This is a genomic window from Stenotrophomonas sp. S39, from assembly GCF_016624665.1.
GTDB lineage: Bacteria > Pseudomonadota > Gammaproteobacteria > Xanthomonadales > Xanthomonadaceae > Stenotrophomonas.
Genome location: NZ_JACVTT010000001.1, coordinates 115344 through 173014 on the forward strand (window position 1 = coordinate 115344; position 57671 = coordinate 173014).

Annotated in this window: 55 protein-coding genes (2 of these 55 cut by a window edge); 29 read left to right on the plus strand and 26 right to left on the minus strand. The window is 59.0% G+C overall.

Annotated elements, in window-relative coordinates; all coding sequences use genetic code 11:
- From IAE41_RS00515 to IAE41_RS00545, 7 genes are all read left to right on the plus strand, one after another.
- Positions 1-315 carry the 3' portion of an efflux RND transporter permease subunit gene (locus IAE41_RS00515; RefSeq protein WP_200731580.1) on the plus strand. 2811 nt of this gene lie to the left of the window's left edge, so 315 of the gene's 3126 nt are visible here — the last part of the coding sequence; the start codon falls outside the window, past its left edge; its stop codon occupies positions 313-315.
- 231 nt (positions 316-546) lie between these two features.
- Positions 547-1983, plus strand: a complete 1437-nt coding sequence (locus tag IAE41_RS00520; RefSeq protein ID WP_200731581.1) for an efflux transporter outer membrane subunit — start codon at positions 547-549, stop codon at positions 1981-1983.
- Positions 1984-1987: 4 nt separating this feature from the next.
- Positions 1988-2836 carry a universal stress protein gene (locus IAE41_RS00525; RefSeq protein WP_200731582.1) on the plus strand — a complete coding sequence of 283 codons (849 nt, stop codon included), beginning with the start codon at positions 1988-1990 and terminating at the stop codon, positions 2834-2836.
- A 32-nt stretch (positions 2837-2868) separates the two neighbouring features.
- Complete coding sequence (locus IAE41_RS00530) at positions 2869-3570, plus strand: TetR/AcrR family transcriptional regulator (RefSeq protein ID WP_200731583.1); 702 nt, start codon at positions 2869-2871, stop codon at positions 3568-3570.
- 17 nt (positions 3571-3587) lie between these two features.
- Positions 3588-4169, plus strand: a complete 582-nt coding sequence (locus IAE41_RS00535; RefSeq protein WP_200731584.1) for a hypothetical protein — start codon at positions 3588-3590, stop codon at positions 4167-4169.
- A 275-nt stretch (positions 4170-4444) separates the two neighbouring features.
- Positions 4445-5230 carry a hypothetical protein gene (locus tag IAE41_RS00540; protein ID WP_200731585.1) on the plus strand — a complete coding sequence of 262 codons (786 nt, stop codon included), beginning with the start codon at positions 4445-4447 and terminating at the stop codon, positions 5228-5230.
- Between the two features lie 169 nt (positions 5231-5399).
- Entirely contained in the window at positions 5400-5642 is a 243-nt protein-coding gene (locus IAE41_RS00545; protein ID WP_200731586.1) for a hypothetical protein, read from the plus strand.
- Positions 5643-8309: 2667 nt separating this feature from the next.
- Here IAE41_RS00545 and IAE41_RS00560 read toward each other — a convergent pair.
- Positions 8310-8522, minus strand: coding sequence for a hypothetical protein (locus IAE41_RS00560; RefSeq protein WP_200731589.1), 213 nt, complete (start codon positions 8520-8522; stop codon positions 8310-8312).
- 144 nt (positions 8523-8666) lie between these two features.
- Here IAE41_RS00560 and IAE41_RS00565 point away from each other — a divergent pair, with 144 nt between their 5' ends.
- The 7 genes from IAE41_RS00565 (at position 8667) to IAE41_RS00595 (ending at position 17971) form a co-directional block, all read left to right on the plus strand.
- Complete coding sequence (locus tag IAE41_RS00565; protein ID WP_200731590.1) at positions 8667-9980, plus strand: GTP-binding protein; 1314 nt, start codon at positions 8667-8669, stop codon at positions 9978-9980.
- A 20-nt stretch (positions 9981-10000) separates the two neighbouring features.
- Positions 10001-10933, plus strand: coding sequence for a GTP cyclohydrolase FolE2 (gene folE2, locus IAE41_RS00570; RefSeq protein WP_200731591.1), 933 nt, complete (start codon positions 10001-10003; stop codon positions 10931-10933).
- Positions 10930-12021, plus strand: coding sequence for a GTP-binding protein (locus IAE41_RS00575; protein ID WP_200731592.1), 1092 nt, complete (start codon positions 10930-10932; stop codon positions 12019-12021). Before folE2 ends, IAE41_RS00575 begins: the two co-directional genes overlap by 4 nt.
- Before the next feature lie 359 nt (positions 12022-12380).
- Entirely contained in the window at positions 12381-13046 is a 666-nt protein-coding gene (locus IAE41_RS00580; RefSeq protein WP_200731593.1) for a toll/interleukin-1 receptor domain-containing protein, read from the plus strand.
- An 852-nt stretch (positions 13047-13898) separates the two neighbouring features.
- Positions 13899-14408 carry a sigma-70 family RNA polymerase sigma factor gene (locus tag IAE41_RS00585; RefSeq protein WP_200731594.1) on the plus strand — a complete coding sequence of 170 codons (510 nt, stop codon included), beginning with the start codon at positions 13899-13901 and terminating at the stop codon, positions 14406-14408.
- 8 nt (positions 14409-14416) lie between these two features.
- Positions 14417-15433: a DUF4880 domain-containing protein gene (locus IAE41_RS00590; protein ID WP_200731595.1), complete on the plus strand. Its 1017-nt coding sequence runs from the start codon at positions 14417-14419 to the stop codon at positions 15431-15433.
- A gap of 501 nt (positions 15434-15934) precedes the next feature.
- Positions 15935-17971: a TonB-dependent siderophore receptor gene (locus IAE41_RS00595; RefSeq protein WP_200731742.1), complete on the plus strand. Its 2037-nt coding sequence runs from the start codon at positions 15935-15937 to the stop codon at positions 17969-17971.
- 271 nt (positions 17972-18242) lie between these two features.
- On the opposite strand, the gene IAE41_RS00600 is transcribed toward IAE41_RS00595, so the two are convergent.
- Positions 18243-18917, minus strand: a complete 675-nt coding sequence (locus IAE41_RS00600; RefSeq protein WP_200731596.1) for a helix-turn-helix transcriptional regulator — start codon at positions 18915-18917, stop codon at positions 18243-18245.
- Between the two features lie 939 nt (positions 18918-19856).
- Between IAE41_RS00600 and IAE41_RS00605 the strand changes: the two genes are divergently transcribed.
- Both IAE41_RS00605 and IAE41_RS00610 read left to right on the plus strand, forming a co-directional pair.
- Positions 19857-20147 carry a hypothetical protein gene (locus IAE41_RS00605; protein ID WP_325166964.1) on the plus strand — a complete coding sequence of 97 codons (291 nt, stop codon included), beginning with the start codon at positions 19857-19859 and terminating at the stop codon, positions 20145-20147.
- Between the two features lie 41 nt (positions 20148-20188).
- Entirely contained in the window at positions 20189-20890 is a 702-nt protein-coding gene (locus IAE41_RS00610) for a cyclin-dependent kinase inhibitor 3 family protein (protein WP_234458194.1), read from the plus strand.
- Positions 20891-21061: 171 nt separating this feature from the next.
- On the opposite strand, the gene IAE41_RS00615 is transcribed toward IAE41_RS00610, so the two are convergent.
- Complete coding sequence (locus tag IAE41_RS00615) at positions 21062-22120, minus strand: DUF4238 domain-containing protein (protein ID WP_200731597.1); 1059 nt, start codon at positions 22118-22120, stop codon at positions 21062-21064.
- A 1381-nt stretch (positions 22121-23501) separates the two neighbouring features.
- On the opposite strand from IAE41_RS00615, the gene IAE41_RS00620 reads away from it, so the two are divergent.
- The 6 genes from IAE41_RS00620 (at position 23502) to IAE41_RS00645 (ending at position 30061) form a co-directional block, all read left to right on the plus strand.
- On the plus strand, positions 23502-25796 hold the full coding sequence (locus tag IAE41_RS00620) for a hypothetical protein (RefSeq protein WP_200731598.1): 2295 nt from the start codon (positions 23502-23504) through the stop codon (positions 25794-25796).
- An 851-nt stretch (positions 25797-26647) separates the two neighbouring features.
- Positions 26648-27253: a hypothetical protein gene (locus tag IAE41_RS00625; protein WP_200731599.1), complete on the plus strand. Its 606-nt coding sequence runs from the start codon at positions 26648-26650 to the stop codon at positions 27251-27253.
- A gap of 528 nt (positions 27254-27781) precedes the next feature.
- Positions 27782-28810 (plus strand): hypothetical protein, encoded by a 1029-nt coding sequence (locus tag IAE41_RS00630; RefSeq protein WP_200731600.1) that lies wholly within the window; start codon positions 27782-27784, stop codon positions 28808-28810.
- Between the two features lie 128 nt (positions 28811-28938).
- The gene (locus IAE41_RS00635; protein ID WP_200731601.1) at positions 28939-29112 is read left to right on the plus strand and encodes a hypothetical protein; all 174 of its coding nucleotides are present in this window, start codon (positions 28939-28941) and stop codon (positions 29110-29112) included.
- Positions 29113-29186: 74 nt separating this feature from the next.
- A complete protein-coding gene (locus IAE41_RS00640; RefSeq protein WP_200731602.1) occupies positions 29187-29345 on the plus strand; it encodes a hypothetical protein in 159 nt (52 codons plus the stop codon).
- Positions 29342-30061 carry an HXXEE domain-containing protein gene (locus tag IAE41_RS00645; protein WP_200731603.1) on the plus strand — a complete coding sequence of 240 codons (720 nt, stop codon included), beginning with the start codon at positions 29342-29344 and terminating at the stop codon, positions 30059-30061. The genes IAE41_RS00640 and IAE41_RS00645 overlap by 4 nt, the downstream gene beginning before the upstream one ends.
- A gap of 217 nt (positions 30062-30278) precedes the next feature.
- On the opposite strand, the gene IAE41_RS00650 is transcribed toward IAE41_RS00645, so the two are convergent.
- The 5 genes from IAE41_RS00650 to IAE41_RS00675 all read right to left on the minus strand — a co-directional run bounded on the left by IAE41_RS00650 (position 30279) and on the right by IAE41_RS00675 (position 34428).
- Positions 30279-31397, minus strand: coding sequence for an NADH:flavin oxidoreductase/NADH oxidase (locus tag IAE41_RS00650; protein WP_200731604.1), 1119 nt, complete (start codon positions 31395-31397; stop codon positions 30279-30281).
- Between the two features lie 52 nt (positions 31398-31449).
- The gene (locus IAE41_RS00655; RefSeq protein WP_234458195.1) at positions 31450-31977 is read right to left on the minus strand and encodes an SRPBCC domain-containing protein; all 528 of its coding nucleotides are present in this window, start codon (positions 31975-31977) and stop codon (positions 31450-31452) included.
- A gap of 177 nt (positions 31978-32154) precedes the next feature.
- Positions 32155-32664: a lactoylglutathione lyase family protein gene (locus tag IAE41_RS00660; RefSeq protein WP_200731606.1), complete on the minus strand. Its 510-nt coding sequence runs from the start codon at positions 32662-32664 to the stop codon at positions 32155-32157.
- A gap of 518 nt (positions 32665-33182) precedes the next feature.
- A complete protein-coding gene (locus IAE41_RS22405; RefSeq protein WP_234458196.1) occupies positions 33183-33473 on the minus strand; it encodes a hypothetical protein in 291 nt (96 codons plus the stop codon).
- 172 nt (positions 33474-33645) lie between these two features.
- A complete protein-coding gene (locus IAE41_RS00675) occupies positions 33646-34428 on the minus strand; it encodes a helix-turn-helix transcriptional regulator (RefSeq protein ID WP_234458197.1) in 783 nt (260 codons plus the stop codon).
- A gap of 97 nt (positions 34429-34525) precedes the next feature.
- Here IAE41_RS00675 and IAE41_RS00680 point away from each other — a divergent pair, with 97 nt between their 5' ends.
- Entirely contained in the window at positions 34526-35434 is a 909-nt protein-coding gene (locus tag IAE41_RS00680) for a DMT family transporter (RefSeq protein WP_200731609.1), read from the plus strand.
- A 106-nt stretch (positions 35435-35540) separates the two neighbouring features.
- Here the strand turns inward: IAE41_RS00680 and IAE41_RS00685 are convergent, their stop codons facing one another.
- Positions 35541-36161 (minus strand): SDR family NAD(P)-dependent oxidoreductase, encoded by a 621-nt coding sequence (locus tag IAE41_RS00685; protein ID WP_200731610.1) that lies wholly within the window; start codon positions 36159-36161, stop codon positions 35541-35543.
- Positions 36162-36253: 92 nt separating this feature from the next.
- Between IAE41_RS00685 and IAE41_RS00690 the strand changes: the two genes are divergently transcribed.
- Positions 36254-37171 (plus strand): AraC family transcriptional regulator, encoded by a 918-nt coding sequence (locus IAE41_RS00690; RefSeq protein WP_200731611.1) that lies wholly within the window; start codon positions 36254-36256, stop codon positions 37169-37171.
- 3 nt (positions 37172-37174) lie between these two features.
- Here the strand turns inward: IAE41_RS00690 and IAE41_RS00695 are convergent, their stop codons facing one another.
- From IAE41_RS00695 to IAE41_RS00710, 4 genes are all read right to left on the minus strand, one after another.
- The gene (locus IAE41_RS00695) at positions 37175-38356 is read right to left on the minus strand and encodes an RNA-binding domain-containing protein (protein WP_200731612.1); all 1182 of its coding nucleotides are present in this window, start codon (positions 38354-38356) and stop codon (positions 37175-37177) included.
- A 792-nt stretch (positions 38357-39148) separates the two neighbouring features.
- Complete coding sequence (locus IAE41_RS00700; protein ID WP_200731613.1) at positions 39149-39994, minus strand: hypothetical protein; 846 nt, start codon at positions 39992-39994, stop codon at positions 39149-39151.
- A 319-nt stretch (positions 39995-40313) separates the two neighbouring features.
- Positions 40314-41006, minus strand: a complete 693-nt coding sequence (locus IAE41_RS00705) for a hypothetical protein (RefSeq protein WP_200731614.1) — start codon at positions 41004-41006, stop codon at positions 40314-40316.
- A gap of 412 nt (positions 41007-41418) precedes the next feature.
- Positions 41419-41664: a helix-turn-helix transcriptional regulator gene (locus tag IAE41_RS00710; RefSeq protein ID WP_043033505.1), complete on the minus strand. Its 246-nt coding sequence runs from the start codon at positions 41662-41664 to the stop codon at positions 41419-41421.
- Between the two features lie 95 nt (positions 41665-41759).
- Between IAE41_RS00710 and IAE41_RS00715 the strand changes: the two genes are divergently transcribed.
- Together IAE41_RS00715 and IAE41_RS00720 are read left to right on the plus strand one after the other, a co-directional pair.
- On the plus strand, positions 41760-42560 hold the full coding sequence (locus tag IAE41_RS00715) for a hypothetical protein (RefSeq protein WP_200731615.1): 801 nt from the start codon (positions 41760-41762) through the stop codon (positions 42558-42560).
- A gap of 89 nt (positions 42561-42649) precedes the next feature.
- Positions 42650-43078, plus strand: a complete 429-nt coding sequence (locus IAE41_RS00720) for an NIF family HAD-type phosphatase (protein ID WP_200731616.1) — start codon at positions 42650-42652, stop codon at positions 43076-43078.
- 118 nt (positions 43079-43196) lie between these two features.
- On the opposite strand, the gene IAE41_RS00725 is transcribed toward IAE41_RS00720, so the two are convergent.
- From IAE41_RS00725 to IAE41_RS00765, 9 genes are all read right to left on the minus strand, one after another.
- Entirely contained in the window at positions 43197-43565 is a 369-nt protein-coding gene (locus IAE41_RS00725; protein WP_200731617.1) for a hypothetical protein, read from the minus strand.
- A 103-nt stretch (positions 43566-43668) separates the two neighbouring features.
- Positions 43669-44082 (minus strand): hypothetical protein, encoded by a 414-nt coding sequence (locus IAE41_RS00730; protein WP_200731618.1) that lies wholly within the window; start codon positions 44080-44082, stop codon positions 43669-43671.
- Between the two features lie 806 nt (positions 44083-44888).
- A complete protein-coding gene (locus IAE41_RS00735) occupies positions 44889-45995 on the minus strand; it encodes a site-specific integrase (protein ID WP_200731619.1) in 1107 nt (368 codons plus the stop codon).
- A gap of 864 nt (positions 45996-46859) precedes the next feature.
- Positions 46860-47753 carry a hypothetical protein gene (locus IAE41_RS00740; RefSeq protein WP_200731620.1) on the minus strand — a complete coding sequence of 298 codons (894 nt, stop codon included), beginning with the start codon at positions 47751-47753 and terminating at the stop codon, positions 46860-46862.
- A 1-nt stretch (position 47754) separates the two neighbouring features.
- Positions 47755-47973, minus strand: coding sequence for a KTSC domain-containing protein (locus tag IAE41_RS00745; protein ID WP_200731621.1), 219 nt, complete (start codon positions 47971-47973; stop codon positions 47755-47757).
- 5 nt (positions 47974-47978) lie between these two features.
- Entirely contained in the window at positions 47979-49883 is a 1905-nt protein-coding gene (locus IAE41_RS00750) for a DUF87 domain-containing protein (protein ID WP_200731622.1), read from the minus strand.
- Complete coding sequence (locus IAE41_RS22605; RefSeq protein ID WP_200731623.1) at positions 49870-51072, minus strand: SIR2 family protein; 1203 nt, start codon at positions 51070-51072, stop codon at positions 49870-49872. Before IAE41_RS22605 ends, IAE41_RS00750 begins: the two co-directional genes overlap by 14 nt.
- Before the next feature lie 121 nt (positions 51073-51193).
- The gene (locus IAE41_RS00760) at positions 51194-51445 is read right to left on the minus strand and encodes a hypothetical protein (RefSeq protein WP_200731624.1); all 252 of its coding nucleotides are present in this window, start codon (positions 51443-51445) and stop codon (positions 51194-51196) included.
- Positions 51446-51649: 204 nt separating this feature from the next.
- Positions 51650-52093 (minus strand): hypothetical protein, encoded by a 444-nt coding sequence (locus IAE41_RS00765; protein WP_200731625.1) that lies wholly within the window; start codon positions 52091-52093, stop codon positions 51650-51652.
- Positions 52094-52569: 476 nt separating this feature from the next.
- Here IAE41_RS00765 and IAE41_RS00770 point away from each other — a divergent pair, with 476 nt between their 5' ends.
- A complete protein-coding gene (locus IAE41_RS00770) occupies positions 52570-52926 on the plus strand; it encodes a hypothetical protein (RefSeq protein ID WP_108746681.1) in 357 nt (118 codons plus the stop codon).
- A 184-nt stretch (positions 52927-53110) separates the two neighbouring features.
- Here IAE41_RS00770 and IAE41_RS00775 read toward each other — a convergent pair whose 3' ends face one another.
- Positions 53111-53827, minus strand: a complete 717-nt coding sequence (locus IAE41_RS00775) for a hypothetical protein (protein ID WP_234458198.1) — start codon at positions 53825-53827, stop codon at positions 53111-53113.
- A 136-nt stretch (positions 53828-53963) separates the two neighbouring features.
- Here IAE41_RS00775 and IAE41_RS00780 point away from each other — a divergent pair, with 136 nt between their 5' ends.
- A complete protein-coding gene (locus IAE41_RS00780) occupies positions 53964-54398 on the plus strand; it encodes a GNAT family N-acetyltransferase (RefSeq protein ID WP_200731627.1) in 435 nt (144 codons plus the stop codon).
- 31 nt (positions 54399-54429) lie between these two features.
- Here IAE41_RS00780 and IAE41_RS00785 read toward each other — a convergent pair whose 3' ends face one another.
- From IAE41_RS00785 to IAE41_RS00795, 3 genes are all read right to left on the minus strand, one after another.
- Complete coding sequence (locus IAE41_RS00785) at positions 54430-55470, minus strand: hypothetical protein (RefSeq protein ID WP_200731628.1); 1041 nt, start codon at positions 55468-55470, stop codon at positions 54430-54432.
- A gap of 181 nt (positions 55471-55651) precedes the next feature.
- On the minus strand, positions 55652-56173 hold the full coding sequence (locus tag IAE41_RS00790) for a hypothetical protein (RefSeq protein WP_200731629.1): 522 nt from the start codon (positions 56171-56173) through the stop codon (positions 55652-55654).
- A gap of 150 nt (positions 56174-56323) precedes the next feature.
- Entirely contained in the window at positions 56324-57253 is a 930-nt protein-coding gene (locus IAE41_RS00795) for a LysR family transcriptional regulator (RefSeq protein WP_200731630.1), read from the minus strand.
- 185 nt (positions 57254-57438) lie between these two features.
- Between IAE41_RS00795 and IAE41_RS00800 the strand changes: the two genes are divergently transcribed.
- Positions 57439-57671, plus strand: the start of a protein-coding gene (locus IAE41_RS00800; protein WP_200731631.1) for a gluconate 2-dehydrogenase subunit 3 family protein. It continues 496 nt past the right edge of the window; 233 of the gene's 729 nt are visible here — the first part of the coding sequence; the start codon lies at positions 57439-57441; the stop codon falls past the right edge of the window.

Consider the following 57671-nt stretch of genomic DNA (forward strand, 5'->3'; position numbering starts at 1 on the left):
ATCGTGGAGTTTGCCAAGGATCTCCATGAGCGTGGCGGAAAGACGCTGATCCAGGCAGCTGTCGAAGCCTCCCGGTTGCGTCTCCGTCCGATCATCATGACGTCGCTGGCCTTCACCATGGGTGTGATCCCGCTGGCCATCTCGTCGGGTGCAAGCTCGGGCAGTAAGCACGCAATCGGAACTGGCGTTATCGGCGGCATGGTGACCTCCACCGTGGTGGCGATCTTCTTCATTCCGCTGTTCTACGTCACCGTCACTGGATTCTTTGCCAAGAAGAAGAAGGCAAAGGCCCCCTGCCGGCAGGAGACGACATAAGCGTCCACTAGTTCTGTTCCGGTGCCGGCCGACTGAGCCTGGCCGGCAGACGTCGCGACGGCCCCCTCCGCGCGATAGTCGTCTGCAACAGGCGGCACGCCTCGCGCCCGCGAGGCCGCGGCTGGGGGCGACCGGATCCGTCCCCAGTCACTTTGAATACGAACAAGGCCCCGCTGCGGCACCGCGCCGGGGACGACGTGGGAAACCACGAACCCCTATGAGTCTCAGACGTTGAATACACTTCCTAGGCACCTTACCGTTGCCATCCTTGCCTGCCTTACCGCCTCCTGCGTTAGCCTTGCGCCCGCGCTGCCCTCCATTGAGGCGCCGGAGGCCTCGGTGCTCGATGAGTCTGCCGCAGGTACCGATGATGCTCAGAGCGTCTTGTCGATCGACACTCTAATTCGCAGCGATCAGCTGCGCAGGCTGATCCACACCGGCATCCTCAATAACCGTGATCTTCGTGTGGCCAGCCTTAACATGGTCAAGGTCCGCGAGATGTATCGGATTCAGGGCGCGGAACTGTTTCCCCAGGTCGACCTGTTCACGCAAGGCTCTTCTGCACGCGCACCCGTGCATGGAGCGGATGCAAATGGATTGAGCCGCACGTATGGCGGTGGCATGTCGGTGGCTTCCTGGGAGCTGGATCTATTCGGACGCGTGCGCAGCTTGAAGGACGCGGCCCTCGAACGCTACCTTGCCTCCAGTGCCGCCCGCCGCTCCGTGGAGTTGGCGCTTGTTGCACAGATTGCCACTAGCTACCTACAGCTAGCGGCTGACCAGCAGCAACTCGCCCTGGCCGACCAGACCTACACCAGCCGCCGGTCCGCCTACGAGTTGCAACAGGAGTTAGCAGCGGCCGGCATCAGCTCCAGCCTGGAGATCAACCGTGCTGCGGCGGAACTGGAAGAGATCGCCGACAACCTGCTGAAGTGGAGGGCGGCGGTCCAGCAGAGCCGGAACGGGCTGCAACTACTTGTTGGTACCGGGCTGGACCCAGAGCTCAAGGCAGAGCCAATCGAGCAGATACTTGCTGACGAGTTGCCTATCGGTCACCTGAGCTCGGTTGTGCTCGCCTCCCGCCCCGACGTGAAAGCCAGCGAGCATGAATTGCTGGCGTCCAACGCCGACATAGGCGCAGCCCGCGCCGCCTTCTTTCCCTCCATCAGCCTCACCGGAGCCTACGGCAGCCAAAGCAGCGAGTTGAGATCGCTGTTCGACTCGGGAACCAAAGCGTGGAGCTTCGTTCCGCAAATATCGCTTCCGATCTTTTCCGGCGGGCGGCTGCGGGCCTCGCTGCGGGCAACTACGACAGAGCGAGATGCAGCCCTGGCGCGCTACGAGGGCGCCGTGCAGTCAGCGTTCCGGGAAGTATCGGACGTATTAGTTGATCGCAGCGTCCTGGGTGACCGGGTCGCTTCGCGTGAGCGTCAGGTTGCCGCTGCCGATGCGTCGCTGGATGCCATAGGCGATCGCTACGCATCAGGTGTGGCCACGCAGATCGAGCTGTTGGACGCGCAGCGCACGCTGTTCTCCGCCGAGAGTGAGCTGATCACGATCCGGCTGCAGCAACGACTGAATGCAATCGATCTGTACCGCGTATTAGGAGGTGGCCGGGACAACCCGCTGTCACCGATGGAAGGTCGTAGCGAGCTAACAAAGAGGTAAGCCAATGATGGTACCAACGTTCAGGGATCTAGCTGTTTTCTTCGATTCAAGTGAGAAAGGGCTTGCTGTGCTTGGCCATGCCGCCCGGTTGGCAGGGCAGCATGACGCTCATCTGATCGGGGTGACCAGTGCGCCGAGAGACCAGGCACATGCGGCAGAGGGCTATAGCAAGGGCGCGGCGATGGCTGATGTAATCCTAGCCCGCAGCGCCTTCGAGGCAACTTATTCACTGCATGCCGGACGCGCCGTCGCTACCCAGGCCGAGGCCAACAAAGTCACTTCCGAGCTTCGGTTCATCACCTACAGCGAGACCCGTGAAGAGGCCACGCTCCATACCTTGTACACGGACTTGGTCGTGGTCGGCCATCCGAAGGCATTCGGCGCTCCGATGACTTGGAACTCTGATCGGGTGGTGTCGCTGAACTCAACGCCCTTGCTGCTGCTGCCCGACCACTATGAAGGCGTCAGCCTTGGGGCGAGAGTACTTGTGGCATGGAACGGAAGCCGCGCCGCGCGCCGCTCGATCGCGGACGCGATGCCCATCCTGGCCCATGCCGACCAGGTGGAACTGCTAATCGTAGACCCGAAGCCCAACAAGTTTTCGTTGGAAGAAGAGCCAGGAGCGGATGTAGCCACCTACCTGGGCAGGCACGGGGCGGCCGTTGAAGTAAATCGGATCAGTGCCGACGGCTCGGCCGTGGTCGACGTGATCATGAATCGCGCAGTGGAGGGCAAGTTTGACCTGATCGTGCTCGGTGCCTACAGCCGCTCCAGGATGTCCGAGATTCTCTTTGGGGGCACGACCCGCTCCTTCCTCGAGAGCGTCCCGCTTCCATTGTTCCTTTCGCACTAGCGCCAGTTGATCGAGAGAGCGGAGCCTTCAGGATGAGTATCGAGCGCTATCCCCCCAAACGTCGTATCCGTGCCATCGAAGGAGTTATGAGCCGGCGCGACGTGGCCAACCTTTCCCAAAAAGGAAAAGCGATCTTGGACAGTGCGCGCGAGATGTTCGAGATGCATGGATACGAGGGAAGCTCCATCCGCGAGATTGTTGAGCGCGCGGGCTGTACCAAGGCTACGATGTATACGATCTTCGGGGACAAGCTCGGGCTGTTCTACGGCGTCATTTCCAGCTTGGCCAGCATGCTGCCGCCCCCGTCGACCGTGACAATGGGCTCGTCTTGGCGCATCGATCTTCGGTTCTGCGCCATTGCGTGGAGAGTGGCCCGTCTTGAATGCCGAGCGGAATGCTATGCCCTGAACAAACTGCTTACCATGCCGATGGGTAAGACTTCAGTTGATCCGCTCAAGATCTGGCGCGAGGTATTTGATCCCTATCAGGCAGCGGTGTCTGAGGCCATCGCCGATGCGAAGAAACGAGGTTACCTGCGCGTGGACCGCCCGGACTTGGCGGCGTCGCAGTTCATGTGCCTAGTCAGGGGGAGGCCCCATCGCGAGCCCGGAGGAAAGGAGATCAAGCCGTGGCTTGACGGGGATCTGAAGAAGCACATCGATTCCACCACCGCCTTCTTCCTGGCCGCCCATGCCGTAAGGGATGGGCAGTGGGATCACCTTCTCTATCCGTGACCGCCATGGAGATTGACGTGTTGCAGCAGTTGCTTGCTTCGAGAAGTAGTCCGTTGAAGGAAACGTGTGAGGTGGGGGCGTGGATATCCATCCGACCCACCTTCTTCGCGCCAAAGGGCCGCTATTGGCAGTTCCAGGACGACGTAAGGTTGCTGCGAGTCGTGGCCGAGCATGTATTGAACGAAAGTCTCGCGCCCTTCAGGAGGAAGGTCATTCTCTCCAGTGGACACCTCCTGTTGGGCGCGACCAAGGACGAGCATCGACTCGATTGGTACTTGGCAAGCCCGGTAGAGGGCTATTCGCCGCATGTCGTGTCCAAGCTTGCAGCAGACCTGCTGGGTCCGCGCGAGCGGGCCTCTATCAAGTACGGCGGTGATTGCTGGGTCCGCAGCGAAGAGCTCAGGACCACGAGTAGAGCTGACCGGCGCTCCTTGGTCAATATGAAGGTAGTGGAGGGCATCGAGACATTCAGGCGGGAAATGCATGGGGATCGACCGGAGTACATGTCGCTCATTGGTTCCAGCCGCATCTTCGATTTCAGTTGTACCCGCTACATCGGCTTCCAGCTGCGTGCCGGTGAGATACAAGTCTATCCCTGATTAGTATTTAGAGGAGGTGTTGTGCATGTGCTACCGATGCCGTGGCCTTAGTAGGAAGCCCATTGAGAGCGATTACCACTATGAAATATATCGTGGAGAGATCGACGGAGTGGCGTGGAAAGACTTGGAAGCCGCCGAGCTGGTGGCGTGTGTGAGTAGTAATAAGGAGAGCGGAAAAGACGTTCCGCATGAACGCTCGTCAAGGGATTAGTTCTTATGGGTGTTCAATACAATGGTTGCGAGTCCCGAGCGGGCACGTGTGCTGGATAGGTGAAATGGTGTTGGTCAAGAAGCAGTGTATGAATGAGAATTCGTGGTCACCTTGGCGGGGCGTTATTTGGAAGTTCGTACTGTTTGCCATGCTTGGGACATGTGCGACGTTTCCTGTTGCCATGCTGCGGCTGGACGTGCAGCTCTTTGGGAACGGAGTGGGCGAAAGCGGCGCTGTTGAGAATACGCAGCTTCTTCTGCTCGGTGTGTGCATCGCCACACTGAGCGTGCTGGCCAAGGTGTCCCCAGCTGACAAGCGGTTCGCGTTGCTCGCGGCCGCGTTCATCGGTTGCATGTTCGTTCGTGAATGCGACTTCTTTCTTAATGAAATGGTTCCCTACTGCTGGCAGGGGATCGTTACCGTCCTCTCCGCCTCGGCACTGAGCTACTCAGCCAAGGACGCACGCCAGACAGCCCAGGGGGGACTTCGTTTTCTGTGCACCGACGGCGGAGCACTAGTCATCCCGGGCTTGGTGGTGCTGCTGATCTACTCTAGGCTCATAGGCATGCAGGGCATCTGGATTCAGCTCTTGAACGACGGATACGCAAGATCAGTCAAGAATGCCGTTGAGGAGACGACCGAGTTACTGGGGTACACCGTCATCTCCTTCTCGATTGCCGTTGGTGTCATTCAGCGGATTGCCACCGTCAGGCGCAAGAACGCAGCACGAGGCATGCTGGAAGTACTCGAGAAATCAGAGGCTGAGGCAACGGATTTGCAGGCTTGCGCAACGGAAGTGGTAGAGACCGCTGCACAGGGCGCGTCTTCCCTTCCTATGAGTCCAAAGTAGCTAAACGTCGGAAACAAACCGAGATCGAGGCGGCTGATGAAACGGCCAGTTCGCAGGGGGGGGAAGAAGGGCCCAGTGAGCCAGACCCCGAGGACGATATGTAGCGTATGGGGCTGACAGTAGATGTGCATTGTGCGCTTCACGGTCGCTTTCAACGAGGAGAGATATAGTGGCTTCTGTTCCAACTTCCGAGCAAAACGCGCGGCTAATTCTGGAGATGTTTGTAAAGCGCTTCGACCGCAAGCCTGGACAAGTTCTTCGTCAGAAGAACTTCAATGGGGTGATGCATGAATTCGGCATCAATTCATCGGATTTCAGCTTGGGCCTCCAGTTTGCAATCAAGCGCGGCTGGATTGAGAGCCTCGAAATCAACGTGTACACCATGACAGAGGATGGATTCGCCCAAGTCTGAGAGGCAGGGCGGAGTTTCAGAGGAATCATGCGCACACGATCCATTCCTACTGACAGCATGCAGATGGCTGGGAACGTCGGTCAAGCGAGGCGGCATTGTTTAAGGGGATGAGGTCGTAAATTGGTCTGGTGCGCAAAGGTGGAGGGCAGGGGGCGTGTTAAAGACCTCAGGCCGTTCCAGGGATACTTTAAAACGGGATCTAGTCAATCCCTTGAGTTGACGACCATTGCCATTTCTTGGTTCAGTTGCGGTGGTTGCTTTGCCTGTAACCACGCGAGAAGCGCGAGAGGCATTAGGTTTGATGGTGTCTAGCTTGTGTGGCTGACGCCTTCTTGCTGCTTTCGCATGATCTGTCGAATGACGTGCCCCTTGACGCCGGGTGCTTGAGTAGTAGCCATTACTTGAGGCGCCGGCTTGCTGCCTGCAGTGTCTACCTTTGCTGCCGCGTCATGTACGGGATGAAGGCGTAGCCGCCTGCCCTTTAGCGGTGCATTCAAACCTCGCTAGATGCTCCACAAGCCGCTGCAGTTTGTCTCGCGTTTGCTCGGCCGGATTCCAGTAGCTTCCTGCGATCGCCGATCGAAGACGCTTGATGACTTGCAGCGGTGTCGACGGGGTAGATTACTCGAACCAGATTGAGACGCCTTGGTTGCGCGAATCGCGAATGCAAGTGTCATGGACCGCCTGCCACTAATCCTCACACACTCTGCCCGTTCTGCAACTTGCCATCCGCGCGTGTTGTCAGTGGTCTTCAGGACTTCCAAGGTCCCGTCATAGCCTTTGGCCTTCATGGCGCTTGTCCAAGCTGGGTTGAGCACGTCTACTCGCAGTTCATCCGCTAGGAACCGGGTGGGGCTTGTAGCCATGGGTGCAGTCTCTTAGCAAGCCAACGAGACTGCACCCCGGCAATCCATAGAGGGCGGCGAGAATAAGTTGGGGCCTAATCACTTGAACATTTCCAAGATCGCGAAACGCTATAGCGTCAATCACTTAACGCTTTCATCACAGTCAAATGGCCTCCGACGCATGTGCTTGCAGCCGAGTCGTACCAGGCGGATAGGGCACCTCCACGGTGTTGCCTCGTGCCATTACGTGCCGCTACGGAGCTCTGACGCCGCCTTCTTGCGTTGGGCACGCATTACTCATCACTGCACCGCATTGGAGCTGGTGTGAACTACACATCAGCCTATCTGTCAGCAAGATCGACACACGGGTAACCACGGAGCAATTCACTTGCAGCGCTTCCTTGGACCATGAAGCGCTCTTCGGCTGGCTTCGTGTTCATCAAATGGAAGTTGTGACACATCGTGACGATTATAGTCTGGCTCAAAAGCAGTCTGCCTACGCTAGAACCAGAACGCACCCCCTGGTGACGGCTATTTGGCCCATCTTCAGTCTAGGGCGGACACGCGTTGGCAGCATGGAATTTTGGGCTAGTCGGCAGCATTCTCGGCCTCTGGGTTGATGCACGCAGCGCAGACGCCCGGCACCTCCAAAAATGGACTGAACGGTACAAGCTAGAGTCGAATGAGTGCATCCACTTTGTCGGCAGCGTCGAGACAGAAATCCACTCCACGCGGCTACATCGTTCGCATACGAGATACACGCATTTCTTATCAGCATAAGTAGGTAGATAGAGAAATGCAGTCACCGAGTTTAGCTTGAGCGCAAGCCCTTCTTCCTGAAGGAAGTCGAGTGCCCGGTAGACAATTGCCGGCCCGGCGCCTGGCATCCACTGGCGAATGTGGTCAAGCACAACGTAGGCTTTCAAGGGACGGCGTGACTGGATGAGGACCGAAAGAACTCCGACACGCGCCGCTCCGGGCCTGGCCCCCCGAGCAATCAAGACGTCTTTCGCGACACTCAGGTTCTGTTGGAGCGGCTCCATCTGAACCTCACTTGTAAAGAGTTGATTAGCCGCTGGGGTGAGGATAGTCGACTCAAAGGCTGGCTCACATTTGATTTGGTGGGTGCGCCTCTTAGGAGCGAGCAGCGTCAGGAGTTCGGCTCGTGCTTAAAAGGGGCAGCAATTCGCTTTTCGTCTTCTGTACTTTCACCTCAACTCTGTGTCGCAATGGAGCCCTGATCATCGAAGAGGGAAAAGTTGACAAAGCTGGCGGAGGTTCAACACTAGAATTTGGCGCCCAGGCTACCGGCTTTGGTCCTTATCAAGAGACTGGCATTGCACACAAGTGCCCAATATCTCGAGGTGACTGCTCGATGGCTCAAATCCCTCCGCCGCCGGCAGCTGGGTAAGTTGCTGATGAGTTAAGGGGAACTCCACCTGCTCCACGTACTTGCAGTGCTTGCAGTGCTTGCAGATCAAGTAGGTCACCCCTTCACTCTCTTGCTCGACCGAGAGAAGGAAGGCCTGATGGAGTCCAGTCTGACGATGACTTTTCGTGCCAGAAGTTCACTGCGCGGTAGATCATCATCGGTGCAGTTCTCGGGTGTGCGAAACGAACTACATCCAACACGTCGTATGCACTCATCGGCCGTGACGCAAGGGCGAAGCACCCTCAGCCTAGCGGCGGTAAGTCGGCAGCCCTGCCCGAGGCACAGCGCGATAGCAGCTTCCATCACTGCCTTGCTGTGCAGAGGGTCTCGAACCGCATTGATACCTCGGAGTTTGCGACTGAGTTGAGGCATGCTTGACGTCCCTGCAGATCAGCTCAGTTCCTCTGCCGCTTGACTGAACCATTTGCGGACCTGGGTCAAATGCGCCGCCCCCCATAGCCTGGTGAACTGCTGTGTGTAGTGATCTGAGCAGTTAGCAAGCCCAGCAATGCGCTCTTGTAGGAATGATTGGGAGATCGGTATGCCGCACTCGATCTCGATGCAGTGGCGCCACTCCTGATAGGTCTTGGGGACGATCGACATTGTGATACCTCATCTTCTAGCGGGTTCTGCACTTGTGTGCCCATTCGCCCCCCTCCCGGGGCCTCCGGGGAGAATGCTTGGGGAACTGACCTGTCGCAATGTTATAGTATAACATTCACAGCCCTGCTCAATCCCTAGACACCCATGCCCCCCTTGAAAAGCGATCGTCGCCTTCCGGTGACCGTCTTGTCCGGCTTCCTTGGTGCCGGTAAAACCACCCTGTTGAATGCCGTCCTGAACAACCGGTCGGGCATGCGGGTTGCCGTGATCGTCAACGACATGAGCGATATCAACGTCGATGCACAACTCGTCAGAGACGGCGGAGCCTCACTCAGTCGAACCGAAGAGGCGCTGGTCGAGTTCAGTAATGGCTGTATCTGCTGCACACTGCGTGATGACCTCTTGCAAGAGGTCAAGCGCTTGGCCAACGAGCAGCGCTTCGACTACCTCCTGATTGAGTCGACGGGCATCGGTGAACCGATGCCCGTGGCGGCAACCTTTGCAGTGCGTGATGCTGACGGATTCTCGCTCTCCGACATCGCGCGCCTGGACACGATGGTGACCGTGGTCGATGGTCAGAACTTCCTAAAGGACTTCAGTTCCTCGGAGCGATTGGCGGACCGCGAAATGCAGTCCGGGCCAGAGGACAGTCGAGGGTTGGTGAACCTGCTGTCCGAACAGGTTGAGTTCGCCAATGTTGTGATGATCAGCAAGCGGGACCTAATCCCTGACACAGAGCTGTTCAAGATCAAGGCCGTCATTCGATCCTTGAACCAGGATGCGCAGATCCTCGAGGCATCCCGCGGCAACTTGCCGCTTGATCGCATCCTCAACACAGGCCTCTTCGACTATGAGAAGGCGCAGCTAGCCCCTGGTTGGATGAAGGAGCTACGCGGTGAGCACGTTCCAGAGACAGAAGAGTACGGAATCAGCAGCTTTGTCTATCGGATGTCGCGACCGTTCCACCCTGAGCGATTCGCGAAGCTTCTAGTGCAAGGAATCCCTGGTGCGATCCGTGCGAAGGGGTTTTTCTGGCTGGCTAGTCGTATGGATTGGGTTGGTGAGGTTTCAATCGTCGGCGGATCCACCCAGACTGAGGCAGCGGGCTTCTGGTTCGGCGCTCGTCATCGAATCGAGGCCGATGTGATCGGCGTTCCTCCCGAGGCAATTGCCATGCTGAAAGGTGGCTGGGACTCCAATCCCATCCTGCAAGAGTGGACGGCTCCGCTGCCACCGGCCGACATGGTTGATGACCAGCAAGAGTATCTGGCGATGCAGCGGCAGTGGCACCCCCAGTGGGGAGACCGGCGCCAAGAGCTGGCAGTGATCGGAATTGGGCTAGACGAAGGAGTTGCCCGGAAGGCACTGGATGCGGCGCTGCTGAGTGACAGTGAGCTTGTCCGCGGCCCAAGTTCCTGGCTGCAGCTGGCAGATCCTTTCCCGGTGTGGCGCCGATGAGTGGGGGGCTGAATAGCATCATGGCAAGCGCAGACTCTGTAGCTGGTAAATCTGTTCGTGGCTTACCAGACGTGTCTTCCACCGAGTGCGCGCCCATTGCACGGTCGCTAGACTGGGTGGGGATGAGGGACATCCGTATGCCCGTGTGGCTTGATGACCCCCTCACTCCTCACCCGCAGCTGGCCAGCATTGATGTGATGGTCAGTCTGCCAAGCGCTGGGGTGAAGGGCATCCACATGTCTCGTCTCTACGGTCTACTCTCCACGTCGTCTATGAAGCCGTTGTCTCCCTCATCTGTAGTGGAGCTCTTGGACAGGGCGATCGTCAGTCACGCTGACTGTGGAACCGACGCATCAAAGGTCGTCTGGAGTACGGAGATACTCCGTAGGTCCGAGGCGCTGGTGACCCAAGACTTGAGCGGCTGGTCGGCCTACAAGGTGAAGGTTGAGTCGTGCCGGCGCGATGGCATTTCCGAAGTATGGCTTGAGGCCCAGATCATCTACTCGTCGACGTGCCCCTGCTCGGCGTCATTGGCACGGCAGGTGATCGCGGACCGCTTCCATGCGGACCATAAAGGCCGCAACGAGGTGTCAGTTGATGATGTCCGGCACTGGATCGCGCGGCATGGAACGGCTGCCACTCCGCACAGTCAGCGAAGTGTGGCACGTGTTCGTGTGCGCGTTGACCCTGCGTCTTCGTGGTGCATTGAACGGCTCCTTGACCTGGTCGAGGCCGCGCTTGGGACTGCCTCGCAGGGACCGGTGAAGCGGGCTGACGAGCAGGAATTTGCTCGCCTAAACGGCCAGAACCTGATGTTCGTGGAGGATGCTGCGCGTCGTTTGCTCGCTGAGCTACAGCAGTCCTATGACCAAGGGGCAGTTGAGGTCACTCACCTCGAGAGTCTTCATCCTCATGATGCCTATGCCTTTGTCGCATGGGGAGAGGCGGCATGACCAAGACGACAATTCCTGTCACAGTCATAACCGGATTCTTGGGGGCGGGTAAGACGACTCTCCTGAATCAGATTGGTGCAGAGGGGGCTCTCAACGACACGCTCGTAGTGATCAATGAGTTCGGTCAGGTCGGTCTGGATCACCTTCTGATGATCGAAGCTAAGGATGACTTAGTCGTTGAGCTCAGTGATGGTTGTGTCTGTTGCACCCTGCACGGAGATCTCACCAACGCACTGATTCGGGAAGAGCAGGGGAGAGAGCAGGCCGGCAAGCCCAGATTCTCACGCGTGGTTATCGAGACTTCGGGGGTGTCTGACCCATCCTCCATCGCCAAGGCACTAATTGCCGACCCCCAGCTTTCCTCTCGGTTCCATCTGGAAGCTGTAGTTGCCTTGGTGGACTGTCCCCGTGGGCTGCGCAACCTCGCAGAGTACGGTGAGGCTGCTGCGCAGGTTGCACTTGCAGACCTTCTGATAGTTACGAAGTCATCGCTGGTGGGAGCAGATGCCATTGCAGCACTGATTGAGGAGCTTACAGACCAGAACCCATTTGCCAGATTGATCGGTGGGCAAGGTGAGGCTGTAACCTCAAGAGACCTGTTTGATCCAGATCTAAGTCTGCGTCGGCCACTACTGGAACTCTCGGAGGTGCCCCAGCTGCCGTTCCTGGGGTCTGGCGCTGGCGCTGGCGCCGTGATGATGATGGGCGCTGGCGCGCTGGGAGCGGCCCCGCACTCGACATCGCATGGCGGGCGCTACCAGGTAATGAGCTTTGAGTGCGATGAACCCCTAAAGAGAGAGGCTCTCAATAGTTGGTTCTTCTCAGTCATGCCCTTGCTAGGTGACCAGATCCTGCGGTTCAAAGCGATTGTCGACGTAGAGGGAGAGGCTGATCCACTAGTGCTGCATGCTGTTCAAGGTCTGATAAGCCCAGAGCTTGCATTGAACGCTTGGCCCTGTCGTGGTCGTCTAACGCGGATGGTCCTCATCACCGAGCGGATTGCCAAGCCGATCATTCAGGCGAGTCTGGATGCCTTCTTTCCGGGCAAGTTCTTGGCACCAGACAAAGAGTTGCAGGGTGTACGGTAAGCGGGGAAAATCCCTCGTGGTACTAGCGGCGCGCCTCGCCCTCCAAGTGCGACAATCGATAGGTTAACTGTCCGACGGAGTCCAGATACCAGGAGGCCTGCACAGATCACCTGAGTGCCTCGAGCGCAAGGATGCCGTGTCTCCGAAGCATTAGAAGCACGACCTTGAGGTTAAGCTGCCTGGCCCCCAAGCAAGGAAGTGAGTGCGTAATGGAAGCGACAAGCTTTAACCGTCTGCCGGTAACGCGATGCAACTTAGCTCAAAGCATGGATTCTGGTCGCGATTGTGGACAGATTCATTCTGCGAAGCACTTGGTGTTCGGCTAAGAGGGCGTGCATTCTGGCTCAGAACGGGAACTCTTGGATCTGAAGACGGACGCTAGAGAGTACGATCTGGATAGCGTCTTTGACAGCATAGACCGCCAGAATGAGCTGGAGGCCGCAATGGCCGCGGGCGCGACCGTGGTCTGGTGCATGGCTGAGCCACGGCGAATGAACTTCTTTTGCTATCGAAAAACAAGCCTAGGGCACCTGGCGCCGGCGATGACAGCCGCGATTGGGCTTGGCAGCCAGGTACTCAAGAAGCGAAGGCGAGTTGGCTTCATTGATCCCGATACGCCCTTCGCCTCTTATTTCGATGACTTATCCAGTCTCGGTGGTTGGAGGATTGCCCTAGAGAGCGACGAACCGGGCTTGACTACGATTGCAGCGACACCAGAGGGCTACCAACTTGGAGCCAGAGTTGAGATTGGCGGAACCAGGGGATGGCTGATGACTCCGCCCTTGACGCAGGAAGCGACCAACCGGCTCATCTCGGGAGCTCTCTCCGTGAGCAAGGCAGAACCGGATGCTCCTAGGTATCACGAGATATTTCTTAGCCATTCCAGCGCGGATAAGCCTTTCATTAGGCAGCTTAGGCGCGACCTACTGGCAAGAGGCATGCTAAAAGCCTGGCGTGATGAAACTGAGATACAAGTGGGTGACTCGTTGATTGCAAAGATTGACGAGGGAATGGCTATGAGCTGATACGTCGGTGTAGTCCTATCGCAGAAATCGATTGCTGCGCCTTGGGTCAAGCAAGGGCGTGCCTGAGGAGAACATCAAGTCACTCCTCGTTCTCTTCGAAGAGTACAGGCATGGCGTTCCCGCTGATGTTAATGACCACGTTTCGAACATTACTGGAAAGGAACCGCGCGGCCTGAAGCAGGACGCCTCGGAGTTCAAAGGCTCCTGGGTCCCGCAAGTTCGGCAACTGTAGCCCAACTTCGCACGAATCGGCTGGGTGACTTTGTTCTCTGGTCACGTTAGACGAATTGGTTCCGGACGGCAGTTGAACTGCCGTCCGGAGTTTCTTCGTCTGTCACACGCTATCAATTTACGGCCTGACGCCTCAGCGCCTCATCCTGACGACCAACCATGGAAACGACGCACCGGGGTAGGGGAAGGGGGACGAGAACCCAAAGCAACGGGGCATGTCTCGATGACGGAACCTGCGCCAGCCCTCACTCACACAACATGGTCCCGGCGCACCACAAATTTTCATAAGTCACTTCGGCGGAAGGGAGCCGAGACTAGCGGGTAAGGAAGCCGGCAATGCGACAGCGTCCCGACAAGCGCCAGACGCCGCTCAACTATCCGAGACCGCTATCAATTGACCACAGCTCACTCCAACACCGGCAAGGCATGCACGCTCAGCCCGCCGCGTCCTCTTGGAATTTGTGGCAGTCCTTCTGTGGCCTAGCAGAAGAAGGGGGAGCTTGCCTAGCGCCCCCCCCCCCGAATCCGCAGCGATAAACATCAGATTCAAGGCGCTTCCAACCCCGCAGTGCGAGTGAGTCTCATATACTAACCGTTCTCACTTCGCACTCACCGGACTCGATGCCCAGCACTCCTGCCGACGACGCCCGCTCCTTCGGGCAGCTGTTTGTCGAGCATCAAGCCTGGCTGCTCGGTAGCCTGCGGCGCCGGCTGGGTAACCGCGCCGACGCCGAGGATGTCACCTCGGAGACGTTCCTGCGGGTGATCACCCGGCGTGGACTCGACGCGGTCGAAGAGCCGCGTGCCTACCTAGGAACCGTGGCCCGCAACATCGTCATCCAGAACTGGCGTCGTCGCGAGCTGGAGCGGGTCTACCTCGATGCGCTCGCACAGGCGCCGATGGCCGTGGCCCCCAGTGCCGAAGAGCAGGCCCTGCTGCTGGAGTCACTGCAACGCTTCGGCCAGGCGTTGGACGGGTTGTCCAGCAAGGCGCGTCGCGCCTTCCTCCTGAGCCAGCTCGATGGCCTCACCTATGCGCAGATTGCATCCGAGGTCGGCGTGTCGGTCAGCATGGTCCGCCGCTACATGGCGCAGGGGCTCCGACAGTGCCTGCTGGCAGACGCCGGCTGAGCCGCAGGATGACCGTGCCCTCTACGCGTGATACCGACGGCTTGGACGCGCATAGCGAAGCCGCCGTGCAGTGGTGGGTGGAACTGCGCGGCAATCCCGGTGACCCAGCAATCGAACGGGCGTTGCACGCCTGGCTGAGTGCCGACCCCGCACATGCCACCGCCTGGCAGCGGCTGCAGGCCGCCGTTGGCCAGACCTTTGGCAGCGTGCAGGCGCTGCCTGATCGAAGCCAGGCAGTGGGGCGCCAGGTGGATGACTTGCTGCAGCAGGTGGACCGGCAGGCACGCAAACGCCGGCAACTACTGAGCGGCATGCTGTCGCTGGCCGGCATCGGGGCAGTTGGCATGCTGTTTGGCCGTTACAGCGGCCTGTTGCCGGATTTCGGCGCCGATCTTCGCACCGCCACCGCGCAGCGCGGACAGTGGACACTGGCTGATGGCACACACCTGCTATTGGATGCACGCAGCGCCATCGATCTGGTGCAGCAGCCTGGCCAGACCCGGATCCGTCTGCGCGGGGGCCAGCTAATTGCCACCTGCGCGGCACAGCGCGGAGACCTGGAGGTTAGCGATGATCACGGCCAGGTCCGGGCTGATCGGCCCGGCGCCAGCCTGCTGTTGCGCCGACAGGACCACCGCAGTCTAGTGGTGGCCCTGCAGCACCCGCTGTGGCTGCACGTCGGCAGCCATCGCCAGCCGCTGCAGAGCGGGGAGGGCGCGTGGTTGAGCCCGGCCGGTATCGAGCCGGCGGCATCAGGCTACGCCGCGGTGGCCGCGGACTGGCGCGACGACATCCTCAGCGCCTTGGACACCCCGTTGGCCGAACTGATCGCGCAGCTGCGCAGCTACCACCACGGCCTGATCTGGATCGACAGCGAGGTTGGCGCGCTGCGGGTATCCGGCCGCTACCCGCTCGCCGACCCGCTAGCCACGCTGCAGACCCTCGCCCAGACCCTGCCGATTGACCTGCAGGTGCACTCCAATGGCTTGCTGGTGCGCATCGGGCTGCGCGCTGAAGGTGGGTGACGAAGGAGGGCGGTCACGCCCCCGAAAATTTTTTGGGGGAGGGGTGTCACTTTTCCGCGCTCGCTGCTCATAGAAGGTAAGCGCCTCATCAGCAGGCACTCTTCCTTCTCTGGAGCCATCATGTCCATCACCCAGAATGACCGCGCGCTTGGGCGCCTGCGCACCCTGCCACTCTGCCTTGCCGTCGCCCTGTCCCTGCCTGCCTTCACTGCGAGCACCGCGGCACTGGCGGCCGAACAGGCTTACAGCCTGCCTGCACAACCGCTGGATGTGAGTCTGCTCCGCATCTCTAGCCAGGCCAAGGTCACACTGTCGGTCAACAGCGCGCTACTGAACGGCCTCCAGGCCAACCCCGTGCATGGCCAGCTGGAGGTCGAGGACGCGATGCGAATGGCATTGGGCTCGCACCGCCTGCAGGTGGTGCGCACGGCCGCCGGCGCCTACGGCATCGTGCCGACGAGCACCTCCGCGTCGGCACCGGCCGCCGCGCCGGCTGCCCCGATGCCGACGACCAACACCCGGGCAGTCGAGCTGGATACGGTGCGCGTGGAAGCCACGAGCCTGTTCGGCCAGTCCAGCCAGCTCGACGTACAGACGTTTGCCGGCGCCCGCTCGGTGATCGACGCCGACATGATGGCCAGTGGCGCCTTCCGTTCACTCGATGACGCCCTGCAACGCGTGCCTGGCGTGCGCATCCTTGATGAAACCGGTACCGGCGTGCTGCCGCAGATCATGCTGCGCGGTCTGTATGAAAGCCGCAGCGGCCGCGTGCAGGTGCTGCACGATGGTGTGCCGCTGGCGTTGGCCCCCTACGGCCAGACCAGCCTGTCGCTGTTCCCGGTCAGCATGAATCAGATCGATCGCATCGACGTGGTTCGCGGCGGCGCCGCCGTGCAGTACGGGCCGAACAATGTGGGCGGGGTGATCAACTTGATCAGCAAGCCGATCCCGCAGGACTGGACGACCACGGTGTCCGCGCGGGTGACGGGAGGGGGCGCGGGCCGATTCCTGCGTGACACCGCCGTCACCACTGGCGGCTACCTTACCGACACCTTCGCGATACAGCTCGATGCCGACTGGCTCAAGGGCGAATATGGCCGTGAGCACAACGACACCGATGTCAAGAATGCGCGCCTGCGCGCCGAGTGGTGGCTGACGCCGGGCAGCAGGTTGAAGGCCGAGGTCAGCCGCTACGTGGCCAACATGGACCTGGCCGGCGCGCTCTCGGCCCAGGACTATCTTGCGGGCAGCCGCCGCTCCACGCGCACGCTGGACGAGTTCTCCGGTCGCACCACGCGCGCCTCGGTGAACTACCTGCAGGATCTGGGCAGCTGGGGCCCATTTGACGCCAGCCAGCTGGACTGGACCACCTTCAGCGCCAACAGCACGCGCAATTTCGTGGTCGGCATGCGCCGTGCTTCCACCGAGACATGGCGCCCCGACCTACCGCCGCAGCTGCGCCAGAGCGCACCACGCGGTTTCAAGGTACTGGGCAGCGAACCACGCCTCACACTGCAGGCAAACGGGGAGAACGTCAGCCATGCCATTACCATCGGCGTACGCGCGATGCACGAGGACATCGACTTCATCGTCGGCAACACCGGGCTGGACAACGGCGTCTATACCCTGGTGCGCGACTGGCAATTCAAGGACCGAGCCTGGACCGGCTACATCAGCGATGCGATCAGCCTTTTCGACAAGCGCCTGACCGTCACCCCGGGCCTTCGCTGGGAACATCTGGATTCCTCCTACTACAACCGTGCCACCGGCGCGAGCACGCGCAACCCCATCCGCAACCTGTTACCCGGCCTGACCGTGGGCTACCAGTTCGACCCGCGCTGGTACGGCTACGCCGACGCGCAGCGCTCGCTGCGTGCGCCGCAGGTGACCCAGATCATCTACGGCAACAACCTTGATTCGGAACTGGCCTGGAACTACGAGGCCGGCGTGCGCTTCAACCCGTCCGGCGCGCTACAGCTCAGCGTGGCCGCATACCGCATCGATTTCGAGAACCAGATCGAGCTGGACAACACCACACGCGAGTACGGCAACCTCGGTCGCACCCGCCACCAGGGCATCGAACTGGAGGGCCGTTGGCAGCCGGCGTTCCTGCCGCAGTGGACACTCAATACGGGCTACACCCATCTGCAGGCCACGCTGCGTAGTGGTGAGTTCCGCGGCAACGAAGTGCCGTATGCCGCGCGCAATCAGTTCAACATTGGCGCGACGTGGCAGGGTGCCCGCGGCACTTTCGCGGTGGACGGTTACTACTTCGGCAGCTCGTACTCGGACAAGGCCAATACCGTGGACGAGAATGCGATCGGATCAATCGGCCGCATGCCTGCCTACTGGGTCTGGAACGCCAAGGCGACCCGTGAGCTGATGCGCAGCACGCAAGGCAACGTGCTGACCGGCTCGCTGATGATCAACAACCTGTTCAACCGTAAGTATTACTTCCGCGGCATCGACACCAGCCCGTGGGGCCGTCAGCCTGCACCGGCAACCACGATGAGCGTGGGGCTGGAGTACAGCTTCTGATTGGATAGCCGTGCACGGGGACACGCCCTGGCCCCGGCGCCCAGCGACTACCGTGCTTCCAGGTCATCTTCGGCGCTACCTCACGGGTAGCGCCCGGCCTTCTAGCATGGATCCCGTGAGCCCCTGCCCATCTTCGAAGAAATCTTCCCTCGTCTGAGCCAATTCGGAGCAAGCAGGCGCTCCGAAGAGAAGAGAGCATGTCAGATCGGCTCGGGCTGGTGTGGACTTCCAATTGGAATAGACAGAAGTTCGAGGCCTGCATGATGACGACTCACCCAATGCGAGCCGCCTTCGGAGTTAGGATCTGACCGGGCTCGTGGCCGAGACGAAACGCCACAACGTATAGGATCGTGGCGTCCATCGGTACACCAGAGCCCTTCCGAATGGCGACCGTGCGCTGGCCGTGAGACAGTGACACCCCAAGCTCCCGCAATGCCTGAATGTGCTGCTGCAGCTCGTCGTAGACGTCGAGCTTGTCGGTTTCTGAGTACAGGTCGTGGCAGTCGCGATACTCGCGGTAGTAGTCGACCAGAGCAGCGAACTCGGTCGCCGCCTCGCGCGGCAGCTCGAAAGCCGGCTCGGACAGATCCATGTCGCACGAAACGATCAGGCCAGCCAGCTCGCGCCCCGTGGCCAGCGGTGCCACCGCCAGAGTGACGCAATCGCGCTCGAACTGCACTTGCGCGGCCTGTAGCTCCTCGTCCGTCGGCAGCGAGAAGGGCTTGTTGAGGACATCGATGTCATTGAAATCGAAGGCGCGAGCCAGTGCGCGACGGGTGTCGAAGCTGGCCGAGTCGCCCTGCTCAACCCGCTGGACTGTACGGTCGTTCAGGCCCGAGATCTCAGCCAGCTGATCCTGCGACCAGTGCCGCAACTGACGGAACTGGCGGATGCAAGCACCAACCTCAGCAGGGGTAAGTAAACGGGGCAGGTTCGTGGTAGTCATTGGATGTCACTCCGGAGGGGCAGGTTGCTCAGGTTAGGAGTGTGCAGGGCTCGGAGACACGACAGCACCCCGACAGGCGCCCGACACAAATCAATTCCCCAGACCTTCACCATCAACCCTGGCCAAGAGTCGCGGTCGGCTCTGAATAGGTCTTTGGCGGAGTTAGATGGGCAGAAGAGGGGTCAAGTCGGCGACGGGGCCAATGGCTCTAGCTCCGGCAAAACCCTCTCAAACTGGCGATGTAGTGCAGTCATCCATTCCACGACAGGTTCGCTTGGCCACAAGTGCGCCAGATTTAGAAGGGTAAGCATGGCAAGAACATTGCTGTTGTAGCTGCGTGACATGCCCAGGTTGCCCGCACCAAGGCCTCGTACTGGGGCCGGACCAGCGAAATAGCTGACTGGGCAGGGTAGCGATCAGGGCATGTACTGCCACAGCGTGATCAACAGACATCTGGGCAGAGTGCCGCCACCGCCGTCGATCGTCGGTCACCTCCATGCTCTATCTCAGCCCAAACGCTTCGAATTTCACCCAAGAGCTCCAAGGAGCCCTCCAGCAGAGACGCCAAATCGCGGTCAGCCAATTGAGGCACAAGTCGTCCTAGAATCGTGAGCTTCGGGCAAGAGTAATGACTGTCTGATCAGCCAAGGACTCCACCTAGCCGGCTGGCTTGCATCATCCGTGAGTCGGTACTTTCTACGTTGCATCACTCGCAAGTCAAAATTTTCTGCAATGGACCGTCTTGCACTGAAATTTTCTACCTCAAAAGCTGAAATCTCTGCAATGGCACAATAAGAATCTCTGCGATGAACAAGACCGCCATGGCCTGCGGCAATACTGGATGGACGTCCACCAGGCTGCCGATGCGCTGGTCGGCGGCGGCGAACGCCGACCATCGAGCGGATCCGCGCCCATCTGGGCACTGGCTCACACAATACCGTGACCCGTCACCTCGATACTTGGTGGTCCAGCGCCGGCGGACGGCGGCAGCGACGCGCCATTGAGGCGGGCCGTCCGGAACTACCCTCAGCAGTGAATGCATTGGCGCAGCGCGACGCCGCCGCCGGCGAACAAGCGGAACAGCGCGTCACCCAAAGGACGCATCGCGCAAATCAGGAATGCCAGCCCAAGGGATTTGGTGTGCTGCGAGAGTACGTCAAAGAACAACTTCCTACTCTTGCCGAGCTTCGGAGGGTCAGGACGGTTGATCCGAAATTTTGGTCCCTTTAAACGCAAGCCATCTGGGCTGCGGACCCTTGAGGATCAAGACCTTGATTGACAATCTTCAGAAGCCCTATCAAGTTCTTCGATATCTAAAACTTAGATATCCTTGCAGTGGTGCGACTGAGCGGCGGCGTTCCAATGCGCCAGGCAGCACGTTAACGCAGGTTGGGAGAGTCGATATGATGCGCACCAGTTTGAGCCACCCGCTACTGATTGCAGAGCTGCCCGTCGGGGCCTTGGGAGGGGCAATAGGCGTGACATTTGCGCCCGGCAAGTACCAGGAAGTGGCAATGACTGGAGCATGGGCGAGAGACCTAGATACGGACGTCTCGGCAATTCACCGCTGGGGCGCCAAACACCTGATCTCCTTGCTTGAGCCTTGGGAGTTTGAAGACCTTCGAATCGAGACCTTACCGGTGGTTGCGGCGGGGAAGGGCATCTCCTGGCATGGACTTCCCATCACTGATGGAGCAGCACCAGATGACAGACTGCTCCAAGGCTGGCTACAGCTAAGTGCAGAACTTGTGGCTGACATGCTAAGTGGACAAAGGGTCGTGGTCCACTGCAAGGGCGGGCTTGGAAGAGCAGGAACGGTAGCTGCCATGCTTCTGCTACAGGCTGGAGAGGCCAAGAAGGCATCGGATGCCGTCCACATCGTGCGGCACGCCAGGCCTGCCGCGATTGAAACCATTGCTCAGGAAGAATTTCTCGAGCACTGGGCGCGCCGCCTTCATCCGGGCGAAGTTTGACGGTTTCCGGTTGGGGGCGGGAGCACAGGAGAGCAGTCAGCCTGAGGCTACGGCAAGTGGCTCATTTCGGAATGCATCGGGTATTCAACTGGCCCGCTTAGCCGTGCTGCGTAGGAAACAGTTGTCTTCTAGTCTCCAGTCCGGGAAATGCTGACGGGCCAGCAGACCCCGTCACTCTGCTTGGTCGAGAAGCTCTTGAATGATGTCTTCTTCTGAGTCAACCGGATCTAATGTTCCGATCGACTCTCGCAATGCCTCAAGATCCTCTCCCGACTCACGATCACTAATGAAGAACTCAACTGAAAGGGATGCGCTGATCTTATTGATCTCAGCCGCACTGGGCCACCATGTCGAAGAAGGGACACGAGCATGGATGCACCGGGAGGGAGAGATAGGCAGAAAAATGTGTTCAATGTCAGCATCTTGATTAACGGCACCGAGCACCAACCTTGACTTTCCATCCGAGAAGCGCGCAACAGGGCCACAGTCGCCGAGTATGAAAGATTGCCCTTCAGGAGCTTGGATGACAGTAAACACCATCTCTTCCACCAGCTTTCGCGCCCTTGCTGGCACGGTCGGATCTCTGGAAAGCACCTCCAAATAGGAGGCCTGCGCCATGTTGGTTGCCTCGGAACGTATCTTGTCCATCACCAGTGACGCCGTAGCCCAAGCCTGGCCCACAAGCTCATCCTCGCGAGCAGACACGTACTTCTTCCATGCTGGCAATAGCGCCGCGTAGGCTTTGGCACGCTGCTCCCGAGACTGCGGCGGCCCGCTATCAATCGCCTGAAAGATCTGCCTCTTCCGTTCCTTCGGGTCGTTCAGACTGGCCAGCAAATCCCTCCGGATACGAGATATGTCTAGCACTTTTATCCGTAGGGCCGAGACAATTGCAGGCATCATTCCTGCAAGCGCATCACGCATCGCCTTCGTACGGAAAGCCAATGCGCACACCAAAGTCGCCATCTCGATTGGGGAAGGGTGCTCTCCACGATTCAATGCCTGAACTACTTTTGCAAGCTCCCCCTCTCCAGAGGTCATAGCGTCATCGAGACTGGTGTCCTCCGGACCACCATAGAAGTCAAGTTCCTTGCCCAGTCCTGCGGTATTCGGCGTAAAGCGCCCCCTTGTCCGATGATAGGCGCGCACATAGAACTCTTTGCCGCTTTGTCGAAACGCAAAAGGCCTTTGAATGAGTTGGGGTAGGTAGTGGTGTCTACGACCTGCCATGGCGCGTGCTCCTAGTTTCCCTACGGGAATATAGCGCAGGTCGCTCGGCAGCTTGGGCACCCGCGTCACTCCAAGGTTCCAGGCTATTCCAGCGCAGCGCAACCGGGCGAGCTGTCGGCAACGCGAACGGGGCGCCATGTTAGGCCGCTACTCGGCGAGCACAACGCGAGATACCATGGAGGCTGATGCCAGGCTTAGGACCAGCGGATGGACTTTCGGAAGGCGGATCAAGTGCTCAGTGACAAGAACACCGTCGGACACTTTTGGCTAGCCAGCGAAGAGGCTGAGTATCGCGAGGTACCGCTACCCACATCGGCGGTCACAGTCTTCGAAGTCCGCGTGCTTACAGGAAAGGGCAAGGACAGCGTAACAGGGAACTCAATTCAGACCCTCCACCTCACGACTAGGGTGCTGGCACGGATCCCTCGCCTGAGCGCTCGTCCGACCGCAAATCGGCCCTCCAGCAACGGAACGCACCACATCCTACGTCGCGCATTCAGCATCACCTTGGATCACAGCCAGCAGCTCGTACTGATAGGTCCCAAGGGGATGGTCGGCGACCTTGAGGACAGCATGGCCGGGCGCGGGTTGGGGACCTATTGCTTTGGGTGGCTATTGTCAGAGTGCCAGCGCCACGCCGCTGGTCATTACACTTTTCATCCGATCGACCTGGGATCCGTGGTTGCCGGGACTGTACTGGGGCAAAACCATGTACGACGGAACAAACTTTACGCCCGGCTCGGCTACGTTGTTACGCCGACCCAGCTGGGAGGCACAATCCACAGCAGCCTGTCTGTAGACCAGGCACTTGCTGGACCGTTCTCCTCCCGGACAGACGATCCCCCCCCCGCCAATCTGCGCCGCGTACCATTAAGCACATTGCGCCATTTACTACCAAAAGGCAGCACAGAGATCGTGGCGGGGGCCGACGCCACCGCCTTTCTCACAGCTCTAGACCTGATGCACCCGGCCGCCCATTTGGTTTCGAACAACCAGGGGTGGATCTCACGACTATGCCATGCGTTCCGCCGGCAAGGGAAGTAGGGCAGGGCAGCGCCGAGTGAGCATTTGTGCCAGCCAAGAGCGGTTCGATGGCATGCAGCACCGACTTCAACTTGGACGAGGTACCGCAAGCAAGCGCGCCTGCGCCTTCAGTGATGGTCACTATCCCGGATGCTGGGTTCTTGCAGGTGTTGCCGGATCACCAACCAACGAAAAGCGCACCAGACCCGCATAAGGCTAATGGTGGACAACGGCCAAAGCTCCCCGCATAGGCGAGGCGGGCACCGTTGTGCCGGCATTCCAAACTTCATTTACGATTCAAGAAGAGCGCAACGGACGCGCAAGCAACGGGCTTCCACATTTCAGCGATGTTACCGCCATGATCAAAAGTCAAATCGATAAGTTAAGGTTTATCGTGGAAGAGATGCAGGTTGCGTTTCATGTGGCGAACAACATTGCCGACTCGTTCTCGGCACGGACCATCGCGCGACATATCCTGATCAGAGCTGAGAACTTCATCGCAATATCGCAACGCCTTCGCCGCCCACTTCGCGAGGCCGGCTTTGAAACGAGGGCGCTTCATGCGTCCAACAAGGCGTATGGGGACGCATTCCAAGAATATTTCAGCGTCGCGCGCCATAAGCTTGGCGCGCATGTACAAGACTTCGATTTCGGAAAGCGCATCGAACTCTGGAACGACATCGAGGTGGTGAAGCTCAGCTATTTTGTGGACGGTGCATGTGAAATCTACGAAGGTCTCTCTGCGTTAAACGTGCCCGGCTACGTTGCTTATGCTGCTCCCTCTGAGCTTTCCAATCGGCTGATCATTGAAGCCCTCCATGAGGCGCAACCTACGCCCGATGCCCCCGTCTGGGTCGAGATGGGAACAGACCCGCTTGCGATGACGCGGAACAACACTACCGCCATTCACAATGCCACCCCAGTCCATGCTCGCGCAGGGCAATTGGTGCTAATTGGTCGCTGGATCGGCCTACAACTGGGTCTTTTGGAGAGGCTCAACAGGCATGTCGCGATAGCTCGGATTCTCAAAGGACGCATTGTCACTGACATCGTCAGCTTCTGCGACTGCCTCGTCACCCGAGCCGTTCGAGATGGCTCGGAGCAGCACATGGAGGGATTGAACACCCTGGTCCAGGCAGAGAACCGATCCTCGTCACCTATTGGTGACTTTGTCGCCAATTCGAACTTCAAGTCCGACCTGGAAATGCTGCGCGCGGTTCGCAACACTCTGGGTGCGCACCTTGAAATTGATGGCTCCACGACACTGTCTATGCTTCTCGCAAGACTCGACACTTTCGATCTCGACTGGGCTGTTGCCTTCTATGCTCGCGCCGAAGCAGCGTTCCGAAAGCAGTGCTCAGGTGTCATTTTCCTTCGTCTGTATGCCGCAGATGGCGCGAGATTCTTTGGCAGGATCGCGCGCCCTTCGGCAGCGCTGCCTTTTGGGAGAGACACTTCCTCAACTCCTGAGGTCTCCCCCGCGCCGCTACTCATTAATGACAGCGTCGAATACGCCAGCAATCTGGCGCGATGGCTTGACGGCGATGAAGACCAAAAGGGAGGGGCACGCCACTTCTTCTGGCAAGCCTTCATGGATTCCGACGCTGTCGAGGAAATCAAGGAGGTGGATCAACTGACCACCGGCACACGAAATCACTCACACGCGTTCCGCAAGGTCCATCAATTCATCGTAGACACGCTGAAGGGTGGCTTGTCCGATTCCGACTTCCGCGGCGTGCTGGACCTCTTAATCTCATGTCGCCATGGCGATCCCTATCCGTTGGCAGAGGCGCTTCTTCGCTACGTGCCATACTCAAGCATCCTTCACAGACACCTGACCTGCTACGCTTTAGGCGAGATCGCCAGCGGGCCCCACAAAGGTGTTTCCGATTTCTTCATCGCGCAATCTCGTTCGCGGGTCTGGTCAGTACGCCTTGGTGCCCTAATAGCTCGATACAAGTCCTTCATCCGGAATGAAGGCATCTTCCGCGTCAATCACAAAGGGCGGATCAACACCGACCACGATGCACTTCTAGCATCCATGATCCGGGAACTGTCGTCGGATAATTTCCTTGTCCTGCTGCTCGCTCTGTGCAGCATTCACACTGGGTCGCTTGCGCGTAGCTCTGCTGCGCAGTTCGCCGCTGACTACTCCGCCATGCAGCTCATGCTTGAGGCTTCCATCCTGCCGCTTTTCAGTGACGACGCCGAGGGGTCCAAAGCGACTACGCTGAAGAGGCTCATAGAGACCGATGACTACGTCGGGGTAGCCATTCATGTTGCGGCAAATCTCGATGGCGGGAGTACCCACGCGCTCCGTGCGGCCTTGCTCGATGGCTGCTGCCAAGGGGTCATTGCTGCCGCTTCCAGCAATCAGTCAATTCGGCATCTCATCATCTGCTACGTTTTGAACGAGAATTATCGTGGCGCCTTGGAGATTGCAGCACCTTTAGCTGAGCGCAACCCTGACTGGGTCGACGCGCAGATCCTTGTGGCCGAGATTCTCGGGCAGATGGAGGGATCGGAAGTTGAGACTCACGATCGACTGAGAAGTATCTCAAACACCTACAAGCTCTCGGAGGTACAGAGAGCTACTCTCGCGGCGGTGGAGGCGGAGGTCCGGAGCCGCCAATGGGATCGTGATCCCGGGTAAATCGTGCGTTCCGCCAGGTCCACGAATGCATCGTGGCGGCAAGGGGAGGGGGCCCACGCATCTACTGGAAGGAAGCAGTATTTAGTATTTGCAAGTGAGCGCGAGTGATCCTAACGCACCAGCCGGTGGGTTCTGATACTAATCTCGTGATCAAAGAGTTTGCATGTAGCACCTTTCGATCTTGGATCACCAAAGCTACCGTCTAAGAGTGGGCTGCCACTCTAGCCGATAGCTCTAGGGCACGTTCAGTTCGCGCAGCGCCCGACTGGATGTGGATTAGGAAATCGAGGGCGTCCTGGGTGCGGATCTGGAATTCGCGGGCGACTTTGTGTGGAAACATGGGCGGCTAGGTGCGGCAACTGGGCATTTCAGCGGTGGCAATCATCTGGGCAAGGCCTCGGCCACTGACGAAGGAGAGAGGAGGTTGCTCCAGGTGCACGTCAGGGCAGTGGAGGATCGTACCCATGCGGAGGTTGACCGATATCGCCACGCGTTGCGGTCAGCCGCGCAGTAGTGGGGGCGGGAGCGCATGGGCCTGACTACCTAATTGCGGGAGTGCGACTAGCAAGCCATTGTCACCGCCAGCCGCGAGCACCAGGCATTGCGCCGCTTGGAAGGCGTGAACGCGAGGGCTGTTGGCCTGGAAGCGCAGCTGACGTCACTGAAGGAAACCACCCGGCAAGTTGCCGAGGTACTCCGAGAAGAGAGAACGAACACGGCAACGACAAGCAAGCAAAGCGAGCCAAACCGCACCGCCACGCCCCTTAAGTTCATCCTCGACCGCTCCCGATAGCATGGCGCGACAGGCCCCATACAAAGCGTAGAAAATGGCACGCCATAAGAGGAACACCATGAAGCAGGGAAGAACTGACAGAGATTGGGCGGTGGTCGCTGTGATGACCTTTGCCGCAGGAGCCGTCTTGACCTGGGCGCTCATGAGCAAGCCGAGTCCGAAATCGGTCGGCTTAGCGTTTGACTGGCCGGCGTGGGTCCAAGCGATCGGCAGCATTGCAGCCATCATCGCAGCGGGACTCATCCCCCTTTGGCACGCCAGAGTCAGGCGACGAGAGGTCACACAGTCCCTCATAGAGCTGATTTCCTACGCCCGATTCCCTGCGACACTGATGCTGGCGCAGTTCGAGGGCGGATTCGGCGGCCCCCGGCTGATCTTGGCGCATCTGACTCAGCTTCATAAGGCTTTCGATTCAGTCAACTATGTTGACGTGCCAAACCGATCCTTGGCGATTGCGCTGCAGCAATCAGCAACGGCTGTGAGTGCACTTAAGGGGATCCAGGAACTCTTCCTGAGAAAGGAAGAGATGAAAAAGGGGCGGGGGATCGAGATCGTTAAGAAATACCTGCTCATGCTCGACAGAGCCGTTGAAGAAGCAATCAAGGCCACCGGTCAGCGGCCTCGAGACTTCAACTACGACACAATCGTGCTGCCTAATGAATAGCCCATGCAAAGGCCTTTCATAGCGTAGAAACATGCCACGGCCTTGGAGCGCTGCGCTCTGGTCCTAACGGCACCGGCTGCCTAGATTGAAGACCAGCCAGCGGGCACCAAAGGCGGCATATTCGTCGCACACAAGGCACTCATCGACCACGCGCATATGATTAGACGCCCGACTGCCATCCTAGCTGCAGCAACGCAGCTGGTCGCGCTGGCTGTGAAAACCGCTCAGGGCTGCTAGCTGTGGCTCTTTTACGCCGCTTGCGCATGGTCCTCAATGAACGCTCAGACCAAGAAGGGCGAAGCGATGAGCGTTCGGTACGACTACAGCGGTTACAAGCCCGAACTTCTCTAGTGATCCACTGCCGACGGCTATCCGACAAATCGGGCGGAGTCGGAGGAGTAGCCGGGGTCTGAACAGGAGCGCTCGCCTGCCTATTTAGCAGTGGGCTTGGTGCGCGGGACTGTAACAAGGAACTTTCGCTGTCACTGCGCCGTGTTACGGTTAAGTAACCCCGTTACAGTCGCTGCTATGAACGACCTCGTCGCTGCAGCCCACTACCTTCAGGATCTACTACCCGACATGGTCGGTGAGCTCGCGCCCTGGCCCAGCTCCAAGGCGCATGGCTTACCCCATTTCCTCGCCAGCCTGTTCCGCCTGGCCGAGATTGATCTGCTGGGCCACCGGGTGCTGCTGGCCATCGTCCCGGCGCACACGGTACCGGCGCCACCTTTACGGCTGATCGCGCAGGTGCGTCGATTGGCTGAAAAGGCCGGCTTGAGGGTCATTCTCGTGCTCTCGGGTGTTTCGCCCTACATTCGCTCCAAGCTCATCGAGTCTCGGGTGGATTTCGTTGTGCCTGGCAGCCAGCTGTTCGCTCCGAGCTTCCTGATGAACCTACGCGAGCGACATTCGTCTCCGAGGGAGCTCCTCTCCGTTGGGGAGCGGCTGAGCCATCCGGCACAAGCGGTTCTGATCGCTGCCCTGTTGCGACCTGACTTGGAGGAGCGCGGGATTCCTGGGAGCGTCCCGTGGGCGCCGCTCGACCTGGCGCGCGAGGCAGGATACTCACGCATGACTGCCTCGCGGGTTGCCCGTGAACTGGTGGCGGCTAACCTGGCCAGCGCCCAGCGCGAGGGACGGGAGACGAAGCTAAGGTTCTTGAAAGCGCGCCGGTCCTTGTGGACGGCCGCGCTGCCGCGGCTGCGCTCGCCGGTGCTGCGCACCACTTGCATCGGCAAAAGTGGCCTGGCCACCCTGCCGGCCGATGATTGTCGTGCTGCGGGAGAAACCGGCCTGTCCGTGCTCACCGAACTGGCGGCGCCAGCGCGGCCGGTCGCTGCGATCCGACGAGACTGCTTCCGTCGGCATCCGGAACCGGAATGGTTTCCCGTGGCCGGCGAGGGCTATGCAGATGTGCAGCATTGGGCCTATTCCACGCGCCTGAGTGGCGCGGGCGCCGTCGTGGACCCATTGTCGCTGTACCTGTCCTTGCAGGGACAAGGCGACCCGAGACTGGACGGCGCGCTGCGGGACCTTCTCGATGAGGTCTTCGTCTGATCGGAGGCGGGAAGCAGGCGAGTGGTTCGCTGAACTCCGGTACCAGTTCTCGGTCATCCGCGGCGCTGCGCTAGCCGTCGTAACGCAGGAAGCGCAGCAGCAAGTGCGGGCCACGAAAGATCTGGAACGTGGTGCTGATCGTGGAGGCGCACACGCCGGCCTTCGGTCAGCGGTTCCGGGGGGATATCGAGGCCGGCGGCTACGAGGCGCGCCAGTACTTGGACAGACACCCAACGTTCTATCGCTTCCGGCGGCCTGCGCGCAGCAACTGCATGAGTGGCCGGCGGGTCGCCTCGATCTGATCGTCTGCAGCGGGATGGACTACTAACCCGGGCCGCATGCCTTGGTCGAACTGCGTGACGGTGCGCATGGGGCGATGAAGGACGACAGCCTGCTGGTTGCTTGCCAATGGCTGCTCGTCCTTCAAGTAGCAATCCCTTGGGCGCATGCGCTGGCGAGGATTGTGCCGCTGAATCTGCTTCTGGCCGACAGCGAGGGAGGTAAGGCGTGGAAGGATGGAGCTGATTTGAGTTGAATTTCCCTTGGATTGGTGGCATCGCAGCGCTGATCTTGCTGGTGCTGCTTTTCTGCACAAGCAACTTGCGGGCCAATGCCCAGATCTCCCGGTGGAGGGACCGGACCTGGCTTTCCTGGCTAGGGATGGTGGCCTACCTCGTGCACAATCTGGAGGAGTACGGGATTGACTTGTACGGACGCAGAGATGGCTTTCCCAAAGACATCATCGATCTAATGCAGCTGCCGCCGTATCCAGACAGCCCAATTCCGCCCTTGTACTTTGTCGCGGTGGACGTGACCGCCTTCTGGATCGCGGCTCCCCTAGCATCCCTGTTGAGCAGGGAAAGGCCGCTAGTCGGCTATGCGATCTACAGCATCATCATGATCAACGTTGTCTTCCACGTGATCCCGCTGATTCTCGGGGTCGGCTACGGCGCGGGAACGATAACTGCGATCATCATCTTCATTCCCCTCTGCGCTTGGATGATCTACACATCCTTTGGCGCGGGTCGTATGAGCTATCGAGCACTAGCCCTTTTGGTTGGTGCGGGAGTGTTGTTCCATGCCCTACTCACTATTCCGATGATTCTCCTGCTGCAAGGTGCAATCTCAGAGACGTCCGTAGTCATGATTCAGGTAGCCAACCCCTTTGTGCTAATGGTCATCTTGTCGGCGGCGGAGCGCTCGCGCTTGAGCATGCCGGCAGGGCAGCGTCGGCCAAGTGCCTCTCGCTAGCTCCAGTCTTCTTCGGCGCCTAGTCAGACCTCCCATCACGTCTCGCGCACGCAGCAGCTTCGGTGACCCCTGGCGGACAGGGCGGAGCAACTTTAATGGTGCCACTGTCCCCGCCTGTGTTGAGGCGGGGTAGCAGCTTGCAATGGCGTTAGGGATTCTCGATGGGAGCCAGATCACTTGCCCCTATTGCTCGATGGAGGAGGGGGCTGGCTCGCTCCTATTGAGCCGACGCCTTGCCTGGGCCTTTGTATCTGCTCAGCCAATAGCTGTAAGGCGTGGGAAGCACGCTGGCTGGGAGCTCCTGCCCAAGCGCAATGGCCATTTGGTACGGATAGTGCGGATTGAATAGGTGGGCCCGCCCGATCATCACTAGGTCAACCTGACAGTCCGCTACAACGCGCTCGGCAGTCTGTGGATCATCGATGCACCAACCTGTGGCCACCGGAAGCCCGGTTTCATTAGCAAATCGCTCAGCAAGGGGTGCCAGGAACGCCTGTGTACCCCATGGGACGCGGCCACCAGGAGCACTAAAGCCAATGCTCACGTTGAGCAGATCAAGCCCCAACTCTCGCATTTCTTTGCCAATCTCAATGGAGTCGACCAGTGCTTGGCCATCGCGCGAGTTGTACTCCACAACTCCAAAGCGCGCGGTCAGCGGCAGATGCTCGGGCCAAACCTTTCGGACGGCCGCCAACGTCTCCAGCAAAAAGCGTGCTCTGTTCTCCGCATTGCCACCGTAGCGGTCCTCCCGCTTGTTGCTGTCGGGGCTGAAGAAGCTCTGCGCCAGATAGCCATGAGCGAAGTGAAGCTCCAGCCATTCAAATCCTGCAGCAAGCGCACGCTTGGCTGCAGCGACGAAATCCGCTTGAACGCGATGAATGTCCTCAACCGTCATCTCGTTGGGAACTCTATCGAGAGAGCCGCCAAAGGCGATCGGCGAGGGACCGAGGATCGCCCATCCTGCGGGATCATCGGCTGCGATGTGGTCATCGCCTTGCCATGGCCGATTTACACTAGCCTTGCGCCCTGCGTGGCCGATCTGGATCCCCGCTACCGAACCGCCTTGCTTGATGGCAGCAGCGATGGCTGCCATTCCTGGAATTTGCTCATCACTCCACAGGCCAGCACATCCCGGGGTGATGCGTCCTTCCGGAGACACGGCGGTAGCCTCGACAATCACGAGCCCAGCGCCTCCGCGCGCAAGGGCGGCATAGTGGCTGAGATGCCAATCGTTGATACGGCCGTCTTCCGCACTGTACTGGCACATGGGCGGCACCGCGATACGATTCTTAAGAGTGACACCTTTGAGCTCGAATGGGCTAAACAGGGCAGACATAAACGGGGCTTTGGGGAGAACGAGTGGAGCAAGCACGGGTATTCACTCCGGCTTAGGACGTTGACTTGGCGGCTCGAGCTGCTGCCACCAGGCCGTCGAGCCAATCCTGGTGACCATTGATCATTGGATTCGGCTTGGCCAGACGCAGGGCTTCTGCAGGCTGTCCCTTCTGCGTTTCCTGCGTGAGGATCCGCACTCGGCCACCATCAAGGTCTTCGACAATCCACGCATGATGAACGTCAAGTCGATCGGCAGACCCGGGCTCACCGGCCCAGCCATGCCAAGCGATCCGGCCCGGACCCTCGGAGGTGGGAGCCTCATGCTCGACGCATTGAGCCTCCACGGGGAAGCCAAAGGTTTCAAAGTAGAATCGGTCCCCGTTTCGCAACAGAGGGCCGGCGCCATCGTGGAAGCGCACATTGGCTGAATTTCCGTAGTAGGTCGGCCACAGACGTGGCTCTTCAAGCAACGGCCAAACATCAGCCGCGGCAAGGCCGAGGACGATCAGCTCATTCGAGACAAAGTTTTCGGTGTAACCAGGAAGGTAGCCTTCCGGCCAACGAATGCCGTTCATTTTCATCATATGCTCCTAAGGGCTAGCGGCGCGGCTCGCCGATGAATCGTTAAAATTACGATCGCCAGCTTCTAACTTGCAGACCTCTGACTTCCACGGCCGAGACACTTGCTCAGTACCGTCGCGTCTCAGTTTGGCGAGGACTGCCTGGCAGTCGGAAGCTGGCTGAGGGTGTGCGTGGAGCTAGACGTACGCGCCAGCTGAATACGTAAGCTCGTAGCTGTGGCTGTAGATCTCCAGGATGTTGCCCAGCGGATCCTCCATGTAAACCATCCGATAGGGCTTCTCCCCCGGGAAGTACTCTCGAACCGGCATGCGCTGCTTTCCACCAGCTTCCACAATCCGAGCGGCCAGGCCTTCAACGTCCGGATCCTGAATACAGAAGTGGAAGACGCCCGACTTCCAGTACTCGAAGTTGTTTGCGGGACGCTCGGCGTTATCGAACTGGAAGATTTCGACTCCAACCCGGTCACCAGTGGATAGATGTGCAATGCGGAAGCTGCCCCATCCAGGCCCAAACACATCCGTGCACATCACGCCAATTGCGCTTTCGTCTTCAACAATCCTGGTCGGCGGCATGACGAGGTACCAGCCCAAGACTTCTGTATAGAAGGAAACCGCGGCATCGAGATCGGTAACAGACAGGCCGATGTGGGAGAAGGCGCGAGGGTAGGGAGGGGGTAGGGCGGGCACGGCACACCACTGGAGAGAGGGGTTGCCGCAAGATTAGACCCTGCAACCCAATCATGATCTAATCCATTTTTATCAGATTGATAAATTATTCTTATGCTGAATGAGCATCGGCTCCGATCCTTTCGGGCTATCGCAGAGGCCGGGAGCTTTACCAGGGCCGCAGGCCAGCTGCAGCTCACCCAAGCTGCGGTCAGTCAGCATGTACGACATCTTGAGCAACAGCTGGGTGCCCTGTTTCTGCGCAGACCACGATCTATTGAGCTGACGCCGGCGGGAATAGCTCTATTGCAGTACTGCCAAGAGATGGATTCGGCCGATCGCCGACTTCAAGCCAAGCTCGCGAGCGCGGACAGCGATCAGGGGGAGTTTGCGCTGATAACCCCCGGGAGTGTTGGCCTTGCTCTTTACCCGGTGTTGCTGGATTTCCAGCGCACCCATCCGGCTTGATCATTCGTCATCGCTTCGCGCCAGACCCAGAAATCCTATCGGCGGTACTGGAGAAGAAGTACGAGGTGGGTCTACTTGCACTTCGGCCGGATGACCCTCGGCTGCAGGCTGAGCCCTTCACCGAGGAGGCGCTTGAGCTGGTAGTTCCGAGAGGTGCCTGCGCGGACAGCTGGGCGGATCTTCAAAAGTTGGGTTTCGTTGATCATCCAGATGGCCAGGCTATGGCCACCCGTCTTCTCGCCCGCAAGTTCCCAGGAAATCCAGGCGTACGCGCGCTTCCTATACACGGCTTCACCAATCAGGTTGCGCTCATCCTTGAGCCGGTATCGCTCGGGCTGGGATTCACTGTCATTCCGCGGCACGCCCGTGAATCGTTCGCTCGGCAAGACGCAATTGAGGTGGTTGACTGTGGATCTCCGGTGGTTGACACCCTTTGGATGATCCATCGATCCGAATGGCCACTATCTGGGCCAGCTAAATGGTTGACCCAACAGCTTCGAGGCCTGCCTCGGTTTAGTGGGAGGAGGGCTCCACCTATCGCTGGAGCGGGCTGAGGCCCCTTCTATACTGGTCTGGGGTCCGGCCAGAGTGCCGCTTGAACATCTCACTGAAAGACGTTGAGTTTGCGTAGCCCAGATCGTCTGCAATCTGCGTAATTGATCGGTCTGAACCCAAGGCATCAATTGCCCTCAGAAAACGAAGCCGATTTCGCCACTCTCCGAACCCCATCCCTAGCTCGCGCTTTGCCAGACGCTCAAGCGATCGAACACTAATATGGTGGCGCTCTGCGACCTCAAGTGCCGACGGAGAGTCCTGAAGGGAGGTCTCGGCATATCTCAGAATCCGCTCGAGCACGTCACCGCTGGCCAGCGGCAGGAAGCTCGACATCACCGGTGCGGCCAGAATCAGGTCAAGGGCGACCGCGGAGAGTCGCCGGTCTTCTGGCGTAACGGCCTCCCCGATGTCACGACGGGCCAGTTCGTCCAGGATCTCCCTAAGCAACGAGCTAACCGCTAACGCAGTCGGAATGCTGGGCATCTGCGCCGACGCGCCTACCGAAAGGTATGCGGATCGATAAGCAACCGCACCACGGTTTCGGGATGAGTGGCGAACACCAGGCGGAATCCATATCGCATAGTGGGTAGGGGACACCATCCAGTCCTCGCCTACCTGTAACTCCATCACACCCTGCGCAACATAGTTGAACTGCCCCCACGGATGCACATGAGCATCCCAGTCGGAGGGAGGCAAAGTGCCTTGCCGAACGTAGATGTCTCCAGGGATGGAGCTGAACGAGGGGACGGGGTCCATTGCCATGTCGCATTCAAGATGAAGGTTGGCGCAAATTATGGATGTAACGAAATTCCGCCAAGTCTACGCTACTGGCTGTTGATATCCAGTATCTGAGGATGCCATGTACTACCTGCTCCCCCTCCTGGCCTGCCTTCTCTGGGGCGCCAACACCATCGTTACAAAGCTCGCTGCAGGGACCGTCGGCCCGGTCGATATTAGCTTCTGGCGATGGCTTGCTGCGGCCATCATCTTGCTGCCATTCGCCCTGCCGCGCCTGAAGTCGAACCTGGCGGTCCTGAAAGCCAATTGGGCACGCTTCTTCGTGCTCGGTGCTTTGGGCGGTGTCATGTTCCAATGCCTGGCGTACTACGCAGCGCAATTCACTTCTGCGACCAACATGGGCGTTATCCAGGCACTAATCCCGTTAATCGCTCTTGCCTTGTCGCGCATCTTCATGGGTCACGCAGTCCGCGGTGGCGCAGTGATTGGTTCGATCATCTCCTTGGTTGGGGTGATAGCGGTAGTGTCCCATGGTGACTTTGAAGCCTTGGTTTCCCATGGAATCAACAAAGGTGACGCCCTGATGCTGCTGGGCGCTTTGGCTTTTGCCACCTACAATTTGCTGATGCACAAGTGGCGCATTCCCGTAACGCTGATCGAATCCCTGTTTCTCCAAGCCACGTCTGCAACGATCCTGCTGCTACCTCTTTGCCTTGTCGCAGGCACTGGCGTCCAAGGTGGCGCAGCCATCGGCTGCATTGCATTCGCAGCAATCGGCGCTTCGATCATGGCACCGTTGGCATGGATGACCGGCCTGCATCGCCTGGGCTCCGCTCGCGTGGCCGGGTTCTTCAATCTCGTCCCGATCGTCACTGCATTGCTTGCGGTGGTGGTCCTCAAAGAGTCTCTGAGCACCTGGGTCGTGGGTGGCGGTTTGATGGCAGTATTTGGTGTGGTGCTGGCGGAGTACGCAGCTCGCAAGAAGCCTGACGAGGTCGTGGTCGTGGATGACACCTCGACCAAGCGCTGAAAGACAATTGCATCGCTGCAGTTCAAATGAAAACGGGCCGCTTGAGGCCCGTTTTCCTTGTTCGGGGAACGCTTCTCCGGCTAGCCAGGTTCAAAGCGCCCTCTCCTCAAGGTGAAGTTGCATCTAGACAGCGCTCTTCAGCTGAGTTGGGCACATGCCGGAGTGCAGATGGAAGCTTCAGAGCATTGGCACCGAAGCTGGTCCCGGGTGATCGACCAGGCAGGACCAGGCAGACGCGCACGCCCAATGGCTCAACCTCCAGAGAGAGGAATTCGGTGAACGCATTCACGGCTGCTTTACTAGCCGAGTAGACGCCCACCAGAGGAAGCGCCTTCATGGTTACCATGGAAGTGACATTGACAATGACCCCGCTCCGCCTTGCGCGCATTTGAGGCAGAAACGCCTGTGTAACAGCCAAGGTCCCCATCACGTTCGTCTCGAACAGCTGGCGCGCCGTCTCCAGAGGAGTAAGCTCAACCGGAATGGGGGCGCCGATGCCGGCATTGTTGACGAGCGCGTCGACCTGGCTTACCGATTCCGCCACGCGAGCGATGCTGGCTAGGTCGCAGATATCCATGGACATCAGCCTCAGCCTGTCGGAGCTTGGGAGGAGGTCAGATTGCGGCTCTCGCATTGTTGCAATCACTTCCCAGCTGCGGCTGAGGAATAGCCGGGCCGTCTCCAGGCCAAATCCGGAGGAACAACCGGTGATAAGTGCAGTGGGCATTGCGTTTCCAAGAAAGCGATGGAGACCAATGTTCGTCCGGAAGGTTCAGACGCTCTACTATTGAACATCCGCGATTCCTCGTAGAACGTCCAGTGCCCCGGGATCCCATAGCTCAGCTGGTAACGCTGCTCCGGCCCACCGCGCGCTACTCCAAAGTCATAGAGGGGGCCGGCCGGTGGCGCATCGAGCGCGAGGGGCAGGGTGACCCCATGTACATTGCCGTACTAGAGGGAAGTTGCCATCTGACAGTGGACATGCAACCCAGCGTTGCACTCGGTGCAGGCGACCTCGTCCTCGTTCCTTCAATGCGCAAGCTGAGAAACTGCAGTGATGAAGATGCCAGTGATGAGCCGCCCACACTGCCAGAAGCAATCGGCGAAGATCGATTTCGAATCGGCGAGCCCCATCTTGCAGGCGATGTCCTGCTGCAGGTAGGCCACTGTCAGTTCGAGGCTGAAGACGCCGCGATCCTGTCACCGCTCCTACCTCGGGTTCTTCACGTTCGAGGCGTGCCGCGGCTGGCGACGCTAGTGCAGATGCTAGGGGATGAAGTTCGTTCGACCCGCGCCGCTCGTGCACTCGTGATCGAGCGTCTACTCGAACTGTTGCTCATTGAGGCCTTGCGTAGCACCCCGGAGAGCACTGAACCCATCGGGCTTGCTTACGGCTTGGCGGATGAGCGAATTGGAGGATCGCTGAGGTCTATTCATCAGCGTCCAGAGCAGCCCTGGAGCGTGGCAAAAATGGCCTACGAGGCCAGCATGTCCCGCTCCTCCTTCGCCGCACGGGTCACTAAGATCGTGGGACTCGCTCCTATGGAGTACCTATTGGCTTGGCGCATGGCAATCGCCAAGCATCTGCTGCGCTCGCAAGAATTGACTTTGGAGCAAGTTGCGCAACGCATCGGCTATGCCAGCACCGTCACCTTCAGCACCGCCTTTGTACGTTCTACAGGGGTTTCAATAGGGAAGTATGCGAGGAGATCGGTTGCCGTCGACCTCGATCTATAGGGTCTACTTGTCTGGATGGGGTAGGGTAGGGGCACGTACCGGCAGGTCGCGGACAGCGTGGTATGCCGCCAGTATGTGAGTAAAGAGCGCGTGTCCTCTGAGGACCCTGGTCTCGGTGCCAAATCTGACCCACGTTTCATCATTCTTGAAGTACATCTGGTGTGGCGCCCCTTGGCAGACTTCAACTTGGATGACGTATCTGTCTTTGAGCACACAAGCGGCACCAATGACTGGCCGAACACGGATGTTGATCTGCTTGCGAGGAATCGAAGGAGTGATCGCTGCGAGTTGCGCGCCAATCTTACGCTGCAGTTCGTCGCGATCATCACGCATCAAGTGAACAGCCTCGACAACCCCTGCGTCGCTGATCCCGTAGTAGATCGAACCGCCCATCTGATTCAGAAAGCCGATGACGTACTTCGTGATCTGCTTGCTAATCGAATCTACAACTGATGTCCCAGAAACCGATTTGAACTCAATGGACTCAGACTCTTCCATCTGTACTGTTTGCCCGAGCACAAACGCCTCACTGTCTCGTGCTGCAAGCTCCTCGTCGAACGCGAGCCCGACAGGATCGGTGGAGCCTCGAAAGTAGCCAGCTCGAAGCACCGCCGTCATGTCGTATTCGAATAGGGCCTCATCCGTGGTGGCTTCGCAGAGAAGACGCTCAACGCACAATGGATTTAAGACCGGCGCCTCGTCCGGCCAAAGGAAGGGCTGGCTCCCTTCAAGCAGGGTGAGAACGCTCTCCTCGTGATCATGAACGTTTGGCCGAGCCCATTTTTCCAATTCGGCCTGCGTCAGCTCACGCCTATCGCGATCGACTATCCCTGAGTACCAGCTTTTGATAAGGACGACCAGGTCCTCAGCAGAAAGCCCTGAGACGAACTCGAACAGCTCTCTATATGGGAGGTGCTCACTCTTAGCTTCTGGCCATTTTCGCACCTCCTCCACGAGCGACAGCAGACTCGCATGCACGCTTCCAACAGTGAAGCCAAGGAGTTCCAGGCGACGCCGAAGCTCGGAAACACTTATGACATAGACGTGGCTTACCACGTACCCAGAAGCGTTAGTCTCGCGATGCAAGTCAGCAGAGGTGAAGACGACCGACTGTGGATCATAGCTGCCTCGCGCGCTACCCCCATAGCTAATCCCATCGATCCGGACGTCTGTGTAAGAAGACAAAGTCTCTCTCCATAATCTTTGGAAACCTGGTCACCCGTCCAGACACTAGGATGCGGGGCAAGCCAAAACAGAACAGGACCCTGGATGCAGGGCACGTCTCCTCCTCCCTCAGGGGGGGTAGGACAGCAGGATGAGCGGGATCGGTGAAGGCTGTTAGACTCGCCGCATTCTGCCGCACCATGACCAAGCTGCAGCGTCGCAGAATTTGAGACCGCCGGCCACTAGCTTGGTGCCTCCAACCAAAGAAGGAAGCGTGAACGTGGATCGATGGGATTGGGTCGCCATTCGTGCCTATTGGCCTGCCTTGGTTGCCCTTGTGGCCAGCTTCGCTTCGTTTGCAGTTCTCTCGCAGATTCCGCAAGCGTCCCCATTGTCCGGTGTTCTGGGCCTATTGAGGTTCGTGCCGGTCGGAGGCCTTGCAGCCTCAGCGCTGCTGCTCGTCGCCCCCACCTATCGCATCCTTCGTTGGCAGAATCATGCGGGGCCTGACTGCCCGACATGCGGCGGGCCATTGGGGTTTGAGCGCCTCGGCTCCCAGCACATGGGTGGCGCGTACCGGCAGTGCTACGCGTGCGGTGATAACGTAAATCACCGGCATTATCGCAAGTTCTAGTCTGTCTTCCCTTTGATCTCACGAGGTTGGGGCGAACGGCTGAGAGCGGCTCTTCGGCCGAGGTTGCTTACTAGACAGCCGCGACTTTGAGGCGAATTCCTGCGTGGCGCGCAGGCCTTGCTAGGAGCGAATCAAAAAGACTTTTACATACTGCACTATCGGTGCCACTCAAATTTTTTTTAATTTCCAGGACGAACACCTATACAACGCTCAAGGACTCCTAGGGTCTGCCTCACTCTCAGCTGTGCTTCATGGATCCACCCACCGTCCCGACTGAGATGCTTGTCGAACTGCCTCAGGAGGCATACAAGCTCCTGGGCATTGTCCAAGCCCAACGCTACCTTATCTGCTGCGTCTCGAATCCCTCTGATCGAGAGCTTGCCATCCGGGGGGATCCCCGCATCCGCAAAGTGGTATCCATTCACAAGCTCAATGGCCGACAGGACAGCGACGTCCACAAGGTGCTGGCGGTTGGCTGTGACTCCGATCTTCGCGCGGAAGATTGAGGCGATGCGCGGGTGGAGATACTTGATGTCAGACACCAACTGGCTGCACTCTCGTTGGTGCAGAGGAGCGCCGCTGCGGTCGTCGTATGGAAGAGACTGGAAGTAGACCTGCGTCACCAGCGACAAGGCCATTAAGCACTCTTCGTCCAGGAAGAGCTGGTGCTCCAAGATAAGCGCTTCAAATTCCTGGCGTCCGGCAGAGGGGATGGGCTCAAACAAGCCTTCATCAGGATCACCTAGCTCTGCCCATTCTTCGTTGTTCTTGGCAATCTTTGCGATCAGTGCTGCGAAGGCGCTACGCTGATGGTCGAAAAATAGAGAAGTACGCAGCTGGGAAACCTGATTCTCATGCCGGATGCCCTCGACCTTGGAGTTTAACTCGGTCTTGTAGCTTTCAAGCTTCTGCGCGTACTCGTGCTGAATCGATTGCCTCAATCTCTCCGAAATCCAGCCCTTTGCAAGCCATACGAGTGCACCTCCACCAACTCCGCCCGATACAAGGCTAAGAAAGTACTCCACTGACCCTCCAAATGGCTAATGCCTACACGTACTTATCATTGTATCGCGCTTGTTAAGTGCCGCAGTCTACTTCCTCCCTACGTAGCTGAGAATCGGCGCACCGCGCAAATGGCTCGGGCAGTTCGACCCGCCCGAGGCAGCACTCCTATTGCATTCGCGCCCAAGCGGCGTGGCCCCAATCAACAATCGTTCGCCAGCTTTCAGCTGGGGAACGATTGGCAGCCGCCTAACGCGAGAGAAAAGTGGTTAGCTTCGATCCCTTTCGATCTAGGTGAGTCAAGCTTGCTCTAAGGCCTCGCAATGAAAGAACCTGGCATGCCTACTTCAGGGTGGTTTGTAGTGCGAGCAGCACTCCCACGCACAAGGTAGTTGACAGCGCTGATGCGACCAAGGCGCGCTTCGCGTTGCCAAACATCCTCTTCTGCAGCGAGTTGCGATTTCGTCGCAGAGCAGGGCGCAGAAGCAGCCATAAACAAGCCGGAAGCAGGATTAGCGGCCACGCCAATGCCCTTTGGAGAAAAGGCTCAACGGCGGAGCGATGGCTGAGGAACCACGCGAAGCACGCCGCGGCAAGGCCAATATACAGGGCGATCGAGCTGATCTGCACCACGTGGAACCGGAAAACAACTTTAGGTCGAGCCCTTATATCCAAGTGCGTGACCATGATTTCCAGTCGATGCATCAGCATGGCAATGGTTGCAGTGAAGAGGATCAAAGCTCCAACAAGTGCCATATAAATCGGGGGAGAGAACTCCAGGGCAGTTTGGAGCTGATCAAATGCCACTTGCCCGCTCTCGGCGACGGCTTTGGCCTCACCCATGTCAAGGAGCCAACCTTGGAGCTCAAGGCATGCTGTCGCCCAAGGAGCAGCCGCTGCACTGACCAGCGCGAAAACACCAATTATCCGCTGCCAAAGCTTCTTTTCCGGCATCTCAGTAGATGAGCGGGGATCACCCCAAAGCGGGAAAGCTAGCAGCAGAGAACGGGGATGCTTCGCGGCCCAGCTGCGCATCATGCGCTGCCGTCGCCAAGCGATAGCTTTCAGGTCTCGAAGCTTCTGTAGAATGCCACCCTCGACGTCAGACAGTCGCGCCGAAAAGCCATAGGCCCCGCGACAAGCCCATCGGAGGCATTGAGGGGCTCGCTTTAGCGACCTGCGGAACTGCTGTGGAGTGGGCCTGAGAAATGTCTTCACATCAAGAACTGTAAAGACGCCGCTTCGCCCGGATCTACACGTGGGCTCACACCTCAAAGTTCCACGAAACAGCCTAAAGTTTCGACCCGTTACGCCGACGCCGATCTACGTCACGGATTCCCGGCAGGGCCTGCCCCTTCCATCCGGTTGACCGTCTGTCCCTGGCGTGTGCGCTTGGTCGCGTTCGGCCTGCAAGAAGCGCTGACCCAACGGTACGCCCCAAGCGGCTTTAGTCTTTGATTCGTTTCTCAAAGTTTGTGATCAGCTTGCCCAGCGAAAGGCCTGTCAGGCGGGCGATATCTCTGAGCTCCACCACATCAACCCTTCGCTTGCCTGTTTCAACGTCACTGATGAATGACTGGCTGCGGCCCAGCATGCTGGACACTTGGGCCTGGGTAAGACCGGCAGCTAGCCGCGCTTCGCGAACAGCCTCAATCAGGGCAGCGTACTCTTTTCGATGGATGGACTTCGACACGACCGCGCCTTGGTTGAGCGGCCTAGAAAGCTATATCCAGTTCTCCGATATCTAAAAACCCGATATCCTGTCTTCTTCATTGACAGGGGGAACGCATGAGCGAACATCCATACCGCTTCATCACGGCGGCCAGAACCAGAGCAACCCTGATCCTGACAGCCTCAGCCCTACTAGCTGCCTGCGGTGGTCCGACAGACAAGAAGATGATTACGAATGGAACCCAGCAGCAGTACCGAGAGTCCATCGACGCTATCGACGCGGAACTCAATGCCCACGAACGAGCGGCCTTCAACTGGGCAGTTGCTGGAATGAACCTTGAAAAACTGAATCAGACCTACCCAAACGCTTCTGTAAGGCAGGTGGTGAGAGGGCAGGTCAAGCAGATCAGGGAAGCCAATCCCAAGGAGATAGGAGCGCTACGACAAGAGGCTACTGATCAGCTTCCTACTGTCGCGGAGCTCCAGAAGGTCACTGCGGTTGATCCGGAGTTTCGGATGGAAGACAGCTTCTTTGGTCCCAAGCCGGTCATCACCGCCCGAATCATCAACCGCTCGACATTGCCATTGAGCGAGGCGAGCTGGGATGCGGCGCTGTACATCAATGGCGATGCACAGCCTGTAGCTAAATCGAAGGTGCGCAGTGATTTCCGCACCATCGAAGGCCTCAAGCCCGACCACCATGTTACGGCTCGCTTCACTGTTGGATTCGTCAAGGGCGATCAGACCTGGACCACGCTGGCAATCAGGCAAGCTGCGTCTACTCGTGTGGAACTCCAGATGATTCCAGAGACAGCGCTGGATTACGGGGACAAGGCCTACCTGAGCGCCAACCATCAGAAGCGCATTGATTTCCTAGAGAGCCAGCTAAAGCAAGCCGGCGAATTCGAAGATATCTGATGCCGGCGCCCAGCCGAAGGATCAGACACGCTCGGCTGGGCTTGGCAGCGATGCCTAGCTTCGCCTCAACCCAACAGGACCATCAACCAATGCGCCCGACCATCCTCGCCATGGACTTAGAGGGAACGCTAATTTCCAACGCGGTGAGCCAGATCCCGCGCCCGGGCCTCTACCAGTTCCTTGAGTCGGCGAAGTCGCTCTTTGAAGAGCTAGTCATCTTCACAACAGTCCCAGAACCGAGATTTCGTCAGATTGCCGCCCTCCTGGCTTGCGAAGGAGCCGTCCCGAGCTGGTTTGCCAGCCTGCCTTACACGGCATGGACGGGGCCCACGAAGGATCTAGGCAGGGTTTCGGCACACATCGGCTCGGCGTGGCTACTGGACGATTACGCACCCTACGTCCATCCAGGACAGGAGCAGTACTGGGTACAGATAGAGCTCTTTGGCTCTCCATACCAGGAAGATGACACTGGACTGGACGACGCCATGGCAACACTCCAGAAGCGACTGGGCAAGTGATTCTAGGCAGCCGGAGATGCTGAAGAATCTCCGGCAGAACTGGCCGCATCATCCTTTGGAGAGGGGCACTTGACACGCCTCATTCCGTGTTGGGCTGGCAAGCAAATGCACGACCCGGTCAGATGACCAGAGAGCGTAGCTGGCCATGCAGCTGACGCATCCCGGGGAGGCCATTGCGCACCATAAGATCCAGCGCTCTGCTGCCGGCAAGTTCGCCGCTAACGTGAGTCCGTCTAAGCCAGAAATCCGCTTGATCGGGATCGATGAAAACGGCGTGGAGTGCACTATAGATTCCCAAGAGTAGCGAGATGCGCGTGATCGCATCGACTCCCAGCGTCGCCAGATCGCCTTCCTTCCAGTCAGAGAAGTCGGCGCCGCTGGGGCAACCCAACAGTGACAACTGCTCGCTGTCTGTAAGTTTCCATGCTCTCGCAAGCCCCACGAAGGCGCGAAAGGCCGGCCCACGAAGCTCTTCCAAGTTAGTCATCAGGTTGATCTACGTCTCGTCATGGACAAAGAGCAACCAGGGATAAGCGTTCCGTCGGCCAGAAGGGCGCCGGCGCTCGTTCACCCCAAAGCCCCTTAAAGCACTACAGCTTCCAATTACTACTGGGTTCGAGCCAGTACCTGATGCCTAATGGCAGGAAAGTCTCCATCGCCACATCCAGGATCAACGGCTGACGCCACGCCTGGCTAGGCAAGAAGCAAAAATCCTTGGCACCCAGGATCCCAGCTTGTTCTCGGTTAGCCAACCAGATGCATCTCCGGCCAATCTCGCGGTCAAGCGCCAGGCGTGCCGCCCCCTCATCCAACCCGCTTTGAATGAACTCAGACGCAGCGTTACGCATGCTCGCCCACAGCGCGTAGCGCTTACGTCCCAAGCTGAGTGCGTGCCACTCAGGTGATTCAGTTGACGGAAGCCCGTCGCCAAGACTTGGTTCTAGGCGATGCTTGCGCAGCAGATTTGCCAAGTACGCGCGCGACTCGGTAGCGGCGAGCGTCACGCCCAAGCTCCGCCTGACACCCGGAGAACAATCGGCCGCCCAGCGGCTCAGAGCACCGGTCAACGCCGCCTCTAGATTTACGTCTCGGCGAGACCACGGTGACCGGTAGGACCACGCCAAAGGCTCGTACAGCGACCTTGCTGCATCCAGAGATCGCTCCAACGGAACACGGTTGAGGACGCGCAGGGCAGCAAGCGTATCCAGTGCGTGCGACGCTAACCCCTCAGCAGCTACTGGCGAACTCTCGGTTCGTGAGCGCTCAAGAGCACACCACGCGCACGCGAGAAACGGGCCAACTGAACGAACGAAGTTGTCCAGTTCTGGCCAATGCGAGATGAGGGTCGGTTGGTTGACGACATAGGCCACAAAGCCCTCAAATCGCGACACCAGCTGTCAGGATATCAATCCGACCATACGCTGTCTATCTGAACTTTAGATATCCAGAGCAGCGGCCGAGTGCCCCATGACACACGAGCAACATCATTGCTTCTCCCGCGGAAGCCGTCTCTACAAGGTGCCCACCAGCATTGAGCTAGGTGGGACCAACATCAGAACCGGATGCGCATTCTCGTGTTGTCCGATATCCAGCGGGGCAGTCATTCGCCACCAAAACAGTCGCTTCGACGCTAATCCTGTGGTGACGGTGTAGGGTGGAGTCGACCAAAATTGCAGGGGAGGGCGCTGGTAAAATGGTGGAAGGAGTCCATGGCCCTCGCGTTGCTAGAACATGGTTGACTTGGAGAAGCCGTGCCAACATCGATAGCACACCAGGGGGACTGAAAGTAGGCGCGCTATCCACACCATCTTCAGGCAACCTCGTCCGCCTCACCGATGCTCCTCGAGTTCTCTAGCATTCTTGCAGCAGGGTTGGTCTCAGCTGAACCTGCCTGGTAGTAGCCAATTACGCTAACGACCGACCGATGATCTGTCATCGCCATGATTGCCGGCAATGCAATACCCTGCCTGGCACCCTCCGTAACGAAGCCAGATCTCAAACTGTGCCCCCCGAAATCACCTACCAGCCCCGCAGCCTTTGCGCGGCTCTGGATGATCGTCGCTACTGACTTAGGCGATAGACCACTTCCAACTCGCCCGTTGATGAGCTGTCGAAACAGCGATCCTTCTCGGACCTGTGCTGCATCGATCCAAGAACGAATCGCGTCCGCCGGCGCGCCTAACAACGGCTTGTCGGGAGCGCCTCCGACCCTAGGGCCGTCTTGAATGGTCTTTCCTATGTCAAGGCGATACAAGTAGCCACCCGGGATAGGTGTCAGGTTCTCGACAGTGGCCCCAGCGGTTTCGCTGCGACGCCGTCCTCCGCTAGCAAAGGCAAAGTAGAGCAGGGCACGGTCACGCATCCCGACTAAGTCGTCTCCACAAGTGTCAACCATGGCCGTCAACTCCGTGGCCGTTATCGCAGTCTTCTTGCTTGGCCGTTCGCCGCGCTTGTGTGCAGCCCTGCGCGCCTTTGCCAGCAATTGTCGAACGTCGGAGCTTTCGCAAGGGTTCGCGAGCTTTAGCAGCTGATGCGCACTCGAGAGAACAGCCACTCGATGGACGATCGTTGAGAGCTTCAACGGGCCCAGTCGCTGCTTTAGTTTTGCCTCAACGAGAAGCTTGTCGAGCCTTGGGGGAAGCTCCCACGCAAGAGACTCGCCAGAAAGGCGAACAAGGTGGTCGACGACGAACTGCAGAACAGCCGCAACTTGGACAGGCATCGAGATTGGAACGCCGTAGCGGCCTTCGTGCCAGGCAGCCCAGTAGCGAAGCGCTGTCGCGTAACTTCGCATTGTGTTTGCCGACGCGGCTTCTGCAAAAACCTCACGAATCGCGTTGGATGAGGATTGCGACAGCTCAGTCGCCGTCAGGCCTGACGGATTTTCGCCCAACAAAAGAGGAGCCGAATCGTTCATATGTCACTGAATTGTATGTGGAAATGGCTACTCACCTTCCGATAAATATATCTTATCGGAACGGCCAATTGTGGGGCAGGGGTGTCAAGTTCTGTGGTGACGGCAACTCAAGCTGTGACAGTGCGTGAGACGAGTCGTTGGCCGGAGCTGTGCGTCCGAAAGGTGATCCAGGAAAGAATTGAGTCGCGAGGTCTGGGGCTGGTGCCGCGTAGCTCACGCTAGATCATCTCCAACTATTGTTGTTACTTTACTGGGGATCTCCAACTAAAGATGTTCCTTCGCTGGAGTTCTCCAACTACAGTTGTTACTTTTTTGGGCTCCCTCCGTAACGCCCCGATTTCGCGTCGGTTCCAGGCCTTCGATCGGCTGCAAAACGGTGAAGTAACACTTTTACTTGGATGGAGCGTGCGTAGGAGCTCGCTAGCGGTCGCTGGACGCACCCAGGGTGAGTGCAGTAGGCACCAACTAAAAGCGTTACTTTTCTGAAGTAGGCCTCAACTACAGAAAAGTAACGCTAATACGTTGAGCGGCGGAACAATTTTAGTTGGGTCGGCTTCAAGGACCGGAAGGTGGAGGGGTTCGGATGCTCGGAGAGCATCATCTATGTGGAGGGGATCAGGAGGTTGTAGATCCTGGCTGGGGCGAATTTCGCGAGAACATAATATACATTATGCGAAATACAGTACCGGGCAGTTGCGACGTTCGTGGCATCCGCGTGGCAATGGCTGGGCCTCTGGCTTGGCTCTTGCCTTGTAATTCGGCGCCGTTTGAAAGGCATGGCAAGCCTGCCCTACTCACAGGTTCCGTAGCCAATCGTCAACCGTTCTCAAAGCAAGCCGATCTATCGAGCGGAACATAGAAGTCTTAAGTGCAAAGGTCGCCAATCTCGCGTTCGACGAGCCGGAAGCGTTCCTTGACATCTTCACCAGCATAGAAAGCGAGCATGTCTTCCTTGGTAAGAGTTCCCTCGGCAAGGAACTTGATGAGATAGCGCTGATTGAATTCAGCAAGAAGAATGCCCTTCTCAATCTGCGCGAGGATCTGCTTCATATTGTCGATGTTGGCGGTGACGAGGTGCTTTACCAGTGCCATATCCCGCGCGTCCTTGATTAGCCGGTTCACGATAATTCTGAGGACGTCGGTGTCGAGGTCGAGCGTCTGTGCATTAAGCGCGATGTCGCGCGCCAGCGTGTAAGCGATAGCAAGATTGCGATAGTCGCCTTTCTGGGAATCTATAATCGCGATTAGGCCGATGTTGGGGAGGAACTTCAGATCTTGGACGGCGGTTAGGATGCTGTTGTCGATGAGAGATGTGTCGAACACAATGATTCCAACCTGAGCGTCGCGATTCGCCTGTGCCTCAAGCAGCTGGCTCCAGGCGGTATCCACCTTTTTGGTGAACACATCCTTACTCTGAATGTCCCCCAAGCGAATACTCTTGTCGAACTTGCACTCGATCACGATCCGCTTTCCGCTGTCGCCGGCTAGATGGCAGACAATGAAGAGTTCCTTCTTCATGTCGAAGATCAGCTTCAGACTTTCGAGCTCGGTACCGAGCTCGTTCGCGGTCCGCGAGAGGAAGCTCGAGAGCCGGTCCTCCATGAGGGCCAGAACGCCGATATAGAGGGCCTTGTGGAGTTGCTCGTCGCGATCCACAGCGGCGAGCTTGTTGAAGAACTCGAACAGAATTCTGTTGTCGACCTCGAATGCACCAAATTGAATGCGAGTATTCTTCTGGTCGAGGCTGACGATTGACATATTAGACCCGGCTGTAACGATAGTGACCCTTGATGGACGCTGCGAGGAACTCACCCTTCGACCCCGCTTGATCGAAGGCATGAGCGATGTGCGGCGGCACGTCATAGTAGTGATAGCGGCTGCCGTTAAGGAACTCGACCTCCAGTAGCTGTTGATCCTCTTCATAGCGGATTGCGGCGATGTTTGACGAGGTAAAGGGAGCGAATTCGTGCAGAGCCATGAGTGTCATTCCTTCTTGGGTGGAGTATGGACAGGGTTTTGCTGGAGCCAAGTCTCAACAAAGTACCGGTAGTCCGCGGGGGCATGATTCTTCAAATTCCAGCCGCCCGGCGTCATCGATTCCTCTGGTGCGACTTCATCGCATATCAAAGGATCCTGGCTGTCAGGACGGCGATCCCGGGGCGGTGCCTGGATCATCGTACGCATCGGCAATCGCACTGCTTCGCCTAGAATGATCGCCTCGCCGGTCCGCAGCACTGGCAGCATGCTTGTCAGCCCCTCTAAGTTGTCCGAGAGCGCGCTGGTTACGTGTGAGCGATCGGTGGAGTTGCTTAGCCGCATCGCAAAAAATGTCCCGCACTGTGACAGGATCGTTGGGTTGATCTCAGCCGGGCGTTGGCTGACGATCATTGCGCCAATCCCATACTTTCGACCTTCCTTGACAATGCGCTGTGTAGCGATCGAAGCCGCGCCGCTTCCATCGTCACCAAGATAGCTGTGCGCTTCCTCCATTACGACGAGCAATGGCCGCTCGCGCCCGCCTTCCGACAGGTTTCGGGCCCAGAATAAGCCATCGTAGAGGACGCGAAGGATATTGCCGATGATGTCGTTCGTCACGATCGACGGGATGCCCGACAGGTCGAGAATCGTGATCGGCTTGTCGCTACCGAGCCATTGGCAGGCCAGATCGGCGAGAGTCTTGGCTGTCTTGCCTTCAGGGTCCGGGTGCCACTCACCCGCCCTCAGTAGGAAGTCGTAACGGGCCACGCGGAGTCTAGCGCCGAGCGCCTCGAGTGGCCCCCGAATGTTGAGGACATCCGGAAGCCAGTTGATCTTCTCCGGGTCGTTCGCGACATTCTTGGTCTTCCGAAAACGCGGCGGAATGCCGGCCTGGGCATCACCCACCAGCTTCGCGCCGGAGGCGTCAAGCTCATACGCCCAGTTGGCTTGATCCGTTGGGTTTGCGCCACCAGCACTGAGATAGGTTCCGAATTCCCGGCAATAGAGTGCGTGCCAGAGTTTGTTAAGTGAAAAGGGGACCGGGCTGTCTGCGGTGATGTTGGCAGGGTCCACGCCGGCGATGGGCTGGACTATGAGGCTCGCGATCTTTGCTGTGAGGATCTCCTCAAGGATGATGTTGCGGGCCTTGCCATCGGGCGGGAGGCTCCCAAACGTCACCCGTAACAGCTCATCAAAACTCAGCGCCCAGAAGGGAATGCACAGGCGGTGTTCGTTAGCATAGCGAGCGTCGGGGTTGATCTTGAAGATGTTTGCTCGATCACCGAGCGCCTTTCCATATTCGCCGTGGAGGTCGAGCACGATGATCCTTGCCGACGGGAAGCGGCTTTCGTCAGTCAATACGTTCAAGAGCCCCGCGACTGTCGTCGATTTGCCTGAGCCAGTTGTGCCGACCACAGCGCTGTGGCGGGTCACCAATTTGTTGACGTCGACCAGCGCATCAATCGACTCGCTGCCTGCGACATGGCCAAAGCGGACGAGGTGGTTCTGCTTGTCCGACCGGCCGTAGATTGCCTGGAGATCGGCTTCAGATACGAGATGCACCTCGTCCTCAAAGGTTGGATACTGCGAGATGCCGCGCTGGAACCGACCAGTCCGGTAGCCCTCACCTATTAGTTGAACCGTCATCCACCGTAGGCCATTCGGCATCGAAAGCGCCGCCTTCTCCGGGACCGCGCTCGCCCCCACCTGCGAGACAATGCCGTATAGATCGACGTAACCGACCGGAATTTTAACGAAACTACCGATCTGGCCAATCTTGTGTCCTTGGCCCTGAACGAAGCTCAGGCCCGAGAATCGGTCCGAAGTCAACGTGACGCTGACCGACGTGCCACTTACGTCCTGAACCGTCCCGATGACGGTCGCCCGGTCGGCAATGTCAGTCCGGATCATTGCTCACCCCATCACCGGAAAGGCCACGCAATAGCATGCCTAGCGCGGCAAAGTCCCCGAGCCGCAGGGTCACCTTGTCGCCGTCCTTCACGAGGATGCTAGGCGGCAATGCCAGGTCGTCCGTCCATTCGCCCGACCACTCACCTAATGTGCGGCCAATGATCGCCTTGTCGAATCCAAGAAGGGTTAGATTGGGAGTCGCCAGTGCGCATTGGCGCGCAAGCCTGTAATTATCCCACCCAAGCTCACCAAATACGCACGCGAACACATGCGCGGTCGGATTAGCTTCGAGGCTACGGCAAATAACATCGTTAATGTGCTCGTCGGCGAACGAGTAGCCGCAGATGAACAGAAGCGACGACGGCGCGAGCAAGAAAGCCTTAAGTCGATCCAACATCGCGAGATACGGCATCTTGCGGCTCTGGTCATACTTGAGGTGCGATGGGTAAATCAGATAACTCTGTTTGCCGGTCTTTTCGTCGCTGCGCACGACATCAGTGTTGCCTTCGAGGCGCCAGTTGAGCGAGCCGTGGATCTTCCAGAGCCGTGTCCAGCGCGGCGGCAGCAACCCCTCATCCTCGACCGCTCCGAGGTCGAAAAAGGCTTTTCGCGCACCGATGAAGCCATCAAAATAGGGTGCCGAGCTCTCCTCGAGCGCCTGCTCCATCAACAGGTCATAGTTGGTCGTGAAAATATGGACCGGCCGCTCGCGACGAATCGAACGACTCCAGATCGCAAGGTTATGATAGGGGCTGTCCTTTCCCGGAAGTTCGCGCTGGACTTCTTTGGAGATCACTTCGCAGACTTTCGCGTCAAGTGCGATGAGCTCGGCTGCAGTCAGTCCGCGCACATCGCCTGCACCGGCGACGCTGGCAAACACGCGGATGCGGCTGAGCAGAAGCTCAATGTTTCCGCCATCCCCACCATCATCGGTGACGATCTTTACGATCTTGTCCCAGGACGCTGGGTTCTCGACGTCCTTGCTGGATAGCTCATTGGCTATCACCCTCGTTAACCCCGCCACGTCCCAGATCAGAGGGTCGGTTATAGTCTTTCCGTCCTCCTCCCGTTCGTTGACGCGGATCGATAGCGGACACCCCGCGCCCAGGAAGAACCCTATCGGCTTGCGGTTCTGCGACAAGGCTTGTTGAATGAAGCTGATTTGACGGCCCGGATCGTGTTTATGCACCTTGCCCCCTGGCATGCATCAATGAAGAATCACCTTTTGTCGAGCGCTATAAGATAAGCCTAGTTGCATACTGCTTCCAAGTGCCCCGTGAGAGTTTCTCCCTCTCCCCCGGCCAACCCTATCAGGGCGAGCGCCACGCAGTCCCCAGCCCGTGCCCAATCACATAGAACTCAGCAATCCCGGTCACGCCCAGAAACGCCCAGGCCACCCAATTGAGCGCCTCAAGCGAAAGCCCCAAAGGAACCTGCAGGGCGTCGGCGGCTGCTAATGTCAGTAGAGAGAACGGCAGCGTCACCATCACGATCAGATAGATGTAGTCCCCACTGCCCGTTACGTCGCCCAGCAGGCAGGCCAGGTACAGGACGGCGAACACTGCCGCCCCCCACCTGCCCGATCTGGACCATGCCATGCCCAGGATGGAACCCCATTCAATGGGGTAATGGCGTGCTCTCTTCGGCAGGGTCGCTGCCTTGCGTGGTGCACGGCGAACTCGACTGATCATGGGCATCCCTTGGGCGAGTGGATCGTCGTCCAGATAAAGTCAGTACGTCAAGGGTCCATGCTTTGCGGCTTCGGGTCAGGCGCCTGCCACCTTGCTCAGCAGATTGACTAGGACGCCCTCGCCCATGCGCTTCGCTGCCCGAATCGCAGGGTGAGCAGGCTTTCTCAACTGCGGAAGGTAGGCATGGCAGCCCGTCTTGAAAGTGAAGTGCTGGGCCATGAAATACAGTTCCGCGGCGATGGCCCCCTCATCGGAACCTGCGCCGTGCAGACGCACATAGCGCTCCAACGCAAGCGTCGTAATGTTCGTTCCCAGTACGTCTGTCTGTCGCTGGCGATCACCTTGCCAATAGACACGAATCCAGCCCTCGTCTTCCGTGTCTTCATCCGCACTGAAAGGCAGGAAGAGCGTGCCATCGTGCAGGCTGCGAGCGCACCAGAACTCGCCATGCCGTTCGCCCCAGTAAAGGGGAGCCAGGTTGGCAATGAACCCGACGATTGCAGTGCTTTTGTTGCTCAAGGGTCCTTCTCCGATTGCTGACGGCCGCCAACGGAAGTGTGTCGTATTTGGCGCACTCAGCGGAACGGTTCGCAAGTGATTGTGGCAACTGAGGCGTTGCGGGCTGGCGGCCGCCAGCCTTTGTGTGGCCTGCGTCTTGCCGCCCTCCACTGCCATGCGACAATGCTGAAAGCGTCAGGGGGATTGGCGGATTTGACCCCAAGCCCTAGCCACAGCGCACAACCGGGCGTAATCCTAGCCGGGCCACCGAAAACGGGTGGTCGGGGCCTCGAAATCCCCGGTTGTGCAATTGTGAAAAGCGCTTGTCAGCCGGCATCACTCTGCGTGATGCCGGCTGGCAATCCGTCGGCCGGCTATGGCGGGCGGTGCGTGGAGGCCTTGTGCCTGCCGGGATGATTGCACACCGGATTTCGAGCCACGCATCGTCCGCCACCTTTATCGGTGGCGGCTTCTGTCTGCACGCAAGGAGCTACGTCATGACCAAGTCCTACTCCCCTGCCCCCAAGCCCACTCCGGAAGCTCCCGCTTCAGAGCCGGCGCAGGATCCCAACAGCCTTGTCGCCCTCCTCCACAGCATCGGCGCCGGTGGTGCGTCCGATGGCCAGCCCTGGCCGGAGCGCCATCCCCTGCCCTGGCGCAGGATCGCCCTTGCCGATGCGGATTGCGCATTGGCGGGCCAGCGCGTCATCCAGGAAATCCTGCTGGCGGCCGAGCGCGCTCGCCAGAACGGCGATCCGGACCAGTACGTGGGCGACCGGGTGATGGAGGGCCTCGCCATGGCCTGCCTCGCCCTGACGGTATTCATCCAGGAACGGGTACGGCCCGCGACCTGATCGGGGCATCCGATCTGGCTGGGCCTGCGCTCGCGTGGGCCCGGCTGGTGGAGCAGTCAGCAAGCTCGACTCTACCGGGTCCAGCCTGGCTATGGCGGTCTCTACTCAGGAGCGAGTGCATCCGATCTGGTTGGACCTGCGCTCGCGTGGGTCCGGCTGGTGGAGCAGTCGAGCAAGCTCGACGCTACGGGGTCTGCGGGTCGGCTTCGGGTTCCTGCAGGGAGGCTTCGAGCAGGCTGATATAGGTTTCCAGACGGATGCGCTGGCCGATCAGCAGCCAAGCCATCGCATATAGAAGAATCATGGCAAAGATAAGAATGCCGCCTGCGAAGCCCACATCGAAGACGCCCGCCCAACCGTTCTTCTCCCAGCTTCGGTATTGCACGTAGAGGGCAACCAGCAGAGGGAATGGCCCCAGCCGTTGTACGCCGCCATACATCAGGCCCATACGGTCAATCATGCTCGTTTTGAGGGTGCTGACGTAACGTAGGCGCTGCTCACGCTGGATGCGAGGGAAGCGGCGAATGTCGGCAAGGACGGATTCCCATTGCAGATACTCGCTGTCCATCTCCCGGGCGTGGGATAGCCTGGGCTGCAGATACTGCTGGTATTGCCTCTTCCCCGACAGTACACCGTGGACGGCGAACCCTCCCAGTTCAATCACCAGGCAAATGAGCGTGACTGGCAGAAGGATGCTGACCGGTACCCAGCGGTCGAGCAGAAACCCCGTGACTAGCCCGACCAAGCCTGCGACAGCCCCAACCCGTAAGGACCAGCGCTCGACCGGCCCTGCCTTGGGGTAAATGCTGTGGTCCACCAGCCCCTGCACGCGCGCGTAGAGCCAGTGAAACGTAAGGACTTCTTTCGCGGCCCGCTCTGGCTGCGGAGTGCCGCTGCTCATCTGCATATCCATTGCGTGTCTCGTCCTATCCCGGAAGGCGTCTCTTACCAAGCCATCTTAGCGTTTACGGGCTGGCGTCCGGCCCGTGCCGGGTTGTAGCTTACGGGTAGGGAAGATCAACAGCGAAGGATGTTGCATGGATGCTGGGGGTATTGGAAAGCGTGGTTATGCGCTTGCGGAGGCTGCCCCGGCAGAGGTTGAGCGACTGTGCGCATCGCTGCAGGCGTTCAATCAGCCCTTCGTGGGTGACGCTGCGGAGACTCACATCCGCTTGGTGGTGCGGGATCGCGACGGTGCTCTGCTGGGCGGCATTCTTGCCGAAGTGGCGTTGGGCTGGCTGGAGATTCAGGTGTTGTGGGTCGAGCCCGGTGAGAGATCGAGTGGTGTGGGGGCTACCCTGCTGACGGCATGCGAACGCCGGGCGTGTGCGCTGGGCGCGCATGGTGCGCGGCTGGATACGTTTGATTGGCAGGCAGAGGGGTTTTACGCGCGGCACGGGTATGTGTGCTTTGGCCGGTTACAGGATTACCCGCGTGGGCATGCGAGGGTTTTCATGAGCAAGCGGTTGTAGGCAAACGACAGTCGAGCAAGCTCGACTCTACTCAGTCGGAATCCCAGTAGCGATTGAAACGCCCTGTCTTCTGGTCGTAGAGGAAGAACGAAGTGCTGCTGCCCTCGCGGAAGTAGTTGAGCGCCGGTGTGCGGCTGCAGATCTTTCCACTGGCATCAACAAGGTCGTTCACGGTGTTGTAGTCGTGACAGCCTGGTGCGCGCACCATCAGCCCCATGTCGTCATAGGAGTCTTCGAGATCGTCATCGACAAGAATGTGGCACTTGGACGGCGAGTTCGGATTCTTCTTGCCAAAGCAGACCCTCAGCCCTGAGTGGTGCCTGGCGCGATCAATGACCAGCGTTGCTTCGTCCTTCAAGCCGTCCCCGTTCATGTCGAGGCTTACTTTGGCGAAGGCGGTAGGCGACGCTCGTCGCCATTCGTCCTGCTTTTTGAGGCCTTCAATACTGACTGTCTCCCAATTGCGATGCCCGCCGGGTGCAATGCGCGTTCCCGTGCTCGGGACTCTCTCGGAGTTCTGCTGCTGCTGTGAGCAGGGCCGCCCCATGTACCAGGCGTATGCCCAAGCCGCGAAGCGCAGATGGTCGGCGTGGCTCTCCGCGCCATATGAGTACTGCAGGTGCAATTCATCCATCTGCATTTCTGCACGGTAGATACCCCTGCTCGGTGAGTCGTTCGACCATGCGGTGGCAAGCACCTCCTGTCCGCAGGGCCCCATGAAGCGAAGCATGCTGAGCACCTGGGACCCGCTGGCGCGTTCCAGTCGCTCGAACCCATCGCCTTCATCAGTGACGCGCTCATCGCCTCGAAGTGATAATGAAGAAGGCAGCGTGGCGCCGACGCCCACAAGCACGCGGAGGGTTGTCCATGGCGTCCCTGCCGCTCTGCCCGGTCCTTCCCTTACGCGGCCGTCGTCGCGGTTGAGGTAGACCACCACGGCGTTGCCGCCAGCCGGGTCAACGCCGGGCCGCAGCAGGTAGGGGCGGAGCATCACATGCACCGGGCGCTGGGGTGGCGGGTCCTGGCATGCGGCCAGGACCGCCAGAAGCGGAAGCAGGATGAAGCGCAGCATTTGTACGAATGGCCTCATTGATTGAGTGGTGTGAGCAGGTGCCGCAGTTACCAGGCGTAGTCAGCGCTCGCGCATCGCGTCGCCTGCATGCTGGCGCAATGGACTCAGCAGGTAGTCGATGACTCGGCGTTTCCCGGTTTTGATCTCGGCGCTGAGGCTGATGCCGATGGTGGCTTCGACCTCAATCCGAATCCCAGTAGCGATTGAAGCGCCCTGTCTTCTGATCGAAGAGAAAGAAAGAGGACGCGCTGCCGACACGGAAATACTCAAGTGCTTGTGCGCGACTGCAGACCCTTCCGCTGGCGTCAACAAGGTCATTCACGGTGTTATAGAGGTGGCAGCCTGGAGCGCGCACGTCCAGTCCCATGATGTCGTAGCCGTCTTCCAGATTGTCATCGACAAGAATGTGGCACTGGGGCGGCGAGTTCGGATCCTTCCTGCCAAAGCAGACTCTCAGCCCTGAGTGGTGCCTGGCACGATCGACGACCAGGGTTGCTTCGTCCTTCAAGCCGTCGCCGTTCATGTCGAGGCTTACTTTGGCGAATGCGGTGGGCGATGTTCGTCGCCATTCTTCCTGCTTCTTGAGGTCTTCAATGCTGACCGCTTTCCAGCCCGCCGAAGGTTCACCTGACCTGGTTGCCAGCGGTGCAGCGAGCGTCACTGCCAAGGCGGCGGCTGCGCTCAGGGAAGTAAATCGACTCATGGCTATCCGTGGCCTTCTTGAGGGATTTTGCTCCTGCCAGCATATACATTATGGGCCACGCCAATACCACCATGCGGGTGCGGGATCCCGCGGGGCTGCGAGGGAAGCAGTCGAGCAAGCTCGACTCTACGGTTCGTCGGCGCTGGGTGATTAACCGGGGGAGGTGTTCGGGCCGGTTGCGTAGCGCCAGGCGATGGTGCTCTGCAGGTGGCGCTGCAGGTGGTCGAGGAACACGCGCACCCGGGGCGCCAACTGCTTGCCGGGGCCATGCACGGCACTCAGTGGTGAGGTGGCCAGTGCGTGGTCGGGCAGCACCTCCACCAGCCGGCCGGCCTGCAGATCCTCGGCCACATCCCAGATGGATTTCCGCGCAATGCCGGCGCCCTGCACGGCCATCAACTGCGCCACTTCGCCGTCATCGCACAGGGTCGTGGCGTTGACCGGTACGGCAATGGTCCGGCTGCCTTCCAGGAAGCGCCAATGGCTGACCGGCGGGTTGCCGCTGGCGATGCAGTCGTGGCCCTGCAGATCGGCAATGCGGCCCGGCACGCCCCGCCGCTGCAGATACTCGGGCGACGCGCACAGCACCCGCCGGTTGGGGGCCAGTTGCCGCGCCACCAGGCGCGAATCGTCCAGCGTGCCGTAGCGCAGGGCCAGTTCGATGCCCTCCCCCACCAGGTCCACCACTTCATCGCGCAGTGAGAGGTGTACCCGCACACCCGGATGGGCCTTCTGGAAGCTGCGCACCGCCGGCACCACGTGGCGGCGGCCAAACCCGTTGGGCGCGGTCAACCGCAGCACGCCGGCCACCACATCCTGGCGCTGCTCCAGGGCAGCTTCTGCGGCCTCCACGGCATCCAGCACATTCTGGCAGTGCACGCGAAACAACTGCCCCTCATCGGTGAGTGAGGCGCGCCGCGTACTACGGTTGAGAAGGCGGACTTTCAGCCTGCGCTCCAGCGAGGTCAGCCGCTTGCTGACCACCGCCAGGGACACCCCCAGGTCGCGCGCAGCGGCAGACAGGCTGCCGCCGTGGACGATGCGCTCAAAGGTGCGCAGCTCGTGGAGGTCATCGATCACGGCACTTCTTTCCGTTGCGGCAATAGTTCCTTTCCCATATTGCCATTACGGAAAGTGTGCTGCATCCACACAATGGGTTCATCAACGGTGCCGGGTTCTGCCTGGCCCCGCTCTGTGAATGCGCACGCGGTCGCGACAGCAAGCGCGCGATGCTTCACAACAGCCACCCTGCAGGTAGCCAGACAATGAAAGACGATCCCGACAAGACCCTGCCGGCGCTCACGCGCCGCCGCTTTTTCCAGGGCCTCACCCTTATCCCCGTTGCCGCAGCGCTACCGGGCTGCGCCCCGGGTGATGCCCCCGGCCAGGCCGCGCCCCGCGCCGATGCGGGCACGCCGTATGCCCCGCAGTTCTTCACGACGGCAGAGTGGGCCTTCGTGGTGGCGGCCTGCGACCGGCTGATTCCCTCGGATGAGGT

What these genes read in the sequence shown, in the direction of transcription:
- IAE41_RS00790 (WP_200731629.1), bottom strand. Translation starts at nt 56,173, where the DNA reads ATGAGTCGATTTACTTCCCTGAGCGCAGCCGCCGCCTTGGCAGTGACG.
- IAE41_RS00625 (WP_200731599.1), top strand. Translation starts at nt 26,648, where the DNA reads ATGAAGCAGGGAAGAACTGACAGAGATTGGGCGGTGGTCGCTGTGATG.
- IAE41_RS00675 (WP_234458197.1), bottom strand. Translation starts at nt 34,428, where the DNA reads ATGGCAATGGACCCCGTCCCCTCGTTCAGCTCCATCCCTGGAGACATC.
- IAE41_RS00630 (WP_200731600.1), top strand. Translation starts at nt 27,782, where the DNA reads ATGAACGACCTCGTCGCTGCAGCCCACTACCTTCAGGATCTACTACCC.
- IAE41_RS00740 (WP_200731620.1), bottom strand. Translation starts at nt 47,753, where the DNA reads ATGTCAATCGTCAGCCTCGACCAGAAGAATACTCGCATTCAATTTGGT.
- IAE41_RS00770 (WP_108746681.1), top strand. Translation starts at nt 52,570, where the DNA reads ATGACCAAGTCCTACTCCCCTGCCCCCAAGCCCACTCCGGAAGCTCCC.
- IAE41_RS00615 (WP_200731597.1), bottom strand. Translation starts at nt 22,120, where the DNA reads ATGGCAGGTCGTAGACACCACTACCTACCCCAACTCATTCAAAGGCCT.
- IAE41_RS00530 (WP_200731583.1), top strand. Translation starts at nt 2,869, where the DNA reads ATGAGTATCGAGCGCTATCCCCCCAAACGTCGTATCCGTGCCATCGAA.
- IAE41_RS00575 (WP_200731592.1), top strand. Translation starts at nt 10,930, where the DNA reads ATGACCAAGACGACAATTCCTGTCACAGTCATAACCGGATTCTTGGGG.
- IAE41_RS00780 (WP_200731627.1), top strand. Translation starts at nt 53,964, where the DNA reads ATGGATGCTGGGGGTATTGGAAAGCGTGGTTATGCGCTTGCGGAGGCT.
- IAE41_RS00590 (WP_200731595.1), top strand. Translation starts at nt 14,417, where the DNA reads ATGACCGTGCCCTCTACGCGTGATACCGACGGCTTGGACGCGCATAGC.
- IAE41_RS00565 (WP_200731590.1), top strand. Translation starts at nt 8,667, where the DNA reads ATGCCCCCCTTGAAAAGCGATCGTCGCCTTCCGGTGACCGTCTTGTCC.
- IAE41_RS00775 (WP_234458198.1), bottom strand. Translation starts at nt 53,827, where the DNA reads ATGAGCAGCGGCACTCCGCAGCCAGAGCGGGCCGCGAAAGAAGTCCTT.
- IAE41_RS00745 (WP_200731621.1), bottom strand. Translation starts at nt 47,973, where the DNA reads ATGGCTCTGCACGAATTCGCTCCCTTTACCTCGTCAAACATCGCCGCA.
- IAE41_RS00750 (WP_200731622.1), bottom strand. Translation starts at nt 49,883, where the DNA reads ATGATCCGGACTGACATTGCCGACCGGGCGACCGTCATCGGGACGGTT.
- IAE41_RS00540 (WP_200731585.1), top strand. Translation starts at nt 4,445, where the DNA reads ATGGTGTTGGTCAAGAAGCAGTGTATGAATGAGAATTCGTGGTCACCT.
- IAE41_RS00725 (WP_200731617.1), bottom strand. Translation starts at nt 43,565, where the DNA reads ATGACTAACTTGGAAGAGCTTCGTGGGCCGGCCTTTCGCGCCTTCGTG.
- IAE41_RS00735 (WP_200731619.1), bottom strand. Translation starts at nt 45,995, where the DNA reads ATGAACGATTCGGCTCCTCTTTTGTTGGGCGAAAATCCGTCAGGCCTG.
- IAE41_RS00715 (WP_200731615.1), top strand. Translation starts at nt 41,760, where the DNA reads ATGAGCGAACATCCATACCGCTTCATCACGGCGGCCAGAACCAGAGCA.
- IAE41_RS00620 (WP_200731598.1), top strand. Translation starts at nt 23,502, where the DNA reads ATGATCAAAAGTCAAATCGATAAGTTAAGGTTTATCGTGGAAGAGATG.
- IAE41_RS00680 (WP_200731609.1), top strand. Translation starts at nt 34,526, where the DNA reads ATGTACTACCTGCTCCCCCTCCTGGCCTGCCTTCTCTGGGGCGCCAAC.
- IAE41_RS00705 (WP_200731614.1), bottom strand. Translation starts at nt 41,006, where the DNA reads ATGCGCAGCTGGGCCGCGAAGCATCCCCGTTCTCTGCTGCTAGCTTTC.
- IAE41_RS00650 (WP_200731604.1), bottom strand. Translation starts at nt 31,397, where the DNA reads ATGTCTGCCCTGTTTAGCCCATTCGAGCTCAAAGGTGTCACTCTTAAG.
- IAE41_RS00595 (WP_200731742.1), top strand. Translation starts at nt 15,935, where the DNA reads ATGCCGACGACCAACACCCGGGCAGTCGAGCTGGATACGGTGCGCGTG.
- IAE41_RS00640 (WP_200731602.1), top strand. Translation starts at nt 29,187, where the DNA reads ATGAAGGACGACAGCCTGCTGGTTGCTTGCCAATGGCTGCTCGTCCTT.
- IAE41_RS00525 (WP_200731582.1), top strand. Translation starts at nt 1,988, where the DNA reads ATGATGGTACCAACGTTCAGGGATCTAGCTGTTTTCTTCGATTCAAGT.
- IAE41_RS00655 (WP_234458195.1), bottom strand. Translation starts at nt 31,977, where the DNA reads ATGAAAATGAACGGCATTCGTTGGCCGGAAGGCTACCTTCCTGGTTAC.
- IAE41_RS00720 (WP_200731616.1), top strand. Translation starts at nt 42,650, where the DNA reads ATGCGCCCGACCATCCTCGCCATGGACTTAGAGGGAACGCTAATTTCC.
- IAE41_RS00560 (WP_200731589.1), bottom strand. Translation starts at nt 8,522, where the DNA reads ATGTCGATCGTCCCCAAGACCTATCAGGAGTGGCGCCACTGCATCGAG.
- IAE41_RS00585 (WP_200731594.1), top strand. Translation starts at nt 13,899, where the DNA reads ATGCCCAGCACTCCTGCCGACGACGCCCGCTCCTTCGGGCAGCTGTTT.
- IAE41_RS00600 (WP_200731596.1), bottom strand. Translation starts at nt 18,917, where the DNA reads ATGACTACCACGAACCTGCCCCGTTTACTTACCCCTGCTGAGGTTGGT.
- folE2 (WP_200731591.1), top strand. Translation starts at nt 10,001, where the DNA reads ATGGCAAGCGCAGACTCTGTAGCTGGTAAATCTGTTCGTGGCTTACCA.
- IAE41_RS00685 (WP_200731610.1), bottom strand. Translation starts at nt 36,161, where the DNA reads ATGCCCACTGCACTTATCACCGGTTGTTCCTCCGGATTTGGCCTGGAG.
- IAE41_RS00785 (WP_200731628.1), bottom strand. Translation starts at nt 55,470, where the DNA reads ATGCTGCGCTTCATCCTGCTTCCGCTTCTGGCGGTCCTGGCCGCATGC.